Consider the following 57,671-nt stretch of genomic DNA (forward strand, 5'->3'; position numbering starts at 1 on the left):
GAGCTAGTGATGTTCCGGGATTAAGCGCTACACCTGCCAATGCACCACGCTCATGAATACGAGAAATCATGCGATGAGCATGCTTGGCTGCTTCAATATGAAAGCACAGCAAATCTGCACCAGCATCCAAATAGGTGTCTATCATTTTATCTGGATTTTTAATCATCAGATGCACATCTACAGGCAAGCTAGCGTGAGCCTTGACCTGCTTAAGGATGGGAATACCAAAAGAAAGATTGGGGACAAAATTGCCGTCCATGACATCAAAATGGATGTAATCAGCCGTAGCAATACGATCTAATTCGGCTCCCAAATGCATAAAATCTGCCGATAAGATCGATGGAGCAATTAAAACCTCTTTGTGCATAGTTTCCACCCTTTTATCCCCGTTCAAAACCATAAAATTCACTGCGCGGCTTACGTTCTAACAGCTCCTTTAACCCCTGCTCAAGTGAAACACCCTCATACAAAATAGTATGAACTGCTTTTGTAATAGGCACCTCAATAGCACGGTCTTGCGCAATCTCATAGACGCTTTTTGCTGCTCGGGCACCCTCTACCACCATGTGTGTTTGTGCCTCGTAATCAGCCAGTGTACTACCTGAAGCCAATGCCACACCAAAACTTCGATTACGTGAATGTTGAGAGGTGCACGTAGCAATAAGGTCACCCATACCAGCAAGACCCATACAGGTCATAGGATCACCCCCAACTGCGCTTACAATACGACCAATCTCTGCAAGACCGCGTGTCATAATAACAGCAAGCGTATTATCTCCCTGGCCGTACCCCACAGCAATACCAGCAGCAATCGCAATAATATTCTTTACTGCACCACACACTTCTACGCCAATAAGGTCATCAGAAATATAGGTTCTAAAATTCTGGGAAAGTACAAGAGCTTGGAAGCGTTCTACCATATCCAAACGAGGTCCTGCAATAACAGAAGCAGCAACTTTACCTTTGCAAATCTCTTCTGCATGATTAGGACCAGACAAGGCACAAACTAGTTCTGGTTCTCCTAACTCTTCCGCAACAACTTCTGCCATGGTTTTGGCGCCTTTATGCTCCATACCCTTAGTAAGCACTAAAGACGGAACACCAGCTTTGCGATACAAAGCAACCTGATGTGCCACGCTACGTAGGTGTGCCGAAGGAACAACAAACAGCAGCTCTGATGCTTCTTGTACTGCCTGCTGAATAGAGCTCGTAGCAACTACATTGTTGGGTAACTCGTAATCGGACAAATAGCAAGGATTGCGATGTGTGGCATTAATTGATTTTGCCACCCTATCAGAATGTGCCCACAAAACAACTTTATCGGTATGCGGTGCTACCAAGCCCGCAGCAGCAGTGCCCCAAGAACCAGCTCCAACAACACAAACGGTGTGTGACATGATTACTTGTCCTTACACGAAGAACGAAAAGAGAATTGTTTCTCTTCTCCATGAAGCAACTTAACAATATTGGAACGATGAGCCCATATAACAATACAAGAAGCAAGCGCAACACTTATTAATACATGGAGCAATGCATGATAAAGCACTGCCATCCAAAAAGGCATAGATACTGCTGCGGCCACCGATCCTGCCGAGACAAGCTTTGTAGTAAGTACAAGACCTAAAAATACTACAAGCAAACCTACGGCTACCAATGGCGCATACCCAATAATAGCCCCAAATCCTGCAGCAATACCTTTACCACCTGCAAAGTGCAAATAGGGCGAAAAGACATGTCCTACGATTGCCGCCAATACAACCATGCCGCCAATCCAACCCCATGTTCCATCGGGCATGGTTGCCGCACGATTGGTAGCTGCAAGCGTTGCTGTCACAAGTTCACGAGCAGCAATGCTACATATCATTGCCTTACATGTGTCTGCCAGCAGTGTTAAGGCAGCAGCAACTTTTCCTACCGAACGTCCCACATTGGTTGAGCCAATGTTTCCTGAACCCATGGAACGAATGTCGGTGTGAGTCATAAGGGACGTAATAATAAGACCAAACGGTATACCACAAATAAAATAAGTGCCAACACAGAGACATACCGTTATAAGCAGTGGATTTGCCATGCTAATCCTTCTTGCGGAACCTCAGACGGATGGGTGTACCTTCCAGTGGATACGTTTCACGTAAGCGATTTTCCAAATAATGTTCGTAATTGTCATCTACTAAATCAGGAGCATTACAAAAGAACGTAAAGGTGGGAGGATTAACCGACACCTGCGTTGCATACTTAATCTTCAAACGACGGCTCTTATCAACAACGGTATGGCCCGTCTCGCGAAGGCGTGTAACAAGTTTATTGAGATTTGCTGTCGAGATGCGCTGCGAACGTGCACGTGCTACCTGCGAAGCAAGCTGCAATACCTTGTCCACGCTGCGTCCTGTAAGAGCAGAAATGCGGACGTAGGGTGCCCATGACGCAAATGTAAGACGTTGTGTGATGGAACTAATAACATCTTCACGCTGCTGATCATCTTCTAGCAAATCCCACTTATTAAGCAAAACCGCCAGTGCACAACCACGCTCAATGGCCATTGCTGCAACCTTCTGATCTTGTTCGGTAACACCATCGGTTGAGTCGATAACCAACAGACATACATCTGCTTTATCCATAGCTCGTAAACCGCGAACCATGCTGTAGTATTCAATGTCCTCATGCACAACGTTACGTTTACGCATGCCAGCGGTATCTACTAGGCGATATTTCTGGTTGTTTTGTTCCACCACAACATCAATAGCATCACGTGTAGTTCCTGCAACATCAGAAACAATAGAGCGCGCGCGACCAGCAAGTTTATTGGTCAATGAAGATTTACCTACATTTGGACGACCCACAATAGCTACATTGAGCATGTCATCCGTATAGACATCTTCGTTATCTTCAGGGATGACCGCAATAATATCGTCCAAAAGATCACCGGTACCATGACCATGAACTGCAGAAAGAGCAATGGGCTCACCAATGCCAAGGGAGTAAAAATCCCAAATCTCACCTTCACTTGCTGGATTATCCAACTTATTTACGCACAAAAAAACAGGTTTTTTTGTCTTGCGTAATACACGAGCAACTTCCTCATCCTCATCGGTAACGCCTACCGAGCCATCAACCACAAAAATTATGGCATCGGCTTCTTCGCAAGCTGCAACAGCCTGTTCCTTGATGCGAGAGGCAAAGACATCATCAGAGCGAGAAGGTTCCATACCCCCTGTATCAATCAAAATAAAATCACGGCCCGACCAGTCTGCCTCATGATAGGAACGATCGCGCGTAACGCCGCGGGACTCATGAACAATAGCTTCTTTATCTTGTGCAATGCGGTTTACCAACGTGGACTTACCCACATTTGGGCGACCAACAACCGCAACAATTGGTTTTGTCATGTTTGGCTCTCCTTAGTTGAGTCACATGTAACTAAGTTTATCAGCTGTTAGAGATGCTCACATAAATTAACAATGGCAGCCTGTACAGCTTGAATTTGATTTGCTGGTGTTGAGGCTCCTGCTGTAATTCCAATATGCTTTGATGTGGCAAACCATGATGGATCAAGCTCGGTGGGCTTCTCGATATGGTGGGTATTGGAGCAATGAGCAGCGCATATCTCGGCTAAACGTGTAGTATTGGCCGAGATACGACCACCAATTACAATCATTGTATCTACGCGAGAAGACAAATCAGCTGCCGCTGCTTGCCGCTCGGAAGTTGCAGCGCAAATGGTATCAAATACACGCAACTCCTCAACCTTACCCAAAAGACATGACAAAATTGCTTGAAGGTTGGCCTTAGACTGAGTTGTTTGTACCACTACGCCAACTTTACGCCTAAGCTTTACATCTTTAAGTTGCTCGGGAGAACCAACAACCACAGCAGAAGGAGCATTACCACGTGTACCCTCTACCTCTGGGTGACCAGCCTCTCCCACTACAATAACCTGATAGCCTTGCTCTTCTAAAAACTTAGCCGCATAATGCACTTTCTTTACATAGGGGCACGTTGCATCCAATACTGTTTTTTGTAATTCATGAGCACGTTGCACCACCTCAGGAGCTACACCATGAGAGCGCACAACTACTACGTTTGCGGTGGCCTCATCTACATGAGAAGCCACACGTATACCATCTTGTTCAAGCTCTTGAACAACCTGCGGATTGTGAATGAGTGGTCCCAATGTTTGAACAGAACCCCCGTGCGTAACACCTGCTTTTTTTACCATCTGCAACGCACGCTCTACGCCATAGCAGGCACCTGCCTGAGCTGCAATTTCTATTGTTGGCAGAGTCATAAGTCTACGTGCTACTTTCTTCCAGGATGTTCAGCTCTAAGCTGATCGCGTAGTTCATACATCTTTTGTGTTGCCACACGTTCCATCTCTACTACTTGCTCCTTGCGACCCTTTGCTTTGATGTCCTTAAAAGATAGCGGCTCACCAACACGACAATATACCTTTTTAGGACGAGGGTAGTGTTTGCCAGGAGGCGTAATATCCAACGCACCCACAATGGCCATAGGTATAATATCGGCTTTAGCCATTTTTGCCATAAGTGCAAAACCGCCATGAATTTGTGGAATCTGATCTGGCTTACGAATACGTGTTCCCTCAGGATAAATGAGGATAGACTCCCCTTTTTGTAAGGCGCGCTGAGCACGACGCAGAGCTTTTATGTCTGCAGTACCACGAGCAACGGGAATAGCACCCAAGCGTGGTAAAGCCCAATGCAAAATACCAAAACGATTGAAGTCGTCCTTATAGATGGGACGTAGGCTCCTTCCTGCTAAAATCATGGCGCAAGCGGGAAGGAAAGGGTCGAGAAAAGAAACGTGGTTCATAATAACAACAACCCCACGATTAGCAGATGCTGTCAAAAGCGTTTCTAGATTCTCGATAGTCCAACGATATTTAAGCTTGGTGTATGCATTGCAAAGCACCACCAATACTTTTAAAAAGATACGTGCGTGTAGGGGGAAATCTTGAACTTTAGTTTCGTAATACAGTTCCCCTGTGTCTTTAGAGGCCACAGACTGCTGTTCTACAACAGAAGATGTATCTATTGTAGCTCCAGTCTGCAGCTCAGAAGCTTTTTTTGCTGCTGCTTTATCCATGAGTTTCTCAATTTGAGCACACACTTCATCTACAGACAGGTTAGATGAGTCAATATGTATAGCATCAAAAGCAGGAACCAATGGAGAGGTTTCACGTGTTGAATCAATTTTGTCACGACGGACAATATCCTCAAGAATCTGCTGCTCTTGCACGCTATCCGTTGCAACATCTTGTTTGGCAGCGTTACCACCTTCACGCTCTACCGCACGACGATGTGCACGAGCAGAAGCGTCTGCTGTTAAAAAGACCTTAACCTCAGCGTTGGGAAACACAACAGTGCCAATGTCACGCCCCTCAGCAACTACATCGATTTTCTCGCCAGACTTACGCTGTAGTTCTACCATTGCCTCGCGTACCTGAGGAATTGCTGCTACCGTAGACACGTTTTGATCAACCTGAGCTGTGCGAATTTGTGATGTAACCTCTACATCATTTACAAATACACGCTGTCCGGCTTCGCCCTGCTCAAAACGAATATCAATAGACTGAGCGACAGCAATAACGTCTTTGGTATTTGTAAGGTCAATTCCTTGCTCAAGACAAGTAAATGTAACACTACGATACATTGCACCCGTATCCAAGTACGACAGATTGCGTTTTTTTGCAATTTGTTTTGCAACAGTCGACTTGCCAGAACCCGCAGGTCCGTCAATTGCTACCTTCACGTATGCCTCCACTTTGTAAAGAATAAACTACTGTTGTATACCCATTTTAGTGAGACTTGCTAATTCTTGATCTGTAAGTAATCGCCATGAACCTTGTTTGAGATTTCCAAGACTTAATGGACCAAAACTTTGCCTATGCAGGCGAATGACGGGATGATCTATAGCCTCAAGCATGCGCTTAACTTGATGTTTTCTGCCTTCATGAATAGCCAAGCACACCACGGTACTAGCTTTGTATTCTAAGTGTTGCGCATGGTACTTACGGCCTACAACGGACATAGCTTGGCGAGAATTTTTATCCACAAGTTCACATTGTGCTGGTGCACAAGGACCATCATCCAACAGTATCCCTCGACGCAATGGTTCCAAATCTTCGTCTAAAACAATGCCTTCTACCAGCGCAATATAGTGTTTGGTTACATGCTTAGATGGATGCAACATATTTTGAGCAGCTTGACCATCTGTAGTAAACAACAACAAACCCGTTGTATCTTTGTCCAACCTACCTACTGGGAACAATCCCGGATGCTGATCTGTTGGTACCAAAGATGCTACACATGGACGATTACGGGGATCCTTCATGGTGGTGAGAAACCCCGCGGGCTTGTTAAGCATTAGAAAGACTGACTTTTGAGTAAGCGTATACACAATGCCATCAACAGTAACTACATCAATGAGTGGATCAACTTTAGAGCCAAGTTCGGTGACCACGTACCCGTTCACACGCACCCGTCCAGCTGTCATCAAGTTTTCTGATCCACGACGACTTGCTGCACCTGCACGCGCCAAAAAACGCTGTAAGCGCATAGGAACAATGCGTTCTTCTTGTTCAGTTTCAGTTGCGTTAGTTTTCTCGATAGGGTTATGAGGCTTATTAGATGAAAAAGATTGGCTAGTCATTGTCTGAACTTGCCTCAGCATTATCCTCGTCTACCTCAAGAAGCTCGCGCTCTTCGTCCAAGTCTTCGTCAATATCTTCTAAGGTGGAATCAATAGATCTGCCGCTCAAACGTTCACGAATAAACTGCTTAGATTCCTCATCAGGGGCAAATTGCTCCAAATCAGGTAGAGCTTTAAGCGATTTTAGACCAAAACGCTCAAGAAAGACCTGCGTAGTACTATATAAAATTGCCTGACCATGATTAGTATCACGTCCAATTTCACGCACAAGACCCTTATCTACCAAGGAAGAAACAACACCATCGGAATTAACGCCACGGATAGCGCGAACACCCTCACGCGTAACTGGCTGATGGTACGCAATAACTGCCAAGGTTTCCAATGCAGCTTGAGACAATTTTTTGGTATCCCATGACAAAACAAACTCTTCTACCTGTTCATGATATGCAGGGTGCGTATATAAGCGCCAACCCCCTGCAACCTCACGTAGTTGAAAACCACGGTTGGCATCTGCATACTCTGCAGAAAGTTCTGCTAAAGCTCCTGCAATTTCTCCAGGTGTATTACCAAGAATTTTAGAAAGTGCTACCGCGGAAACAGGTTCGCTAGCAACCAGTAACATTGCTTCAAGCGTAGGCTTAAGCAATCCCGAATCCATGGACTGAAGATCTGACATTTATTCTTCCTCCCCCACGCTCGAAAGTTCATCTCCGGCCTCATAAGCAGGAGCACCTTCTACGCGAGCGATGTCAATTTCACCAAATATTTCTGACTGAACAACTGTAATAGAACCGCGCTTGAATAACTCCAGTACCGCTAAAAAAGTAACAACGACTTGCTCTGGAGACATCTGTCCATCCAGCAAATCAGAAAACGTAAGCATTTTACGAGCGCGTGTCAAACGATCTACCGAAGCCACGGTAAGTGCAACAGGCAAACGCTTAGGTGCAATATGTTCTGCTTCTAACAAAAAGCTTTCTTTTCTACTGTCCAAGTCCGCACAGATAACAGCTAATCCTCGCAGCGTAATACCTTCCAAATAATCTGGCATAAGATTAAGGAATTGTGGATCAGCTCCAGCGGTACGCGGGTGCATACGTGCTTCATTTTCCATACGGGCACCCAATGCAATACCGGCATTTCTAAACTGCTTATATGCAATTAAGCGAGCAATAAGAACTTCTCGTGCTTCATCTGGACTCAAATCAGACAAATCATCTTCTTCATCATCCAAATCGGTATCACGCTTCTTTATCACAAAGTCACGTGGCACCAGCGAAGATGCTTTGATGTCAAGCAAGGTAGAAGCAACAAGCACAAAATCACTTGCCACATCCAAATCCATGTCTGACATACGCTCAATCTCGGACAGATATTGATCAGCTACTTCACTAATGGAAATAGCACCAATGTCTACTTTTTGCCTACTTACAAGCTGCAATAAAAGATCAAATGGACCTGAATATACTTGGGTAGAAACGCGATATGACATTACATAACTCCCATTAACAGAGGCTGTAATATTTCTTGCACTACAACAGCTATCTGTAAAAGTTGGTTAATAATCATACCGCCTACACCATAAATATAGAGTCCAATGGGATCAAAATTCAATATGGAAGGCAAGATATAAACGATAAGCAAAAAGATTGGCAGTGCCTTATTTTGAATGTTGTAATACAGCGCTTGACCTTTTTCGCTTAACAGCGGGAAGATAACAGCAGAGCCATCTAAAGGCGGCAAGGGAATAAGATTAAAAAGCATAAGCGAAATATTAACCACCAAATAGTTGCTCACAAAATAGATAAGTGCATCCCCACCTACGGTGTCATACCAAACAAAAACATCGACCAGCACAATAACAATACCAAGTGCAATGGCAGCAATAAGCGCTTGGATTAGATTGCTTACAGGACCAGCTAACGCAACTAATACTTCATCACGCTTACGATGTTTTAAATTAAATGGATTGTAAGGAACAGGCTTAGCAAAAGCTACAATCCCGCCACCCATAATCATGCACATCATAGGTAAAATAACAGAACCAAATGGATCTAGATGTGCAGCAGGATTAAGCGTTATGCGACCTGCATCTTTTGCAGTGGTATCCCCACATATAAAAGCAACAACAGCATGAGCGAGTTCATGCAGCACTAATGCAACAATAACAGCAGCAACCTGAAGCACTACATATAAGGGCTCCTGAAATATGCTCGTAAGTCCAGAAAACAACGTAAGACTCCCGTATTTCTTACTTAAACGCCTCATGAAGGCGAATAAATAACCAGTCCAATAAAAATAGTACAACTGCTATGAGCGCAAAGTCTCCTCTAAACGCGCCCCCAAAGGGTGTAGGAATAACTGCAACCCCACGTAAACCTTCAGGTAAAAGTATCGTAATGGCTGTTTGAATTTGAACCAATACGGGACGTAAAAAGCCTACCGAGAAACACAAAAGAACTACGCACGCAAAACATATCCATGCAAGAACTCGCGCAAGTAGGCTTAGGCTATGAAAAATACTAGAAGCATTGCTATTCAAGTTTTGCCTCCTCCAGTTTTGATTGTAAGTCAAGCCACTCTTCCTCGAGCACCGGAATTTTCTTGGAGAGTGCTGTGTATTCACTCATTGCCTTATCGAACTTGTTGGAATCCGCATATAACTCTTCCGATGCCATAAGTTCCATAAGTTGCTTATACCTCAATTGCGCAGGCTCCAACGCCGCCTCAACCTCTCGAAGACGCTTTTTGGTACCCGAAAGTCTCTTATTGGCAGCGTTGCGCGCTTGTGCCTCTGCACGGCGTTGCTCTTTAGTCTTTACATTCCTGCCTTGTGAAGCAGAAGTTGCAGTTGCGACTGTTGTAACTTGCTTAATCTGATCCGCTCCAGAAGAGACATGCATGTTACTAGCAGATGTAAGAGATGTCTGCCCACCATCCGCACGCGCTTCAAGTTCTGCACGCTTAAACAGGTAGTATTCGTAATCGCCATCGTAGACTGTAACCTTGCCATCACGAACATCAATAATTTTGTTTGCAATGGCACGTACAAGATGCTCATCATGACTGATAAGAACAATAGTGCCCGCAAAATTTTGCAATGCCTCTTCTAACACTTGAACAGAGTCGATATCCAAATGGTTGGTAGGCTCATCCAAACACAGCAGAGGATCTGGCGCTACCAACATCTTTGCCAGCGCCAAACGTGCCCGCTCGCCACCAGAAAGTACTCCCACACGCTTATCTACATCATCTCCATGGAACAAAAAGGCACCTAGTAGGCGTCTTTCTTCTGAGGTTGTCCAACCAGTTGCAACCTTATCCATTTCATGTAAAACAGTATTAGATGCCGTAAGTGTTTCTAGCTGATGCTGTGCATAGTAGGAACTGGTTACATTTTGACCAAGTTCAATACTGCCGCTTGTAGGATTGGTGTGAGCTGTAATAAGCTTCATAAGTGTTGATTTACCAGCGCCATTGGGGCCAACCAGAGCTACGTGATCACCACGGTATAGTGTAAAGTCAACACCCTTATACACAAGGTTATTACCATATGCCTTGGTAACATTGTTGACAGCAATAACAGAGTCACCCGTCCGAGGTGACTCGGGAAATCTAAAGTGCACATGCTTAGATTGTTCTGGAAGTACTACCAGTTCTTCTTTTATCTTTTCGAGCCTTTTGACACGTTCCTGAACCTGTTTTGCTTTAGTTGGTTTATAGCGGAACTTCTCGATAAATACTTCCATATGAGCAATATCGCGCTCTTGAGCAGCTCGTTTAGCACGCAGTTGCTCCAAGTTATCTGAACGTTGGTGTAAGTATGAAGAATAATTCCCCGTGTAGGTTACCAAACTGCGGTTTTCCAATGCTGCAACATGGCTTACACAAGCATCCATAAATGACCGGTCATGACTTACCAGCAATACCGCACCATCGTAGTTTGAAATAAACGATTCAAGCCAACGAACACTTTCCAAATCCAAGTGGTTAGTAGGCTCGTCCAACAGCAGTAAGTCTGGATGGCGAAGCAACAGTTTTGACAAAGCAATACGCATCTGCCATCCACCGGAAAAGTCCTTGGCTGGCTTGCCAAGATCTTCTACAGGAAACCCAAGACCACATAAAATTTGACGAGCACGACTTTCTAGTTCATATCCACCAGCATGTTCAAAACGATCTTGCGCTCGTCCATACTCTTCCAACATGCCAGCGAGAAGATCATTGTCTGTAGTTATAGAAATCTGCTGTTCAAGCTCAGAGATGCGCTTTGCTAGAGTTTTAATCTCTGTGGCAGAGTCCATCATTTCACCTAGTGCACTTTTCTCACCAGCGAGCTTGTTTTCTTGTTCCAGATAGCCAATGGAGGTGCCGCGTGCAAAACTAACTGAGCCTTCATCATAGCTTTCTTGACCCATAATAATTTTAAGCAAGGTGGTTTTTCCAGCACCATTTGGCCCTACCAGAGCCCAGCGTTCACCAGCATTAAGCTGTAAAGTTGCACCTGTATATAACGTGCGACCACCAAAGGACTTTGCTATTTTATCTGCAAGAACTATCACAGAATTACTCCCACTTACATATATATTTTATAAGTAAATTATACTGGACAAATAGGATTTTATACGCAGCATTCACCGTCCTTCATAAGTATGGTGATATATGCAGTCGTATGGCATGCTACAACAAAAAGAAGTCCCCCCCCGCAGCAACGCAGCGGCATGGGACTTCCTTTTTATTCCAATGCACTCTCGTGAGAAACCATAGGACAACCCCTAAGACTAGTAATCAAACAAAGGCAATAAAAAAGTCAGGCGGTAAATATACCGTCTGACTTACTGTTTTTGGTGGGCGATACTGGATTTGAACCAGTGACCCCTTCCGTGTGAAGGAAGTGCTCTACCCCTGAGCCAATCGCCCGTGCGTCCCTACTATAGCAGAATACTACTAGCTGTATTACAACATTTTTTAGCTCAAATACAGAGAAATTTATGTCCTAGCTTTTTCGTCACTGCAAAACCTCAACGATATTCCCCATCGCAATCGTGCGCATTCTTTACTGAAACACCAGTAGATATTGCAAAACGAGTAGAGAAACCAGCTTAAAAAATTAGCATGACGATTCCAGCAACAATTGCTGCACCGACAACCCAAATCAGTGTAAGAGCGCCTCGCTTTTTCAACACCTGCTTCCAAGTCTGAACAAATGGCAGTTCTTCGCAGCCTGGCAGTATCCAAAACCTGCTGTGTCCTACCCATAGTTTGTCAATCACGATGCCGTCATACCAGTTCATCACCTCTAAAAACAGCAGAGCCAGCAGATACGCTGTTTTGAAATCCGACACTCTATGCACCACACCAATAATAAGCACTAATGCAGCCAACATGACCATGCAGAACTCGGTCATGAAAATCTTCTGTTTGCGCCGCATCACTTCTTTTGTGGTCAGACCTATTTCAATAGCTCGATCCTGTACGGTCTTCGGATAAAAATACAACCCATCGATTGCTCCGCCTCTCACTGCATATCTCACCATTACTGTGAACAAAAGGCAGTACAGGACTAATTCCAATGCAATCATCATTTCATCCAGTCCTTATTCCCGCAATAATCTGACCCACTTGCGTTGCCTGTGTGCATAAAATGCTTTTGCCCACAGCCAGATAAAGATCGTTTTCCATCCTGCCTTGATCTCTACCCTATCCGTATATTCCGTGCGACTGCCATCCAGCTTTATCAGCTTTATCTCATGGTTCCACACGGGAACATGCTCATTTTCCTCCTGGCTGCTGATGCCGTCTTGATCGAATCGAACGATGTGGATTGTATGCGTACAGAAAGGGATAACACCAAAGAGGCGAAAACGATAGGTCGATGTACTCCCTACGGTCCACTCTTGAACAGACTCACCCACTGACTCAAAGATGGCAAATGGCTTTGCAATATATTGAAGAGTTTCCGGCTGCTGCAATTTTTGAAAAATAACAGCGCGTGGCGCCGGTAAAATTATGGTTCTCTTTACAATCATGTCTATGCACCCATATCACCGTAGCGTGACTTGCTCATTAAATCATGAATGGCGAAGATTATTTTTACTTGTACCCTCTTATTTTGGCAGCTTAAACCCCGTAAAGGGACGAAAGTCCACACTCACCCAAATATCCATTACTAAGTTTGAGCACATCTGTTCCACTAAATAGATAAATTTGGGAATATCTTGAGTCAGTTAAAATATTTCATCTTTTTTTATCACGTTGCTTGACCAAAAACCTTGCTCTGCTATAGTTATTCAAGCATTAACCCATGGGGAATTAGCTCAGCTGGGAGAGCGCATGACTGGCAGTCATGAGGTCAGGGGTTCGATCCCCCTATTCTCCACCATGTAAATGAGGGCGGCGGCACGTGCCGTCGCTTTTTTATTAAGGGCTCATGGCGCAACGGTTAGCGCAGGGGACTCATAATCCCTGGGTTGCAGGTTCAAATCCTGCTGGGCCCACCATACAAAACAAAAGGTCGAGGAGCACTCCCCGACCTTTCTTTGTATCTAACCTCAAGATACAAACGCTAAATATGGTTTCTCAACTTTGTAGTAACTATGCGCGTTGTTCTTTGATCTTTTTTGCAAGCATCTGAGCAAGCTCAGAGATAGCAACCTCGCTACGTTCTCCAGTAGCACGATTTTTAATCTCAACAGTACCACTTGCAATGGCCTTTTTACCACAAATCACCTGATACGGCATGCCAATCAAATCCGCATCTGCAAACTTAACGCCAGGACGTTCCTTGCGGTCATCAACCAAAACCTCAATGCCAAGTTCAGAAAGCTCGGCTGCAATTTGAGTAGCAACGGGCCAAACAATCTCATCGTTAACATCCAAAGGCACAATTTCAACCTCATAAGGAGCAACGCTAACGGGCCAGAAAATACCATTAGCATCGTGATATTGCTCAATAACAGCAGCTAAGGTACGAGAAACGCCAATGCCGTAGCAACCCATCACCAAGGGCTTCTCGCGACCATTAATATCCATAAAGGTTGCACCCATAGCCTCTGAATATTTAGTACCAAGTTGGAATACCTGACCAACCTCAATGCCACGAGCACTCTTGAGAGGGGCTCCGCAATGAGGGCAGCTGTCACCAGCCTTAGCAGAAATCAAATCTACCCAATTACTAATTGTGAAATCACGCTTTTGCTGAGCATGCAAGAAGTGATAATCAACCTCATTAGCACCAACAGTCCAAAACTCAATATCCTTAAGTGTAGTGTCTGCGTACACCTCTATACCCTCGGGTAAGTTTACAGGACCCATAAAGCCACGAACCAAACCAGCCTCTGCCAGCTCTTCCTCGGTCATAAGGTGATATTCACCAAAGAATTTCTCGGCCTTACAATCATTCAGCTCATGGTCACCAGGAATAAAACAAACTACCTTGTTAGATTCTTCACTCACCAAAGCAAGTGCCTTAACTGTTGCAGAAGTAGGAACATTTAGTTGATCGGCCAGATCTTCAATGGTGAAAATCTGAGGAGTGTAAATGTGTTCAAGCTCTCCTGCACCAGAAGACTGTAGAGAAACTCCAGCTGTTGCAGCCTCAACATCTGCTGCCCAACCGCAGTCATCGCAATATACTAGTTCGGCCTCTCCAGACTCTGCCAGCGCCATAAACTCAACAGAAGTGTCGCCACCTATTTGGCCAGAATCCGCAACTACTTGCAGGGCACGCAGACCAATGCGGTCACAAATCTTTGCGTAGGCTTCCTTTTCCTGGTCATAACACTCTTGTAAAGACTCTTGATCGGCCGAGAAAGAATACCCATCCTTCATGATGAACTCACGACCACGCATAAGACCAAAACGAGGGCGACGCTCATCACGGAACTTGTCTTGAATCTGATACAGCGTTACTGGTAGCTGTTTATAAGAACGTAATTCATTGCGCACAAGATCTGTAAACGACTCCTCGTGTGTTGGACCAAGCGCATAAACGTGTTCGTGACGGTCGTGCATGCGCATAAGCTCAGGGCCGTAAGCATTCCAACGACCAGACTGCTTCCATAAGTCTTCATCAGTCAAAATAGGAACGAGCATCTCTTGTGCATCAATTTCGTCCATCTCTTCTCGAATGATATTCTCAATTTTAAGAAGAGAACGCCATGCTAAAGGCAAATAGCTATACAGACCCGCAGCACCCTTACGAATCATACCTGCACGAAGCATAAGCCTATGACTAGCAAGCTCTGCATCTGCAGGATCTTCCTTGAGCGTGGGCGCATAGAGCTTACTCATCTTATGGAACGACTTCACGAGTAATCCTCTCTGTTTGGGGGTAACCCCCGTTGAAACTAGTACAAAAAGCCTGCTTTTTACAGCAAAACATTCAAAGAACTACCAATAAGTGTGCTGATACGTATTAGATAATAAACGCTGCATAGATGTTAACAAAAACGCTTTTGAATCTCCTCAAACAGCGCATCTACAATCTGGTCCTCTGGCACACGACGCAAGGTTTCTCCACCAGCAAACACCAGTCCCTGACCATACCCACAGGCAACACCAATATCTGCACCTCGTGCTTCACCAGGGCCGTTGACTGCACATCCCATAACAGCAACAGAAATAGGCACGGAAAGGTTTTGTAAACGTCGCTCCACTTCTTCTGCAATGGGAATTAGATTGACCTTTGTGCGACCACAGGTAGGACAGCTTACTAATTCAGGGCTTCGACGACGCATTCCCAAAGAGGCTAGGATTTCCCACCCAACCTTAACTTCTTCCACAGGATCCGCTGTAAGAGAGACACGCATAGTATCGCCAATCCCCTGTTCAAGCAGACAGCCCAGACCAATAGCACTCTTAATAGTGCCTTGGAACTTTGTGCCGGCTTCCGTTACGCCTAAATGCAGTGGAATATGAGGAAGTGCCTGTGAAAGCTCACGGTAGGTTTCCAAGGTGGTAGTAACGTCATGTGCCTTAGCGGAAAGCACAATATCAGTAAAACCACATTTCTCAAAATGCTCGACAAAAGACTCAGATGAAGCAACCAGCTTTTGCGGTTGAGTCATATCCTGACGCTCATCCACTTCTTTTGCTAAAGAGCCAGCATTTACACCAATACGAATGGGAATATGAGCCTCTGAGGCAGCCTCAATAACCTTATCTACCTTTGAAAACGAACCAATATTACCAGGATTAATACGTAATGCAGAAGCACCACGATGCGCAGCTTCCACAGCTAGTCTATGATCAAAATGAATATCTGCCACAACAGGAAGTGGAGATTGAGCACAAACTTCCTCAAAACCAAGAACAGCCTCCTTGTTGGAAACTGCTACACGGATAATCTCGCATCCAGCTTCTGCCAACTGAAAAATTTGCGTGAGCGTAGCTTGAGGATCTGCTGTATTAGTGTTAGTCATAGACTGCACAACAACAGCTGATCCACCGCCTATTGCAACATCACCCACGTATACGCGATGGGTTTTTGTTCGCGCACCAATATCCATATTGGTAATAAGCATTACAAATTACACGACCTTTATATAAACCGAAGAATGTCATTCTTGAGTGACAGTAAAAACAGACAAGCAAATAAAGCGACACCTGCAAAAGAAATGTATGCTTGTGCTCGCTCGCTTACCGGTTTGCGAATAATAACCTGAACAATCTCAATTAAAATCTTTCCTCCATCCAAAGGTGGTATGGGCAAAAGATTCATAAAGGCCAGAGAAAGGGAAATTTGCGCAGCAAACAGCAACAGGTCTCCTACACCAGATGCTGCTGCCTGAGAGGCCATAACAGAAATGCCTACAACTGACGACGATTGAGAAACCACATCTAAAGTCTGAGTAGGAATGATGAGCTTAACTGCAAACTGAGCAATTTGTACCGAGAAATTCCAAGTAACCCCAATTGCTTCTGGTATTGAGAAATGCTTATGCTCTACCGTAGCACGCACACCAAAAATTTTGGTATCTTGATCTGGAACAACCTGTACCGACTGAGAAACCCCATCACGTTCGTACGTCAGCTCAAATGACTCATGCTTATCGAGTTTCTCTTTAATCACAAGCACAAAATCTGTAAAGGCATCTATTTTTTGACCGCCTATGGTCACAAATGTATCCCCTGCTTGCAAACCAACCTGCTGAGCAAGAGAACCCTCCACCACAGACCCAACAGTTGGCATATTGGTAGGCATATCCTTGCCTAAAACACTCAAAGATAAGACCATGAGCAGTACACCTGTTATAAAGCTTGCTACAGGACCGGCAAAAATCATAAGGAAGCGAGCCCAGAACTTTTTTCCAATGTAGATTTTTTCCTGCTCTTGTGCAAAAAAAGCCTCAGCAGATTGTTGTAGAGGCTGCGCAGAACCTGCCTGCATAAGGCAAGTGTTTTCGTCAAACGAATCATCAAACTTAGTGTTAAACGATGCATCGCGCAGTGTGGTTTTATATGATGTTGGTCTAAAACGTGTATCGGGCTTCTGGCCATCCTCCAGCTCGTAATAGGGTTCGATGGAAGCCCAATCAACGAGCATCTCAAAAATGCTGTAAGCATCATCTTCTGAGCAGCCAAGTTCATCTGCCGCTTGCTGTACTGTTATGGTTCCGTGAGCCTGTACAAGCGCAAGTGCTTGTGCATAATTTACCTGACTAAGCGGAGACATGCCACAAATCCTGGTATAACCGCCTAAAAGCACAGGTGTAATACCAAACTCAGTACCATGTTTTTTACTGCACCACGACCACTTATAACGTGAAGGCATTCCAATAAAGAACTCTGTTACGCGTGTCTTACAAAAACGTGCTGCAAAATAATGGCCTGCTTCATGAGCCGTTACTAAAATGGAGAGCACCAAAACTCCCCAAAAGATTGCCGAAAGCGTAGATACAAATTGGGGCATTAGATAACCTCATCAATACACTGTTTTGTCAATGCGCGTGCCCGCTTGTCTACCTCAACAAGCTGCGTTAAGGACTGCAACTCTTGTACCGTTGTTAACTCCATGACTTTCTCGACAACGTGGGCAATCTGCAAAAATGATAGACTTCCCTGTCTAAAAGCAAGATTTGCAACCTCATTTGCAGCATTAAGCGCACAAGGCATTGTTTTGCCAATACGACCAGCTTCACGTGCCAATGCCAAACATTTAAAAGTCTTGTCATCCGCTGGAGCAAAATCTAAACTCCCAAGCTCAAAGAAATTAACTGGATCTGTAGGTGCCTCCCAACGCTCCGGATAGCTAAAGGCAAGCTGGATGGGACCACGCATATCGGAGGGACCAAGCTGAGCCATAACCGAACCATCAGTGGTTTCAATCATAGAATGAATACGACTCTGGCGCTGTATAAGAACCTGAATATCATCAATTGTTACATTAAACAAATGATGTGCCTCAAGTACTTCCAAGCCTTTATTCATAAGTGTTGCAGAGTCAATGGTGATCTTTGGACCCATATGCCAATTGGGATGCTTAAGCGCTTGAGCAGATGTTACCTCATAAAGTTCATCTACTGTTTTGCCATAAAAAGGGCCTCCGGAACAGGTTAACCAAATACGACTAACATACTGTGGATGCGTGCCCATCATACATTGAAAGATGGCCGAATGCTCGGAGTCTACAGGAATAAGCTTGCCGGGCTTAACCAAGGGCATGAGTAAATCACCAGCACACACCAAGGCTTCCTTGTTAGCAAGCGCCAAAATCTTATTGTTGATAAGTGCTGTATAGGACGGAAGTATGCCCGCTGCTCCCACCACACTTACCAACACTAAATCAACTTCTTCAAGCGCAGCAAGTTCTGCTACTGCTTGATTACCAAAACCAAGCTGAACACCTGCATCCAACTGAGCAATAGCGGCAGCACTACGATAATCTTCATTAGAAAGTGCTAAATGCTTTACCTTAAATTCATGTGCAAGCGCACAAAGCTTCTCTACAGAACTATGCGCTGATAAAGCAACAACTTGTAGCCTGTTGGAATGTTTACGACATACGTCCAATGCCTGAGTGCCAATAGAACCGGTAGCGCCAAGAATTGCAACACGAAGTACTTCTGGGCGATTGGCCTCGGGCCATGTAGCTTCGAAGATACTCAAATGATTCCACCTAACGTCAAAATAAAGGTAGCAGCAATAAGGCCAAAGAGCAGCGAATCAGAACGATCCAACATGCCACCATGACCCGGGATCAAATTACCCGAGTCTTTAACACCTACACCACGCTTAATGCGTGACTCAAGTAGGTCACCAAAGACACTCATCAATCCCGTTGCCAAGCCCGTAAAAATCGCGATAAAAACGTTCATGGGAAGAAGCGTCTGAGACAAAACTACCCATACCAACACCGAACCAAACATACCACCAAAAAAGCCTTCCCATGACTTTTTAGGAGAAATGCGTGGAGCCATTTTATGCTTACCAAATCGTGAGCCAACAAAATACGCAAAAGTATCATTGAGCCAAATAGATGCCATAGCCAAAAACGTAAACACGCCACCCATAAAACCTGGGTCTACCGCGCGGAGCTTAATGACAGACGTAAAGAGAAGACCTGTATAGATTGGTCCAAAAACAGTAAGAGCAACGTCAGAAATATTGGATCTAGGAGTTTGCACAAACCAAATACCTGTTGCAATTGCCAAAGCATAAAACAAGATTGCCGCCCAGTGATACGAAAAATGAGCTGCCAAAGGAAAACCAACTGCTGCAGCAATACCGATAAACTCATTAGGATTACGGCCAGCCATACGCATCATCTTAAAAAACTCAAAGCAACATAAGCCCGCATACAAGCAGATAAGTGCTGTAGTAGTCCAACGTCCCAGCAATAATGCTGTAAGGGTAAGAATGGCGTAGCCCGCACCATATATAACGCGGACTACCATTTGTTGAGTTTTTGATTGTATAGGAGTCTGATCTTGTTCGACAGAAGGATTGGTGTCTGTGAACTGCGAATCAGAATCGCTCGAGGCCGTCATTTAAGACTTCACTCCCCCAAAGCGCCGGTCACGAGTCTGGAAACTTACAAGAGCACGCGCTAGTTCCCATCTATCAAAATCGGGCCAAAATGTATCGGTTACATAAAACTCAGTGTACGCAAGCTGCCACAGCAAAAAATTGGATATACGAAGCTCCCCTGATGTGCGTATAAGCAGCTCTGGATCAGGCAAACTCGCAGTATAAAGATAGTTTGATAGTACGGTTTCATCGATTTTCTCGATGTCTAAACTACCAGCTGCGACCTCTTGTGCTATTAAGCGAGTTGCGCGCGTAAGCTCCGCACGGGATCCATAGTTAACAGCAAGTGCCAAAATCATACCGGTGTTGTTCTTGGTACGCTCAAGTCCCAACTCAAATGTTTCGCGTGTTTTTTTAGGAAGCACAGTCAAATCACCAAGAAAAACGAGCTTGACATTTTCTTCTGTGAACAGGTGAAGCTCTTTAACAAGTGTGTGAGCAAACAACTGCATCAGAAGATCAACCTCATGCTGAGGGCGGCGCCAATTCTCGGTAGAAAATGCGTATGCAGACAATACGTCTACACCAAGACGAACGCAGCTCGTAATGATTTCCTTAAGACAAGCAACACCAGCCTTATGGCCTTGGCTTCTATCAAGACCTTGAGCACGAGCCCAGCGCCCATTTCCATCCATAATGATAGAAATATGGCGAGGCACATGTTCGAGATTAATATCTGCAAGTGAAATGTCTGAAGGTGCTACTGCGTAGTGTTCCTGAAGCTTTGCAAGATCGGGTACCACGACTAGATCTCCATGACCTCAGACTCTTTGGTCTTCAGCATTTCATCAATCTTAGCAACATAGGTATCCGTGAGCTTCTGGATTTGATTTTGCTCGCGCTTTACCTCATCCTCGGAATACTCCTCATCACGTTCAATCTTGCTGTTGTAATCACGACGAACATTGCGGATAGCAATGCGAGACTCCTCTGCCAAAGCGCGGCATTCCTTAGCAAGCTCGCGGCGACGCTCCTCTGTAGGAGAAGGAAAAGGAAGCCTGATGCAAACACCATCGTTACCAGGAGTAATACCCAAGTCAGAACTCTCGATTGCTTTTTCCACCGCATTAAGAGCAGATTTATCCCAAGGCTCTACAACAAGCATACTCGCCTCTGGAACCTTCACAGCAGCAAGCTGTGTAATAGGAGTTGGAACGCCATAGTAATCAACCATAATAGGGTCAAGAATATGAGGATTAGCGCGTCCAGTACGTACCTTAGAAAAATTAGCAGTAAGAGCGCTGATGCACTTCTCCATATTAGATTTTGCTTTATCGGTATATTCGCTCATTATTCGCTCTCCTTTTCAACAACAGTGGTGCCAATATCCTTGCCCCTCAGGGCATCATCAAATACACCAGTTTGATCAATATTAAATACGAGCATTGGCATATGATTGTCACTACACAAAGCCGTTGCCGTTGCATCCATAACCTTAAGGTTGCGCGTAAGTACATTATGATAAGAAATCTCATCAAAACGCTTAGCATCTGGATTGGTTACCGGATCTTTATCATAAATGCCATCTACCTTAGTTGCCTTCATAAGTACTTCAGCATCGATCTCACAAGCACGAAGAGCTGCTGCCGTATCCGTAGTGAAATATGGATTGCCAGTACCAGCAGCAAAAATAACGATACGACCTTTTTCAAGATGACGAATAGCGCGACGGCGAATATAGCCTTCTGCAACCTCATGCATCTCGATAGCAGTCATAACACGGCACATCATACCACTCCGCTCAAAACAATCCTGTAAGGCAAGACTGTTCATAACGGTAGCAAGCATACCCATACTATCTGCCTGAGCACGATCCATGCCAGAAGCGGCTCCTGCAAGACCACGAAAAATGTTTCCGCCGCCTACAACAATAGCAACTTGAATACCATGATCGTATGCTGGTTTAATCTCCTGAGCCAAACGGTCCAATACCTCTGCCTGAATACCATATTCACCAGACCCCATAAGAGCCTCGCCAGACAGCTTGAGCAATACACGCTTGTACTTGTAATCGGACAAAGCCTACGACCTCCTTGATTTGTGGTAGTCGGCCGAAGTGACACAACAAGAAAGCGTTACAACGACCCAATCAATTCTACCAAAGCAATCTGCTTAGAAAACAACGCGGTAGACAAGAGGACACTTTACATAGAAAAAGAGCCGATATCAAAGACATCGGCTCCACATAACATAATTGAGAAAAACTTAGTCCTCGTCACCAAAGGCAAAACGCTCAAATGCGAATACCTTAATCTCATCACCACAAGACTTAGAGACCTTCTCGGCAAGCTGAGAAACGGTTACAGAGCCATCCTTAATGAAGTCCTGCTCGGTAAGAACGTTCTCTTTATAGAACTTCTCGAGTTTACCCTCTGCCATGCGCTCCTGAATTGCCTCAGGCTTACCAGACTCAGCAGCTTGCGCCATGTAAATTGCCTTCTCGTGTGCAACAACATCAGCGTTTACATCCTCACGGCGAGCAGCTGCAGGATTAGCTGCAGCAACCTGCATAGCTACATCATGAGCAAAAGTCTTAAATTCATCGTTGGTGGCGGTTGCATCATTGTTAAAAGTAAAGGTAACAATGTCACCAAGCTTACCACCAAGGTGAATATAGCTAGCCAGGGCACCAGACTCAACGCTTACACGCTTAAAGCGATTAACCTTCATGTTCTCGCCAATAACGTGAATCATCTCGGTAAGCTCGGCATCAACAGTAGAACCATCAAGCTCAAGAGCCTTAAGAGCGCCCACATCAGCAGGATCATTCTCTGCAACAACCTGAGCAAGCTTAAGAGCAAAGCCAGTAAACTTAGGATTAGTACCTACAAAGTCAGTCTCGCAAGTGAGTTCGAGAAGAGCACCAGTCTTGCTATCCTCAGAAATATAAGCAGCAATGGTACCCTCGTTGGTATCACGACCAGCACGCTTAACAGCCTTGGCAATACCCATCTTACGAAGAACGTCTACTGCTTTCTCAAGATCACCATCAGCCTCTACAAGGGCCTTCTTGCACTCCATCATAGGAGAGTCGGTCATCTCACGAAGCTGCTTTACAAGAGCTGCGGTAATAGTAGCCATGTAAATTCCTTCCTTGGGGTGAAGAATTATTAAAACAATTACAAAAAGAGCAGGTAATGCTACTCAGCAGCAGGTGCCTCTGCAGCCATCTCTGCCTCAGAAATCTGCTCCTTGCCAGAACCAGCAAGAACAGCGTCAGCCATGAGCTCACACATAAGAGATACAGAACGGATGGCATCATCATTGGCAGGGATACCGTAATCAATTACATCAGGATTGGAGTTGGTATCCAAAAGACCAACAACGGGAATATGAAGACGATTTGCCTCACGAACAGCAAGCTCCTCGCGCTTGGTATCAACTACGAAGATAGCTTGAGGGACAGCCTTCATATCACGAACACCGCCGAGGTTACGCTGAAGCTTATCAAGCTCTTTACCAAGAACAGCCTGCTCCTTCTTAGGAAGGGTAGCCATACGACCATCCTCTACCATAGCCTCAAGCTCTTCCATACGATCAATACGAGAACGCATAGTTACGAAGTTAGTAAGCATACCACCAAGCCAACGCTGGTTGATATAGGGCATACCGCAACGAGCAGCCTGAGTAGCGATAGGCTCCTGGGCCTGCTTCTTAGTACCTACAAACAATACGTTGCCGCCCTTAGAAGCAATGCCCTTAAGGAAGGTGTATGCCTTATCGGCATCAACAATGGTCTGCTTAAGGTCAAGAATATAAATATCATTGCGCTCACCAAAGATGAATGGCTTCATCTTAGGATTCCAACGACGAGTCTGGTGACCATAGTGGCAACCGGCCTCAAGCAGAGTCTTAATGCTAATCTTTGCAGCCATAGTAAAACCTCCAGTTTGGTTTGCCTCCGTGTGGTATCAGCCCCATTTAACCACCCAAAACCTGGCTTAGTCTTAGGCACCATGGCAAATAGGTAGCCACACGTGTGTAATAGATAGTTGTGCCTTTTACACAACCTGATGAAGTATATCAGCTAATTACACATTTAGAAAGTAAGACTTTTGTACACATAAACCCACCGTATCATGCATGTTGCAACAGAGATTGTTTTGTCAAGTACCTTTTTATATTTATAGACACTTTTTCTTTTAACATCATTTCCATTTTAAGCAAAGAAAAAACAGTAAACTTTTTTCGATTTACTGTTCCTCAAATTCTTATATTCAATTAAACAAACTGGGCTTTATAAAACTCTTTTCAAATACACCATATCAACCAATTGAATGCCCTCTTCATATATCGGATGATTATAATTGTCCGTAAAGAAATTCGAAATAATGTGAGAACGTACAAAACCACATTTCTCATAAAAGGGTATTGTTGATAAACTATCACCTGTTCCCACTTGCAAAGTGGAATACTCTTCCCCGTATTTCGTAATGATAAAATCAATCATGGCTTTCGCATAGCCTTTGCCTTGGTATTCTGGAACTGTTGCAATATTCTTAATTTCAAGTACACCATTGCCCTCATTAGTTACAACACACTCACATTTGATACCATTATCATTAAGCACATACATTTTGCCCTTATCAAGATAACGGTCTATCATATCCTCCTGCTCATCTGCCAATAATAGCAACTCGATATAATCTTTTTTATTTTCTATAACCTCTATTATTTCCATCAATACACCTTCCTCATGCAACCCACTGTGCTAACCACGAGGATGAGCTTGCTTTGTGGCTTCTTTCAATCGAGATACCGATAAGTGCGTATAAATCTGAGTAGTAGACAAACTCTCATGGCCAAGCAATTCCTGAACGCTGCGCAAATCTGCTCCCCCATCCAACATTACTGTTGCAAAGGTATGTCTCATAGCATGTGGAGTAAGAGATGGATCCAAACCAGCTTGAATAATGCGTTTCTCAAATGCCTTGCGCAAAGCCGCAGCAGACATTGCATTGCCTCTTACCGAGACAAATAACTTATCAGATGTTTCTTTTAAATTACGAACTTTAGACACCAACTGTGGACGAGCAATTTCTAAATAGAGCTTAGTTGCTTCAAGAGCCCTGCTATATAAAGGAACGATACGTTGTTTAGAGCCCTTACCAAAAAGCGTTAGTTGACGCTGAGTAAAGTCAATATCACCTACAGTAAGGTGAGCTATCTCAGAAATGCGAGCTCCGCTTGCATATAACAACTCAAGAAAAGCCTTGTCACGAATGGATTCCATATCTGAACCATGACAAGTCTTAAAAAGCGCTATAACCTCTGCATGTGACATAACATGGGGTAAAGTTTTAGGAATTTTAGGGCTGGTCACTGCACTTACCCCATTTGTTTGAATAGCACTTTCGCGCGCCAACCACTTGTACATTGATCTAAGTGCAGAAAGATGCCTATTAATAGTTCTTTCGGAATATCCAGCACGAGTAAGTTCAAGTAAATAACTACGAACTTCCCTATGAGAAACCCCAAGTGGATCTACACCTTCACGCTCACACCAGTCTACAAATGAATATAGATCCGTAGTATATCCTCGCAAAGTATTGCTCGACAACTTTCTGATTGCATCATCAAACGCGATGAATTTATCAATGTAGTCTCTAAATTGCTGTTGAGAAGTGCTTCGAGCTTGAACATGAGTGCTAGACATACAAAACACTAATCCTCAAGCTTGGGAAGTACGTTTTTACCAATGCCGTCACTAAACAAATCTGGACGAGAAAGCACATAAGCTTGTAAGTCATTTAGAGCGCGTGAAGCGTAAGCTGCATAGCGGTCTTTTTTGCTACGAACATGCTGATCAAGAGGTTTAAAGATGCCAAAGTTTACATGCATAGGTTGATAGTCTTCTGTTTGTGGATTAGTTGCATAAGCTACCAAAGAACCAAACGCACCGGTTTTTGGAAGTGTTACCTGTTGGACATTGGTAAGCTCAGCAAAGGTATTAAGTGCAGCAAATAATCCAGAAGCAATAGCCTCAACATAACCTTCAGTACCTGTAATCTGACCAGCAAAACGTATTTGTGTTCCTGGTAGCGCAAAGCTTGAATCCAATACATGTGGACTATCTACAAATGAATTGCGATGCATTACACCGTAGCGGAAAAATGCTGCATACTCCAATCCTGGAATCATACGAAAGACACGCTTCTGCTCCGGCCAAGTAAGGTTAGTTTGAAAACCAACAAGATTGTATGAGGTACACTCCTTGTTTTCTGGACGTAGCTGGACAGCCGCCCATGGACGCTTACCTGTACGAGGATCAACCAAACCAACAGGTTTCATAGTGCCAAAACGCAAAGAATTTATGCCTGTACGTGCAATTTCTTCCACAGGCTGACAAGCATTAAATAAATCGGATTGATCAAAATCTTTTGAAATAGCACGTTTAGCTTCAAGGAGTTCTGCAATAAAAGCTTCGTACTCTTCCTTGTTAAGTGGGCAATTAAGATAATCACCCATACCAGTCTCACCATAACGAGACTGTTCAAAAATAACTTCTCTATTAAGGGAGTTTGTATCTACGATAGGTGCTGCTGCATCATAAAACGCACTGCCAGCACTACCAACACGAGCAATCACAGCGGCAAATAGTTCCTCGGAGCATAAAGGACCAGCAGCAATAACACAAGGACCTTCGGGGATACAATGGACTTGCTCCCGAATAACTGTGATGCATGGATGAGATTCGATTGTTTGCGTAACTAGATTAGAAAATACATCACGATCAACGGCAAGGGCCGCACCTGCAGGCACCCTTGCTTGAATAGCAAGTTTAATAAGCTCAGAGTCCATGTATAAAAGTTCTTGTTTGAGTAAGCCTGCAGCGCTTGCTTCACGCATTGACTTCAATGAATTAGAGCACACAAGCTCCGCAAATTTATCACTATGATGCGCTGGTGAAGAAACTTGAGGGCGCTGCTCATAGAGATGAACATAGATGCCACGTTTAGCCAACTGCAAAGCACATTCACTACCAGCTAGTCCACCACCAACAACCGTGACAACATGAGTGTTTGACATAAAATCCATTTAGAAAAACCTTATTCGTATTTGGAACGCTATCCGCTTAAGTATGACTGTTCCGAAGCAGAATAACGACCGTCAGGCAATCTTTTTACAAGACGTTTAGCTTCATATTCCGAGAGCGTACGAATCACTGTCAAAATATTTTTATCCAAGCGCAGAGCAAGCTCATCGGGACGCATGGGACTTGCAATCAATGCCTCGATGATTCTTCCACGCGTTGGAGAATCTCCAGATGATATAAGTCTACTTTTCCCAAAATCTATTGATATACGTGTTTCGAGAGAGACTTCATCAGAAATTATGGCTGCTCCCAGCTCAATAAGACGATTGGTTCCACGCGACTGTGGTGAAAAAATAGAACCGGGTACTGCATACACGTTTTTGGACAGTTCTTCCGCCGCTTGTGCGGTGCTAAACGTACCAGAAGGCATGCCAGCTTCTGTAACGATTAAGCTCGTACATAATCCAGCAATTATCTGATTGCGTTTAGGAAACGCATAGCGTCTTGGCTGCTGATGCCAAGGTTCACAAGAAACAACAGCTCCTCCACCAGAACGCGCTGCAACAAAAATATCCTCAGAGCTTTGTGGATATACTACATCTGCCCCACAACCAGAAACGATAATGACTTTTCCTCCGGCATCAAGCGCTGCCTTGCAAGCAGCATAATCTACACCCATAGCACCACCTGATATCACCACAATGCCAGATTCTGCAGCAATACGCCCCGCCATTTGTGCAACCGCTATACCGTACGGAGTAGCTCGTCGTGCACCAATAATGGCTAAAGATGGTGCATATAGCGTCTCTAGACAGCCTAGTACATACATGCGCTTGTATGACCCATTCAAAAACTGTAAGCACTCCGGCCATCGAGAATCTTCTCTGCCAAACTCCATAGAGCAAATCTGTTCACTCACCCAGCATCACGCATCCTGTACGTTACTGCTTCAATTACATCATCTCCGTTTACGAACACACGCTGATCAATATCTGCAATTGTTCGTGCTAGTGCAATGGTGCGAGCTATGGCTCGACCTCCTAGACTGTACGAATTAGAGAAGGACTCCAATGCATGACGAGCTTCTGTCGAGAAGGTCTTAAAGTCATCAGCCTGTGAAACTAATCGTTCAGCTCGGAAAGAAATACCATCCAAAACAAGTGTTTTCATATCTTGTGTAGACAAACCAGATTGTCGTCCAAGCACTTGAGCGGCAGAAGGGCGAGGTACATCTACATGCAAATCAATACGATCCATAAGCGGACCGCCAATTTTACCTAAATATTTATTGACAGCTGCTTTAGAGCAGTGACAGACATGACCTGGATCACCAAAATAACCGCAGGGACAAGGATTAGCTGCCCCAATCAATAAAAAATCACTAGGAAACTCGTATACACCGTCTGCACGAACTAAACGTACCATCTTATGCTCGATGGGCTGACGCAATACTTGAAGGGTATTAGAAGCAAATTCTGGAATCTCATCCAAGAACAAAACACCTCTGTGCGCCAAAGAAATTTCCCCAGGCATAACTGGTCTGCCACCACCCACCATACCCGCTATAGAAATTGAATGATGCGGGGCTCTAAAAACAGGAATCCCTTGAGTGACATACTGGATTGGCAGGCCAGCAACAGAATGAATAAGTAGAACTTCTTGTATTTGCCTTTGTGTTAATGGTGGAAGAATACTTGGTAAACGGCGGGCAAGCATAGTTTTACCAGCGCCGGGAGGACCAACCATAAGCAAACCATGTTTGCCTACAGCAGAAATTATAAGAGCTCGTTTTACTAACTCTTGACCATAAACCTGATTGTAGTCTCCCACTTCATCTATGGCAGACGAATAGTAGCTATCTATAGGCTCAGGTACATGCTCTAATTGCTTTACACATGCACCACTACGTAGTTGCGATAAATTGCAAATGTTCCACCCATATGAACTCGTTTGCAACGCACCGCATAAATGAAGATGGTGAACCTGGCAATATTGCTCGTATGCCGCTTCTCCCCTTACGGGACAAATGTCTCCATCCAAAGAAAGTTCTCCCACAATAAGAAGATTATCAAACGCAATAGAAGTGGTAAGTTGTTGGGTTGCACATAGAATGGCTACTGCAATGGGCAAATCTAACCCACTGCCTGATTTGCGAATTTCACTTGGAGATAAATTTACTGTTACATGCAAACGCGGTACCGTAAAGCCTGCAGCGCGCAAGGCGCAACGAATACGGGAACGAGCTTCCAACACAGCAGCATCAGGCATACCAACAATAGTAAGTCCTGGAATTCCACCAGAGATACTAACCTCAACCTCTATGGGAATGGCCTTAATACCTCGTAGGATTGCCGTGTGAATTGTAGCGGCCATTGCTACTCATCCGCCTCAAAGGCACCAATAATATGATGAATCCGAGCTAAAGACTCGCTCATAATTTGAATAGAAATTACATCAAAACGTATAGACTCAACCTGTTCAAAACAGTTTTCAATAACCTTTGCAGCTTTTAAATAACGCTGTTGCTTATTCTTGTTGACAGCATATTCGGGATAGTTTTCCACATCTTCTTTGTGTAAACATACACGAGTTTTTACCTCAATCAAAACCGTCTCAGTAACAGTGTTCTTGTCATTTTGCTGATCGTTTTGATTGCTGTCTGCTAGTACATCAATCTCTACCCCACCAATTTTTAGATTGGTTGCCCGAATAGTATAACCACGCTTGGTAAGGTACTGCCTGACGATATTCTCGCCCTCACGCCCAACTTCTGCGGTTGTATATTCTGCAATGGGCTTGTTATACATGCGCCCACTTGCTTTTAGCTGATTATCTGGATTACTTTTTTGCATACTATCTCCCCTTGAGTAAAACCTACAAGGCAAGCATCGCAAAGTAATCTAACCTAAGCCAAACAGCTGTTAACACACACCAAACAAAATAAGGCAAGTTATAAACTTACGCATACTGTAAAAAGCGTTAAAACAATGGTGGTGTCTCTAAAAAATTGTTACAAAATGAAACACGATGAATGGGGCATAAACCACGAGCTTTAATAGCAGCAATATGTTCTGCAGAAGCATATCCTTTAGATTCTGCAAAATGGTATCCAGGATATTCTGCATCGTAAGCCACCATGATGGCATCACGCGTGGTTTTAGCCACAATAGACGCTGCAGCAATACAAGCAATAGTGGCATCACCTTTTACCACACAATGTTCCTTAGGGTGTATATGCACAGGATTGCCATCAATTAAAACAGCATCGGGCTCGATGCCAGCATCAGTAATTGCGTGAACCATAGCCATCCTAAGAGCAGTACCCATACCTATAGCATCAATAGAATCGGGTTCTATATGAGCAACACCAATTGCAAGCGCATGTCGAGTAATTTGAGAAGCCAGAGCCTCTCTACGTGCTGGAGTAAGTTGTTTAGAATCATTAATACCCCAAATAACCGGCTCTGGAGGAAGTGCTACTGCACATACCGTAAGCGGACCTGCTACAGCACCACGACCAACCTCATCTATGCCCAGCACTATGCCGTCACCGCCATACTCTTGCATCTTTTGATACATGACAGATACGCGCATGTGTTCTAAAACTTCTTTTTCATGGCGGCGTAAAGCCACAGCAACGGCATGTTTAACCTGTGTGCGAGGGTCTTCGCTATAGCGCTGAGCCAAAACGGGAATCTCATCAAAAGAAGCGTCAGACAAAAGTGCACAAATTTCTCGCGCGGTACCTGGACGTGTTTGTCCATACTCAGTCATGGCAACTCCTTATTTGAAGATAAGTCTTACACAGCATAACGCAATGTCCACGTAATAAAAAAGCCGCTCCCCCAGGAACGGCTTATCAAACAAACTAATGAGCAGTTTAGCGCTTCTCACGAATACGAGCTGCCTTACCAACGCGATCACGCAGGTAGTAAAGCTTAGCGCGACGCACATCACCGTGACGTACAACCTCAAGCTTAGCAATCTTAGGGCTGTGTACAGGGAACGTACGCTCTACACCAACACCAAAGCTGAGTTTACGAACAGTAAAGGTCTCACGAGCACCAGCACCAGACAGGCGAATAACGTCACCCTGGAATACCTGTACACGCTCACGATCGCCTTCCTTAATGCGATAGTGAACCTTTACATTGTCACCAACCTGCAAAGCAGGAATATCCTCGCGGATTTGCTGGCGCTCAATAGCACGAATGTAATCCATTAGAATCCTCGTCTCTAGAGGTGCCGGCGCATCTGCGAACGACACATAGCTTTACACACAGGTGTCTAGTATATCCAAGACACCTCATATCGCAAGCGATAATTGCATTTTAGCAGTTATATGCAAAAACCCACCACAACACCCAACGACTCGTTGGGTGCAGAATACCCATACGGATAGCCAGTGGGAAGTACGTTATAAAAATAACGATGTTCTAAGCCCTCATACACAAAGAAAAATGCAGATCGATACCACCAGGCAGATTTTTGTTCTTGAAAACTCTTAGCAAGCGTACCTGATGGATCTAAATGAGGTGTAATTCCTTCATGTACATAGCGCTCGTATTGTGTGCCCTCTGCATTAACAACATCATCTAAATACGCATACTGGTTTCCATACTCATGTGTAAACCAATCAATCTTGCCACACACCTCGCTTGCCGACAAAAGCCACAGCTCATCATCAGTAGTGCTTACTGCAGATGCATCACGTGCGCCGCCCGCATTGTTAGTTGCTTTTTTTACTGGCACAATGGCAGAACGAAGCTCTGCAGGAAACTTTGGTAACTCTGTGGATGCAAGCCAACTACGCATTTCTGATGCTTCCCAGCCACCAGCATTGTCTCCACCAACATTCATAGCACGCTGGTCAAGAGCTTGTTTGGTTACAAAAGTCAAACCTGCTTTACCAGAGCCATCAGCCTTATCATCATGACAAATACCCACCAACTGAGCAGAAACAACGCTGCCATCACTTAGCTCAAACTGCACTTCCTCATCACTCAAAACATTATTCTCATCTATAAGCTTATATGCTTGAGCAACAGATCGTGCTTCATCATTGGTTGGTGCTGCAGCAATTTCTTTGGAAATCTGTGAGAGCTCAGTCCAGCTATAATTTGCAAGACTCTTCTCTTGGGGACCTTCTGGCTGTTTAGGTACATTTGTAGAGTTTGAAAGATCTGGTATAAATGGAATGGGAACGCCGGTGTATACAACATAAAGTGCAAAAGCACCTGCCACCAAAATCACCAAGGACGCAAAAACACGAATTATTTTTCCAAAACTCACAACGAACCTCCCATTCGCCATGCGCGAGGAACCATAATGCTCTGGAACGTCCTAATTGCATAGCGGTCTGTCATACCAGCGATAAAATCAGCCACTTGAATCTCTGGTTTATCTTGATTATGAATGCGATATTCCGCAGGAATTGCCTCCATATGCTGAACAAAGTAAAAAAACAACACATAAATGAGTTGATTTGCCTTTGGCTCCTCCACCTTAGCGTCACTCTGAGTGTAAATATGTTCATTCAAAAAAGCTCGCAGCTCCATCATGGCCTCAAAAACTCTAGTGGACATGCGGATAGAATCACTGTTTTGACTAGTAGCAATTACATCTTCTACCATAGTTGCAATGCGCTGTGATGAAGAATTACCAAGTACGTTACGAGGAGCAATGGGCAAATCCTCCTCCGTCAAAAGACCCGCTCGCGTTGCATCATCAATGTCATGAGAAACATACGCTATGCGGTCTGCCAACGAAACAATCTGTCCTTCCAGTGTCATAGCCTTCTGTTTTCCGGTATGGCACACAATACCATCCACAACCTCACGCGTAAGATTTAAACCTCGCCCGTTTTTCTCGAGAAGATCAACAATACGGGCACTTTGCTCATTGTGTTTAAAGATAAGCGACTCCTGCGTGACACCAACACCTTCTAACGGCTGCTTGTTAAACTCTGCAATGGCTTTTGACAGCGTGCGCTCTCCTGTATGTCCAAAGGGCGTATGTCCTAGATCGTGACCTAAACCAATTGCTTCCGTCAAATCCTCGTTAAGGCGCAATGGACGAGCAATATCGCGTGCTATCTGGGTAACCTCAAGTGAATGCGTTAAACGCGTACGATAATGATCGCCTTCGGGTGCCAAAAAAACCTGCGTTTTATGTGCAAGGCGCCTAAAGCTTTTGCAATGTAAAATACGGTCGCGATCACACTGAAAAGCAGTACGATACAAATCATCTTCCTCTTCATGCAAGCGACCAACTGTTGCATCAGAAAAAGCAGCATACGGAGACAAGATGTCGTGCTCACGCCGTTCAAGCACTTCTCGATACGCTAGTTGAGTTTGATGAGACATACTTTCTCCTTTCTGCTAGCAGTGTAACAGCTATGCTATATATATGCAGTGTTTATGCAGTAAAAAAGGGAGGAGTTGTGCAACCCCTCCCCTCTCACAGTTCGTTTATAGATGCCTATGCATCAAGCTTAACAGCGCCACCGTTTGCCAAAATCTTTGCTTGAGCAGCAGTTAAACGTGCAATAGGTACACGATAAGGCGAGCAACTTACATAATCCAAACCATCATCATAATAGGTGTGGATGGATTCCGGGTCACCGCCTGTCTCACCGCAAACGCCACAAACAATCTTAGGATTGGAGGCACGTCCACCCTCAAGAGCAATCTTAACCAACTTATTTACACCGGAATCAAGGGTCTCAAATGGGTTGGAGGCTAAAATCTTACGACGCAAATATGTTGGAATAAAGGCGCTTTCAACGTCATCACGCGAGAAACCAAAGGTGGTTTGCGTAAGGTCATTAGTACCAAAGCTAAAGAAGTCAGCATACTTGCCAATCTCGTCCGCTTCAAGAGCAGCGCGAGGAAGCTCAATCATAGTACCAATAGGAATCTCTAGCTCAATACCATAGCGTGCACTTACTTCCTCAATATCCTTCTCAATCTGAGCACGAAGCTGAATAAGCTCCTCGGCAGTGGATACCAACGGAACCATTACCTCAGGCTTGGGGTCAAGACCACGGCTCTTAAGCTCTGCCGTAGCAGATGCAATAGCACGAATCTGCATATCAATAAGCTCGGGATACACAATGCCCAAACGGCAACCGCGCAAGCCAAGCATGGGATTAGCCTCAACCATAGAGTCAATGCGACGAAGCAAGTCACGTTTCTCGGCAATTTGAGACTTAGGAGCACCCTGCTCCTCCATGTGAGCAATCTCTACATCAATGGAGCGAGGATCATCCAAAAACTCATGCAGAGGAGGATCGAGCAAACGAACAATAACTGTGCGGCCATTCATAGCCTCAAACATGCCCAAGAAGTCACCCTTCTGAGCATCTAAAAGCTGACCAAGAGCATGCTCTTTAATCCCATCAGACTCGGCCAAAATAAAGGATTGGATAATCTGCTTGCGCTCACCCAAGAACATATGCTCGGTACGGCACAAACCAATACCTTCTGCCCCAAAGTCACGAGAAAGTTGGGCATCCTCAGGATTATCTGCATTGGCACGAACACCCATATTGCGGCCACGAGAAGCATCCAAGCGAACTTCATCCGCCCACTCAAGAATAACTTCAAGGTCACCCGTAAGATCGGGGCGAACCAAAGCAACAGAACCCAAAACCACACGACCTGTAGTGCCATCAATAGAAATGACATCGCCCTCATGCAGCACAATATTGGTACCAGAAACGCGCGCTTCCTTGCGAGTTGCGTCAATCTTAAGTGCTTCTACACCGCAAACGCAGGGAGAACCCATACCGCGGGCAATAACAGCAGCATGGCTTGTCTTACCGCCGTGGCTCGTAAGAATACCTTCGGCAGCAACCATTCCTTTAAGATCATCGGGGTTGGTTTCCCAACGAACCAAAATGCAGGGACGATTCTGCTCTGCAAATTTAACGGCATCGTCAGAAGAGAAAACAACTTCACCAACAGCAGCACCAGGACTTGCATTAAGGCCAGTAGCCAAAACATCAAGCTTTGCTGTAGGATCAAGCTGTGGATGCAGCAGTTGATCAAGCTGAGCAGGATTTACGCGAAGAACTGCTTCTTCCTTAGAGATACGACCTTCACGTTGCATATCAATAGCAACTTTAAGTGCAGACAAAGCCGTGCGCTTACCAACACGAGTCTGAAGCATCCAAAGTTTGCCCTGCTCGATAGTAAACTCAATATCCATCATGTCACGATAATGATCTTCCAGCACCTCAAAGATGCGGAAAAGCTCTTGACCAGACTCCTTAAAAGCAGGCATCTTTATAAGATCCGCAATGGGCTCGGTATTACGAATACCCGCAACAACATCCTCACCCTGAGCGTTTACTAAGAAATCACCATAACGCTCGTTGGTACCATCCGCAGGATTACGAGTAAAAGCAACACCTGTAGCAGAGGTTTCTCCCTTGTTACCAAAGACCATGACCTGAACATTTACAGCAGTGCCCAAGTCATCAGAAATCTTATTTTGTTTACGATACAAAATAGCGCGGCCATTCATCCAGCTACCAAATACTGCCTCAATAGCAAGCTTAAGCTGTAGCTGTGGGTCTTGAGGGAAGGAAACCTTACCAGATGCATCTGCTACCTCAGGATGCTCCTTTGCATCAACATTTTTGGAGAAAATATCCTTAAACTGAATGGCTAAATCTTTAAGATCATCTGCCGTTAAATCGGTATCGCTCTTAACACCCTTAGCCAATTTACGAGAAGTAATTGCATTCTCAAACAAATCTGCATCTACACCCATAACAACGTTTGAGAACATCTGAATAAAGCGACGATATGAATCCCAGCCAAAACGAGGATTTTCGGTCTGAGCAATAAGACCATTAACGGAAACATCATTAAGACCAAGGTTAAGTACGGTATCCATCATGCCAGGCATAGAGAAAGGTGCACCGGAACGGACGGAAACGAGCAATGGATCGTTAGGATCACCAAGCTTCTTACCCATACGCTGTTCAAGATCTTCTCGAGCTGCTTCAATCTCATCAAGAACTGCCTGATCAGTCCAGGTATTACCCGCGCTCGAATACGCTACACAAGTCTGGCACGTAATAGAAAATCCTGGAGGAACCGGAAGACCAATGCGAGCCATCTCGGCAAGGTTTGCACCTTTACCGCCGACAATGTACTTGGCTTCATCGACTGTTTTTCCTGCTGCCTCGGTGACGTCAACACCTGCTGCGTCCTTACCGAAGCGGTAAACATGCTTTGTGTCAGCCATTTACACTCCTTGGGTCCATGCACACAACGTATGCAACCAACTTACGTATCACACGATAAGTCCTAGTCCCATTGTCACCAATAGGGACAAAGTTGGGACAGCGAAAACCGCTCATGGGTCCATTTTTTCCGTGGGCGGACGAGAAAGGACTCAATATTGGGACTGAGTTATAAAAACAGGAGATGCTGTGAACATCTCCTGATGAAAACGTGCGCATATGATTGTGTTTTGTTGAATTTTTACTCTGCTAAAGCTGCACGCGTCTTACGAATTGACTCGATGTGCTCAATAATTTCGGAGGCAGTCTCCTCCACTGCCTTACCTTCAGTGTTGATGATAATGCAACCCAAACGCTTCATAAACTTGCGAGCATCATCCTGCTCAACATCAATCTCCTGTGGATCTGCATAGGAACCAGCAATGGCAAAAGCTGCGTCATCAGATAGGCGACGTTGACGAATAGCAGCCAACACATCCGTAGAAGATACAAGACCAAACACGTTAGAAGGACTTACGCTCATAAGCTCTGCAGGAGGTTCTACTCCCAAGGCTAGGGGCACATTTGCTACCTTGAAGCCAAGAAATGCAAGGTACATAGACAAAGGTGTCTTTGAAGTGCGAGAAACACCAACCAAAATCACATCTGCCTTACCCAAATCCTGAGGATTACGACCGTCATCATGCTCAACAAAGAACTCCATAGCTTCAACACGACGGAAATAGCGATCATCCGTATTGTGAATAACGCCAGGAATATTCTTGGGTTCTTCACCCGTCAAGCTGGACATAACCGTAATGGCTGGACCCATTAAATCAATCGAAGGAATACCACGGTGGTCAAGCTCGCGGCGAACATCTGCACGCAGACGTGCGTCAACAATAGTATGGAATACTGCAGTTTGCTTATCGGGATTACCTAAGCTATCCAGATACTCACGCACCTGCTCAATGTTAGAGACCTTCGCCAAACGCTCGATGCGAATGGACTCATCAGGAAACTGACAAGCAGCAGCGTTAACTACCTCACTTGCAGTGTCTCCTAAAGAGTCAGACAAGATATGTACGACAGGAACATCCTCACAAGCGGTGTCGTCGACAAGATCAAAGTTTGCCTTCACGTCACGCATTCCTTTCAACAAGCACCTAGTTCTTACGAGCTAGTGCTCCAATATTAGCCACGTCAGCAAAAATACTGCAAAAACGATTTAATAGCCTCAAACGGTTACATCTAACAGTATCATCCTTGTCCATAACCATGACTTCATCAAAGAATCGGTCGATGGGTTCCTTAAGCTGGGCAAGCGCGCGTAAAGCAGCTGCAAAGTCACCAGATTCCATCGCTTCTCCAACGTTTTTCTCGCCAGACACCACAGAATGCAAAAGTTGCTGCTCGGGTTCATTCAAAATGGAAGCATCTACCTCATTGCCCAAAGATGCGTCCGCCAAGTGAGAAGCGCGAGCAAAAGCTCCAGCCAATGCTTGGAAGATCTCGGGCTGAGTTGCACGAGCTTGATCAAGAGCAGCAACACGACTCAAAAACTCTTGTGGATCGATGATTTGAACGGCAGAGACAGCCTCAATAGTGTCTGCTTTGGCACCCTCATCCCTAGCAATGGTAGCCAGACGACCAGCAAAGAAGTTGCCAATATCTGTAGCAACGCGATCCACATCAAAAGACAGACCCTGATTTGCCAAAGCATCTAGTGCACAGGTGATGAGTGCACGTAAATCCATAGCAGGAAGCTCACGTAAAATAGCAATGATGCCAATTGCAGCACGGCGCACTGCAAAAGGATCAGAAGAGCCAGTTGGAGGCTCATTAATAGCAAACAAAGCAGCTACGGTATCAAGTTTGTCTGCCAGAGCAACAAGCTTGCCATAGAGATTTTCTGGTAGGACATCACCAGCAAAACGTGGTCGATAATGCTGTGCTACTGCCACGGCCACCTTGGGATTCTCCCCTGCTGCCGTTGCATAATAACCACCCATAACGCCCTGTTGGCTGGTAAATTCGATAACCGCTTGGCTCACCAAATCTGCTTTTGCCAAATGAGCTGCACGAACCACATCAGTTATCTGAGTTTCATCCAACTTGATTGCTTGAGCAGCACCGCGAGCAATGGCTTCTATACGCTGGACCTTTTGCAGTACAGTGCCCAGCTTCTCTTGAAAGACTACGCGATCCAAACGCTGGACAAAGTTATCCATCGAGACTTTAAGGTCCTCTTCGTAGAAGAACTTAGCATCATCCAAGCGAGCACGAACCACACGCTCATTACCGTTAACAATAGTTGCCTCACAGGCAGGGTCACCATTAGAAACAATAACAAACTCACGAGTAAGCTTGCCCTGTGCATCATATATAGGAAAATAACGCTGATTGGATAGCATGGATTCACAAATAATCTCATGAGGAACTGCAAGGAATTCCTCATCAAAAGTACCAACCATAACAGTAGGCCACTCACAAAGGTTAACGACTTCATCAAAGGTGCGTTTTGGAGTATCTACATGACTACCTGGACGAGCAGCCTCTACCTGTGCAATTTGCTCTCGAATAACCTTAATGCGCGCCTCTGCAGAAAGAACGTGAGCTTCCTCCAAGACTGTCTCATACACATCGGGGCTTGTGACGGTATAGCAACCATCAGAAAGCACGCGGTGACCACGTGTTGTATTGGAAGAAGTAACATCACCATAGGTTACCGGCACAATTTCCGAACCAAGCAGGGCGCAAATCCAACGAATAGGACGCACAAAAGACTCGTGCACACAACCCCAGCGTTGGCTACGATAATTAGGCCATTCAATATTGCCAATAAGGTCATGGCAGAGCTCGGTCAAAATAGGCAATGCGGGACGAGAAGCAATATTAATTTCTGCAAATACGTACTCGCGACCGTCAGTATCTACCCTACGCACCAGCTGATCTACAGCAATACCAAACTTGCGTGCAAAACCAGCGGCTGCCTTAGTAGGATTACCATCTGCATCAAAAGCAACAGTGGATGCAGGTCCACGTTTTATATCATGAATTTCCTCGGTTGCCATTGCGAGATTATGTACCACAATAGCCAAGCGACGAGGACTTGTAATGATGCGTATATCTCCATAAGACAGGCCTGCTTCATTAAGACCTTGAGTCATGAGTTTGCTTAACTGAGTAGCAGCATTAATCAAAGGCGCTGAAGGCATTTCCTCGGTACCAATTTCGAACAAAAAATTCTGCATCTGAGCCATTAGGCTACCTCCCCCGCATGCTCAACATTTTTGGATGTACCGGCGACCTCTGCCAAATAGCATTCACAGCACAGCTTAGCAATAGTACGAACACGCAAAATGTAATTTGCACGTTCGGTAGCAGAAATAGCACCACGAGAATCAAGTAGGTTAAATGCATGACTGCACTTCATAACACAGTCATAAGCAGGAAGAGGAAGTTTGCGGTCTAAACAAGCGTGACATTCTGCCTCATACTCATCAAACTTGCGACGCATCATAGCTACGTCTGCCACCTCAAAATTGTAGGTAGAAAACTCGCGCTCATTCTCCAAAAATACCTCGCCATAGGTCATAGGGGTGCCATCAGGCAGGTAACTCCAAATAATGTCGTATACGGAGTTAACACCCTGTGCATACATGGCAATACGCTCCAAACCGTAGGTAATCTCTACGGGAATGGGGTCAACCTCAATACCTCCTACCTGTTGGAAATAGGTAAACTGAGTAACCTCCATACCATCCATCCAGACTTCCCAGCCTAGGCCCCATGCACCAAGCGTAGGGCTTTCCCAGTCATCCTCTACAAAACGGACATCATGTTCTGCTGGATCTAAGCCAATTGCTTTAAGTGAGCCCAAGTACAGCTCTTGAGAATTGGAAGGAGAAGGTTTAAGAATGACCTGAAATTGGTAATAGTGCTGCATACGATTGGGATTCTCACCATACCTACCATCAGCAGGACGGCGACAAGGCTGTGGATAGCAAGTGCGCCAAGCAGCAGGACCAAGCGAACGCAAAAGCGTTGCGGTATGAAAGGTTCCCGCACCAACTTCACTATCGTAGGGTTGCATTACTGTGCATCCTTGCTCTGCCCAATAATGCTCGAGCGCCAAGATCATATCTTGGAATGTAAGAGGCGCATTGCTCATATGCCACATACCTTTCCTCATGCAATTACAACGAACTTGCGTCTTCAAACGGCCAATAAATAAACAGGCAATGAGACGTAATGTTATCTACCGGAACAGCACCAAAATAGCGAGAATCCAGAGAATTAGTGCGATTATCCCCCATAACCCAAACATATCCCTGGGGAACTGTGTAAGGATAGGATAAACCACCATCTAATATATTTTGATCAAGCGGGTAAGAAAGCTTTCCAGCGGTATATGGCTCATCCAAAGCCTTGCCATCCACCACAACCTTGCCATCCTGTAAATCAACCGTTTGACCACTGGTGGCAATAATACGCTTTACCAAAATGGTTTTATCGTCCTCTGGACTCGTAAAGGTAACAATGTCTCCAGCCTTTGGATCTGTAAAGCGATAGCTGATCTTCTCGCCCACTAAACGATCACCCAACTGGATAGTTTGAAGCATAGAACCCGTAGGAACAACAAAGACATCTGCCACAAAGCTACGGATACATAAGGATAAAACCAGCGCACCAAGAGCAATAACTAACATTTGAACATACCATGGCTGCTCTTTTTTTGCATCATCGAGCTCTACAGCTGCAGATTCCTCAAGCCCTTTAAACTTCTCGTCAAGAGGTTCTTGGGTCTTATCCGTAGTATTAAGACTCATCATTCTCCTTTATCCGAGTGTTTAGCAACTGTTGAACAAACAGTTCTTCTTCTTTAGATAGAGTAGCTTGCTCAAGCAGGTCGGGGCGACGTAAAACAGTACGCTCCAAAGCATTTGCACGCCTCCATGACGCGATCTTCCCATGATTGCCAGAAAGCAACACCTCAGGAACGTTCATACCTCGATAACTTGAAGGCCTCGTGTACTGCTCATACTCAAGAAGACCAGCAGAGAAGGACTCGTCTTGTGCGCTCATTTCATCCCCAAGCGCACCAGGAAGCAAACGCACAATAGCATCTACTACAACCATACAAGCCAGCTCTCCACCAGTAAGAACATAATCTCCCAGTGAAAGTTCCTCATCTGCTAAAGAATAAGCACGTTGATCTATGCCTTCGTAGCGACCACACATGAAGACAATACGGGGTTTCTTACTTAAACGCTCAGCTACCTGCTGTGTAAAGGGTGTGCCAGTAGGAGTAAAGAACACCACATAGGGTTTCTCGTTAGAAGCAGCAGAAATGGCATCAAACGCTTCAAAAATGGGAGCGGGTTTCATGAGCATGCCGGCACCGCCACCAAAAGGAGCATCGTCTACTGTTTTATGACGATCATGCGTCCAGTCACGAAGATTGTGCGCGGTAAAAGAAAAGATACCACGATCTTGAGCTTTACCTAAAATGGATGATCCAAAATACGCATCAAATACCTCAGGAAATACGCTAATAGCTTCATAAGAATATCTCACTACCAGCTCCTTTAGTATTCAATAAGACCGTTGGGAGCATTCACATGAAGTGCTCCTTGCTCATCAAAACCTAAAACAAATTCCTCAACAGCAGGAAGTAAAACTTCATCAAACGGACCGCGAATAACCCAAATATCTTGAGAGGGACCGCGCATAATTTCTTCTATCATACCTAAGTAGCCTGCATGCTCATCGTAAACTTCTTTACCTATGAGCATATATGGATCTTGGAAATCCATATCCTGAGGTAAGTCTTTTACATGAGCCATGAGGGTTTTACCCACTAGCTCTTCTGCATGAGACATGGTTTCAACTTCTACAAAACGCACAAGCTGACCCGAGCTGTTGTCACTAACAGCTTGTACGGTATACCATCTATCACCTTTAAGCTCAGGTGGCAACACACAAATCTGCATTCCAGAATGCAGAAGAAGGGGAAGGCCGTCTGCAGGAACACATACGACCTCCCCCTTTTTACCATGTGTTTTTGCCACGCGAGCTATAGGCTTGAGTTCTTCAAACAATGTTAGATGCCTAACCTAGAACCTCTACCTCAACTGACGTGCCAATGCGCTGGCCTAACGCACGCGCGAGTGTACGAATTGCTTTAATAGTACGTCCGCGCCTACCAATTACCTTACCTGTGTCTTCTTCAGAGCACGATACCTCGATGAGCGTTCCATTGTCGCTATCGGTAACGTCAAGCGACACGGAATCGACGTCATCTACTAAACCGCAGACAACATACTCAACAAGATCTGCCACCTGATCTGATGGCAAACCTTCAGAGGCGTTTCCCTCAGTATTATTAAGGGTGTACTCCTCTTCCGCATCAAAAGACATGTTTACTCTGCAGATTCTTCAGCAGCAGCGGCATCCTTTGCAATCTGCTTCTTGGATTTCTTGTCCTTCTTGGAAGGCTCTGGTGCAACACCGCGAGCAATATCAATAAGATGTGCAACGGCGTTAGTAGGCTGAGCGCCCTTAGCTACCCATGCATCAACCTTCTCAAGGTCAATCTCAATAGTCTTAGGGGTGGTAAGGGGATTATAGCGACCAACCAACTCAATGTAACGACCATCGCGAGGCATGCGGCCGTCTGCAACAACAACGCGATAGAATGGACGCTTTTTGGCACCGTGACGGGCCAGACGAATCTTGACTGCCAAAGTAAAACTCCTCTTTAAACGAATGCGGCACGAGTAATAAGGATTGATTTGCCGCAAAGCTACATAAAGCAATAGATAATGATATGACATCTCTATGCTTCTGAAAAGTGCTGTAGTAACTTCGCCGAAAATATTAAATAAATTCTTACGAAAATCATTTTTTAGGAACCTGAAAGGGTATCTAAAAGGGTATTTTATTATAGTGCGCCCTTCTATATTCCTACATCATGTTGATGTAGCCATAACAAAGGAGTTCATTATGAACATCTTGGTTTGCGAAGACGAGAAAAATATGTCCGACGCGATTTGCAAGATTCTGGAGGATAACGGCTTTAAATCCGAAGCAGCTTACGATGGTAAGACTGGTCTAGAAGAGGCAAATAGCGGCAAATTTGACGCTCTTGTACTAGACATCATGCTTCCCGAGATGGATGGTATGACGCTCGTATCTAAAATGCGCGAAAAAGGCAATTCTCTGCCTGTTTTGATGCTTACAGCTCGTACACAAATTGCAGATAAGGTAGAAGGTTTGAATGCGGGTGCAGATGACTACATGACTAAGCCTTTTGAGGGCGTGGAGCTCGTAGCGCGTGTACGCGCGCTTACTCGCCGTCAAGGTGATGTAGTAATTGATGAGCTTACCTTTGGTGACCTTATGCTGGACCTTTCCACCCATGATTTGCGTTGTGGAGATAAAACCGTACATCTTTCACAGAAGGAATATGAGGTTATGTCCATGCTCATGAACTCTAAGGGCAGGATTATTTCCAAGCAAGACCTTCTCAGTCGTGTTTGGGATATTGATGGAGATGCTTCCGAAAACTCTGTAGAGGCTTACATTTCCTTCCTCCGGAAAAAGATTACACATCTTAAATCCACGGTTCACATCACTACCCTACGCATGTTAGGCTATCGTTTAGAGCAAATTGTTGGTGCCTAAACTTGTTGGACTGTTTTAAACCATGCTAAAAAGACTTAAGAGGAGCTACGTCGTTCTTACGAGCACGTTGTTGGGCATTATTTTGCTAATTGTGCTTAGTAGCTCCTTTTATAATACGTACATGCTTATGACAAGCTCCATTAATTTAACGCTTGATTATGGAGTAAGTGATGCATCAAATGTACAACTTGTTATTGGTAAGTCAGATTCCGGCACCTATGATCAACGCATTGCTTCGCACATGTTGGTAGCCCGTGCAGTCTACACTCCTGACGGGCAACTGTTACAAGAAAAAACAAACTTTTCCCAGGTTGACTCGAGTATTTTAAAGTCAATCGCTTCTGAATATTCAGAAAAAGGTGTATTAAAAGGAAAAATTCCTTCTTCTCACTTAAGTTGGAAAGCTAAGCAACTTCCCAATAAAAATTTACGTATTGCAGTAGTTGATACCTCTACCGTAGATATGATTTTGCAACGCCATCTTATTGTTAATAGTGCTTTGTTTGTAGGCATTATGCTGGTACTTATTTTGCTGGCTCATGCAGTAGCCAATTGGACGATACGTCCAGTGGAAACCGCCTGGCTTAATCAACGTCAGTTTATTGCAGATGCCTCTCATGAACTTAAGACTCCCCTTGCAGTCATTTTGGCTAACACACAAATTCTTGCTACATCCCACAACGATATTTCCTCCGACGATAAACGTTGGATTACAGGAATTTCTGATGAAGCACATCGTATGCAAGCGCTGGTACAAGCACTTCTTGACTTAGCACGTATGGATGCTGCAGAAGCAGAAGGAACTACTTCACATCCTCATCGAGATGTTGATTACTCATATGTGGTCGAGAAAACCGCGCTACAGTTTGAAGCCCTAGCATTTGAACGTGGCATCGAAATCATAACCAATATTACCGATGACATTCATCTGTGTGGTGATGAAGAAAGTCTTGAACGCATGGTAGGTACTATTGTTGATAACGCTTGTAAGTACGCTAGTCCCAACACTCCAGTAACCGTTACGCTTTCAAACCGTTCTGGTCACTCACATCTGCAGATTAACAACAAGGGTAGCTATATTGCACCAGAAGATATTCCTCACGTATTTAATCGATTTTATCGCACCGATAAGGCACGCACAGCCAAAAAAGCTGGTGGTTATGGTCTTGGCTTAGCCATTGCGGCTAACATCGTATGCGAGCACAATGGTCGCATTTGGGTGAATAGCTCCCGCACTAATGGAACAACCTTTACGATAAGCATCTAGCTCTTTACACTAGAGCTATGACGTGTACAAAAAACATAGATACAACTTCTAATCCTGCAAAAAATTCTTGGACTGGTCCAGCCATTGGCCTACTTGATCTTGACGCATTTTTTGCCTCAGTAGAGCAGCTTGATCATCCTCAGTGGCGTGGCAAGCCTGTAATTGTAGGTGGCTCTGCTGATAAACGTGGTGTTGTTTCTACCGCATCGTATGAAGCACGCAAGTTTGGCGTCCATTCTGCCATGCCCTCTGCACAAGCACGTCGCCTGTGTCCAGATGCCATTTGGACAGCCGGACATTTTGATAGATATCGCGAACTTAGTCGTAAGGTCATAGCCTGTATTCTCAATGAAACACCACTCGTAGAGCAGGTTTCTATAGACGAGGCCTTTTTTGACATTACACCAGGACGTTACTCAAAAGAATCTCCTCAAGACATTTGCATACGTATCCAACAACAGGTATCTCAACTAGGCATTACCTGCTCTATTGGACTGGGCATCAACAAAACTATTGCAAAAATCGCTTCAGAACGTAAAAAGCCACATGGTCTATATGTAGTATCTCCTCAAGACAGCATTGCTTTTTTGGCTCCGCTACCTGTACACACCATGAGCGGCATTGGTAAAGCAGCTACCAAAAAGCTCCATCACTTAGGAATAGTTACTCTTGGTCAGCTTGCCTGTGCAGATAAAACCATTATTGAGCGTGAGTTTGGAAGCTTTGGTATTACCATGCTTTTACGGGCTCGTGGTCAAGAAATCAGTACAGTTGCTCCCTTTATGAAAAAAGAAGATCCAAAGTCCATCTCAGCCGAACGTACCTTTGCAAAAGATTTGATTTCTTCTACAGAAATATATGCTGCCATCGAACATATAGCTAGCCTTACTGCAGAGCGTTTACGCACCAAGCATATGGCCGGCCACACAGTCACACTCAAAGTAAAGTTTGATTTTGCTCATCAAAAAACGGTGCAAACACAACTCAACACCAATACCAATAACCAAACTATTTTGGCCCACACCGCCAAAGAGCTTTTACAAAAAGTGTGGAAGGACGGCATGCCCATTCGCCTGCTGGGCATAGGTGTTAGTGAGTTTTCTAGCGTTGCTTCTACGCAACTCTCGCTCTTTGACAACAATTCTAAGCAAAAGCATATTCATCAAAAGAAAAATCTCGACAAGCAAAAACTTGCCGAGACGTATGATCAGTTGCGTAAGCGCTTTGGCTCACAAGCACTTTCCTATGGACATGACTTGCGCTTTAGCAATCACACAACCGATACCAAACCAACCGGTGGTAAAGGAAGTATTTCTTAATCCAAGTCCAATGCAACGCAAGGAGCATCTCCCCAGAGCTTGTCCAAGCGATAATAATCACGCTGTTCTGGCAAAAAAACGTTAATTAAAACTGCTCCATAATCCATTAAAATCCAGGTTTTATCCTCACGACCTTCAATGGAAATGGGTTTCTCGGCACAATTAATGCCAACCTTCTCTTCTATCTCATCAATAACCGAATCCGCTAAGCGATTATTAGCAGCAGTGCAAATCAAGAAGTAATCACAAATATCCGAACTTCCCGATACATCAATAAGAACTAAATCCTCAACTTTTTTCTCGTTGGCAGCTGTTGCTGCAACCTTTGCGAGCTCTAGAGGGGTAACGCTCATGCATGCTCCTTTGTAGTGGCACGTTGTATAACAAGTGTATTGTAAATTTCTATTGTTCTAGGATACAGGTAACGATGGGTGCTCAGTACATACAAAATACCCTCTACAAAGGTTTCCCAGAACAAGCTATCTAAATCAAGCTGTCCTACCTGCGAGCGAAGATGATCCAGAGCTTGTACAGGCGCTCGTAGTGGTTCTATAGCATCCGCAATAAAAACTACCTTGTCTAAATCAGACATTTGTTCATCTGCGATGGTGTGGCGTGCAATAGCTTGTAAAATATCAGCGCTGAGCTTTGGGTATCGCTGTACAAGTGTTTTTTGTGCAATAGGTCCATGCACCAAAGCACCAACTAATGTCAGATCTACACCAAAATCTATATTAAGTTCACGTGCCTTAGCAAGCTGATCTGCCGTAGTGTTAACTTTCTCCCAATCATGCAAAATGCCCGCAACACGCGCCTTAAACGTATCAACACCATACACAAGCGCTAGATGTTGGGCTGTCTTAGCAACAGACATGCTATGAGCCAGTCTGTGAGGATTATGCTCCATATGAGCACATAGATCCGCTTCGTAGGTGCGAATATCCGCTAGTTGCTGAGAACTGTAAATTGGTTCTTCAACGACTTGCTGTGCAAAAGTTTGTTGAGAAGAAGTGTCATGAACGTGTATGTTGTCCATACAACCCTCTTTTAGAAATATAGCCAATAACAGAATCGGGTGTTAAGTACGCTAGTGATTGACCGGCTCCTATGCGATTGCGCAAATAACTTGAGGAGATAGCCAATGCGGGAACCTCAAGGTAGGTTACATCAAAGTCAATGCCAGAGTTAAAAATAACGTCCGTTGCGTTATCTAAATCATATCCAGGACGTGTAGCTGCGACCAAGCGTGCCAAACGCGCAATTTTCTTGGCATCATGCCACTTTACAATGTCGATAATAGCATCGGCACCTGTAATAAAGTACAGTTCAACATTGGATGGATAGAGTTCGCGCAAGGTACTGAGAGTATCTGCCGTATAGGTAATACCTTCACGGTCAATCTCAAAACGACTTGTTACAAAATGAGGATTGTCTGCTGTAGCAAGTAATGTCATAGCATAACGGTCTGTTGCAGATGTTACCTGTGCATCCTGCTTAAAAGCAGGACTACCCGCAGGCATGAAGACTACCACATCAAGATCAAGATCTCCCAATGCCTGCTCGGCAGCCACAAGATGGCCATTATGAATCGGATCAAAGGTTCCGCCCATAATGCCCAAACGATACGTTTTTGCACTAGTAACTCCAAGCACTGGAAGGTCAAGACCCTCAAATACTTGCGTATCCACCTTTTACTCCTCGTCTACTGCTTGTTTTTGGAGCAAAGCATCTTCATTACTAATGAGAAGCTCGTCATCCTCATCAATAAGTTCCGCAAAATCGTCATCATCAAAGCCATCGTATTCAAACGAGTAACCCAGGATGCGAACTTCATCACCATTCTTGCAGCCAGCCTTAGCAAGTTGATCATCCAAGCCAATACGATCAAAACGATGCTGTAAGTAAACAATAGCCTCATCGTTATCCCAGTCTGTTTGAACAACCATGCGTTCAATAGCTGCACCCTTAACCTGGAATACCCCGCCACCCAAATTCTCGATGGTAAAGGCTTTATCACGGCGCTGACGACGCTCCTCCCAAATCTTATCGTTAGAAGGCGTAGACGCATCAATCTGAAGCTGTTTACGGAGTTGAGCAACTTCGGTGGCACAATGACCTACCAGCTCGTCCAAACCTTCGCCCGTTACCGTAGAAATAGCAAAGAAGGGATGTCCGTCTGCTGCTGCGGCCTTACGCAGTTGTTGGACGGAATCTTCTGTACCAGGCATATCAATCTTATTTGCCACGACCACCATAGGGCGTTGTGCCAAATCGGCAGCGTAGGTACAAAGCTCATTGTTGATGATGCGGTAATCTTCTACGGGATTGCGGCCTTCAAAGCCACCAGTTATATCAACTAAATGAACAAGCAGGGCTGTTCGCTCGATATGACGCAAAAACTCATGACCAAGACCCTTACCCTCACTTGCCCCCTCAATAAGACCAGGAATATCTGCTACAACAAAAGACGACTCGTCGTGCGCACGCACCATACCCAGGTTTGGCACAAGAGTGGTAAAGGGATAATCTGCCACCTTAGGCTTTGCAGCACTAATGCGAGCAATTAATGAGCTTTTACCAACAGATGGCATACCAACCAACGCAACATCTGCCATGAGCTTCATTTCCAGCTCAATCCAGTGTTCTAAAGCAGGCTCGCCTTTTTCGGCAAATGCAGGAGCACGACGTGTAGAGGTAACAAAATGGATATTACCCTTGCCTCCCACGCCACCAGGACCCACAATAACATGTTCGCCTGGATGTGTAAGATCAGCAATATCATACAAGGGTTCCATGGTTTGAGGGTCAAGCTCACGCACAACCGTACCAAGGGGCACCTTTAAAATCAAATCCTCACCGTCACTACCATGCTTTCGGGCACCCTTGCCATGCGTACCGCGCTCAGCCTTGAAATGGTGCTTATAACGGTAATCAATCAAAGAAGACAACTGAGGATCTGCCATAACAATGACATCTCCACCACGACCACCATCTCCCCCATCAGGACCACCTTTAGGTACATGGGCTTCTCGACGGAAAGACATACAACCCGCCCCGCCATTGCCCCCAATGACATTAATATGAGATAAATCTGTAAACAATGACATAGAGCCTCCTTTTGGCGACTCAAATAAGTTCAAACAATACTTCTAGTGTAACGTTCCTACATATGGAACCATGCCATATCAGCAGCAATAATACCCTATATGAAACAACCACATACAAAACGAGACCCCCGACTAAGTCGGAGGTCTCGCGCTCATTATAAACGTTCTTTGTTATGCCTGTGCAGGAATAACGGAAACGGTATGCTTGATACCCTTCTTAAACTCTACAGTGCCGTCAACAAGAGCAAACAGGGTGTCATCCTTGCCACGTCCTACATTAGCACCTGGAGTAATGTGAGTACCACGCTGGCGAACGATAATCTGACCAGTCTTAATTGCCTGACCACCATAAATCTTGGTGCCAAGACGCTGTGCGTTAGAGTCGCGGCCGTTACGAGAGGAGCCGAGACCTTTCTTGTGAGCCATGTTAAACCTACCTTCTACTCAACTAGGAAATACTCGAACTACTCTGCTGCGGACTCATCAGCAGTAGATGCAGCCTTAGCGGCACGAGGCTTAGCAGGAAGCTTTACAATAGAAAGCTTAGTGAGGTTCTGCCTGTGACCGTTAAGACGGTGATAGCGCTTACGCTTGTGGAACTTAAAGACAAGCTGCTTCTCGCCCTTGAACTGTTCTACAACCTCTGCCGAAACAGACATCTTAGAAACTTTCTCAGGATCGACAATAACAGTTTTGCCGTCGCTGAGCATGAGGACGTCAAGCTTAACCTTATCGCCAGGCTGCGCGTCGAGCTTCTCTACGTCGATGACGTCGCCCTTGGCAACCTTATACTGCTTGCCGCCAGTCGTAATGATTGCGTACATGTTTAATGCCCTTCATTGCTATGAGTGAGTGCAACAGCTGGTAACTTTATCATCGCTTGACAGCTTGGTCAACAAGAAAATCCAGCTAATTGATGTTATTCACTACAAAAACTCATGAACTACACTTACCAACACAGATTAGAATACTAAGAAGACCCGAACAATACTTTTACAACCGAATGCTTTCATCAGACATCCATGTTTTTTTGCATGCGATCTTCCAGCTCAAACCGTGCAGCGAGCGCTCGTCCAGTGGAAACCGTTCCACCAAACCCAACGCCAGCTTTTGCCACAATTCCCGCCACAGGAATGGCACCTAGCAACGCACGAGCGGCTCCACGATATACCATACCCGCTCCCACCACTGCGGCAATATCTCCCATGCGTGAAAGATCTTGCTCGCGCCCATATACCTGCGCAATATCAAGTGCTAAACGCATTTGATTGGTGGTCATAACTGGCATATCTGCACCAGGAATAAAGTTGATTGCTCCTACGGCCGCATTCTGCAAAGCACAGGTGCGCACAAGCTGATTGACCTTTGCTCTTCGTGCAAAGCTAAAAGCACGGGCAAATGCAATGCCCTTCTCGGCAAGCGAATTGGCAGTCCATAAAGCAAGTTTTTGTTCAAGCGTAGAAGCATCGGAGGCAGCAATGAGTCCCACGAGAGATTCGTCATGTTCAAACGATAACACCGGCATCTCGATACTAGAGCGTGCAATCATTGCACACGGCACCTGTGCTGCAAGATATTCATCCACCACACGGATAATTGCTGAACTATTGTGACCACACAATACAATGCACGCATCGCAATCCGCAGCAGGATGTACATGAGCAGGACTGTCTACCACTGAACACACACTAAAGATGCACAGCTGTGCCTGAGGATCAACGGGAATAAATAATGCTTTGACCGTATTGATAATAAAATCTTCTGCACTTAAATCAACATACACATGCACACGAATGGGCGTTACGTCATCCGCCTTCATAAACAGTGAGGCAGCGTTTTTGAGTGTGTCAACTGATGTTTTTGGAATGCGCATAAAACTGCTCCCTACGCTGCCTTTGTTCGATGTAGGTAAACACTCTGAACGATACCAATTGACAAAAGTTGCACCACCATAGAAGACGATCCAAAACTAATGAACGGTAGTGGAATGCCTGTAATAGGCATGATGCCAATACACATACCCACATTTTCGAGCAATTGGAATGACCACATAGCAACCACACCAACTAAAACTAGCTTACCAAAGGGAGATTCCAATTTAAGAGCCAATCGAATAGCTGAGAAAATCAGTACGGCAAATAAGCTCAGTAAAATAACAGCACCAACAAAACCAAACTCTTCCGAAAGCAAGGCAAATACAAAGTCCGTATGAGCCTCTGGCAAAAATCCTCCACCTGCCTGCGTTGCATGACCAATGCCTTTACCAAAAAAACCACCAGAACCAACTGCAATTTTAGACTGTAAAAGGTTATAGCCGTCACCCGTAGGACTTACATTGGGATCAACAAAGACAATAAGTCGGTTAAGCTGATACTCCTTTAAGAGGTGCGGAAGTCCAGGTGTCATAGAGGTAATAATGATAAAAGCAGAAGCAACAATTATCAGAGCAATGGTTACCAAGACCCAACTCCGTCGAGCACCAGCACAAATAATAATAGCTGCACCAGAAACCAAGATAACAAGACCGGTACCCAAATCTGGCTGAGTAAGAATCAAGGCAAAGGGCACAAGCAAATAGGCACAGAGACGCACATAATCACGCAATGTCTCTATCTTGCCATTGTATTGAGCGCTTAATGAAGCCATCAAAAAAATAGTAACAAGCTTTGCCACCTCAGAAGGTTGCATGCGAAGGTGAATAAAGGGAATTTGAACCCAGCCTGTCAAACCTTTTGCGGAATAAGACAAACCGGGAACCTTTGGCATAAGCATTAAAGCAATATCTATTGCCAGTAAGATATTGGTCATATTGGCAAGATTGCGATAATCATAACGACGAATAAGGGCTGCACCTATAAAGCCAATACCCACACCAAGCATCTGTCGGGGCAAGGAAGCTTCCGGTATAGTCAAAGAAGCAGACCAAACTACCAGCAGTCCGTAAGCGCATAACAGAATTGCGGGAATAAGGTTGGCTAGATAATAGCTGCCAAAACGATGTTTGATTGGCCTAATACGAGCATGAGAAGGTGACTTACCAGCATCGCCGCCAAACATAGAGGACAAAATACTTCCAAAACCAATATCTGACAAGCTTTGTTTTGGTGTCTCAATAGCCATTACTCCCCCTTTCACTATGCAATATTAGTGCGTTTCGATATCTGCGGCATCATTTACGGTATCCGGTGAATCATAAATAGCACCTAGAGTGTCTCGAACTGCATACATGGCCGATGTTGCACCAAAGCCGCCCTTCTCGACAACTGCCGCGATAGCATACTTGGGATCATCTGCTGGCGCATAGGCACATAACCAGCCTGTTGCCGCTTCGCCCGCACGCTCTCCAGAACCTGTCTTGCCTGCTACGCGCACTGGAAGATTGGTAAAGTGTGCTGCAGTAGCCTGATCTTCCTCATAAATTACACCCTCAAGCGCACGGTGTAACATATCGTACTGCTCAGCAGTTTGCTTGGGTTCAAGGCGCTTAGAAGCACTTGTCTCCAAAATAGTACCTTTACCAGAATGTGATTGAACACTTTTTAGTACGCGAGGCTTCCAGATAGTACCTCTGTTTGCCAAACCCATATAGGTACTCACCAATTGAATGGGTGTTGCCAGCAAGTCACCTTGACCAATAGCGATGTTGGTGTTGTCTCCACCCTTCCATTGGCGATCTTCATCAGAACTTGTGGTGTAATAATTCCACTTCCACTTTTCATCTGGCACGCGACCCTCTCCCTCACTGGGCAGGTCAATACCCGTTTTTGAGCCAAAGCCCCACTTTTTCATTGTGTCTTGCATGCCCCACTTATGAGCATCATCTGCTTGCCAGAAGCTCTTACCAATTTCGTAAAAAACAACGTCACAAGAAAATGTAATACCAGTTTGTAAGGTCATATAGCCATGGCCATCATGGTTCCAACAATACTGGCCAGATGCTTTACCAAAACCAGTCCAAAAACCAGTACAGTTATAACCAGAATCAAAACTTGCAAGACCATTATCCAAAGCAGCAAGTGCATTAATGGGCTTAATGGTAGATGCAGACATATAGGCACCATCTACTGCACGATTCATCAGTGGATAACTATTGGCCTCATTTGACAATTCAGACCAGTCATCATTAGAAATGCCACCAATAAAAATACTGGGATCATAAGTTGGGGCACTTGCCATAGCCAAAATCTCACCATTGGTGACATCAATAACAACAACGGCTCCCGCCTTACAGTCTGCATTGCCCTTCTTTTGAGAAGCTTTAATGGCGTGCGCCAATCCCTCTTCTGCACCTTTTTGAATCTTGGCATCAATGGTAAGCGTAATATCAGAACCAGGCGTAGCATCTACGGATGTGGAGTAGTCCACAACCCTACCAGATGCATCCACATACACTTTTTGCTCTCCATGAACACCCTGTAAAACGGACTCGTACTGATATTCAATTCCAGCCTGTCCGACAATGTCGCCCAGCTCATATTTAGGAGAGCTTTGATCTTCCGTATTATGTTTCTCAATAAAATCCTGTGTTACCGATCCCGTATAACCCAGCAAATGCGCCGCTAAATTACCTTGTGGGTAATTACGTGTAGAGCGTATTTCCACCGTAATGCCCTCAAATAAATCTGCATGCTCACCCAAATACGCAACAACACGACGGCTGACATCGCTTGCAACTACGCGCAGGCTTTGTGCGCCAGCAGACGTATCTTGAATTTTTCTTTTTACAGCAATCTTTGGCATACCTAAAAGGTTTGCTAACAACTGAAGTTTAATCTCATCATTAAGTACATCAGCCTTTGCAACCACTGTTAGGCTTGAACGATTGCCTACCAGCTCAACACCATTGCGGTCCAAAATACGCCCGCGTGGTGCGGAAGTAGAAATAGAACGCGTGCGATTACTTTCCGCTTGTTTGGCATACTCATCTGATGAGACGAGCTGCATACTCCATAGTTTTCCAATGAGCGCTGTAATAATAGCGCCGGAAAATACAGCAAGGCCGTACAGGCGTGTTTTAAAGCCACCTTCAGTCGAATGATCTTCTCCACCTGCTGCGCGTGGTGCTTGACCACCAATATCAAAGGTAAAACGTTTACTGCCAGAACGCATAGTTATAAACACGATTGCAGCAACTGCTATTGCTGCAACGGCGACAATACATAAGATGATAAGAGCTAACGACATAGGAGCCCCTAGAACTTCTTACCAGAAAATCGTGCACCATGCCCAGGTTGCTTGCCTGAGAAGGATGGTGCAGACCCACCCATGCGTGATGAAAAAATCAATAACACAGCTACAAATACAAGACTATCCAGCACAATAGCAGGAATGGTATGCATGCCAAAAGCAAACAGAATATTTGTAGAATGACCCGTAAGAATCATGGCAAGCGCATAGATCAACTCAACTAAAACGCAAGCAATTAAAAACTGCTGGAAGACTATGCCGTGACCATCAATAAGTTTGTTACGACTTTCCATACCAATAAAGTAAGAGGCTAAGGTCAGTTCAAAAGCCATAAGGCCTACAGGACCTGTGGTTGTAAGATCAAAAAACAAGCCAGCAATAAATCCAGCAATAACGCCCGTTTTTCCGCCAATTCCAAGGGCAATAAACACAGCGGTAATCATGCATATATTAATGCGTCCATCAAACAAACCAAAGTTTGGAACAATGGCCAGTTGAAGCACAAAACAGCTAATTGCAGCAATAAGTAAAGCTTTACGCTTTTTATTGTTGTCATTAACTTGCATTGCCATTGTCTTACCTCCTTTGCTTTGTATCTGATTCGTCTTCGGAAGACTGTGCTGCTGCATCATCTGTAGCTGCAGTAGTAGATGCCGCAGAGGTAGACGAAGACTCCTGTTTATCCGCCTGAGCAGCTTCCTCGTTTGTTGCCTGTTGCTCATCTGTCAAAGAAGTAATGACAAGCACTTCTTCAAAGCTGGAAGACTTAGTAAAGGGCTTAACCGTAATAACGTAATACATAGCTCCAGCGTTTTTCTCGATAGAGCTTACGGTGCCCAAAGGCAAACCTTTAGGATAAATACCACCTAAACCGCTGGTTACAATAGTATCTCCTACTGCCACGGATTGATCGGTAGTTACCAAAGTCAAGCGTAGCGTACCATCCGCAGAGCCAACAAGCATACCTTGTGCACGGCTTGCCTGCACCATAGCCGAAACAGAAGAAGATTCATCAGAAATAAGTCGAACTACAGAAGAAGTAGGACCAACCTCGGAAATCTGGCCAATAACACCTGTTGAATCCGTGACAGGCATACCAACTTGCATACCAGCTGCAGAGCCCTTATCAATAGTAATAGTAGAGCTCCAAGAATCCGTGGAACCCGAAACAACATGCGCTGCTGTAGATTCCAATTTGTAAGAGCTCTTGAGATTGAGAAGTCCCTGAAGGCGCTCAGCGGATTGCTGAGCCTCAGAGAGCTCTGCGTTTTGAGCGCGAAGCTTATCGTTTTGTGCTTTGAGATCGCTCAGAGTCTCTTGGCTTGCCGTCAGATTGGAAAAGATATTACCCATGCCCTTTATGGGTGAAGCAATAAAAGAACCAATACCACGAACTGGTGTCGTAATAACACTAAAGAGATCACGGGTAGTGGTAATAGGACCATGACCCGCTTCCCTACAACTTAGCGTAAAAACGATAAGCGCAATGATACATAAAATTGTTGCCAGACGACCGCCGGTTGCGCCTTTACGCGGCATTCCAGTTGTACGAGCAGAGTGAGGCGAAAGCAAGGCCACGGTTTACTGGCCTGCACTTTGAATAAAACCGCCCGACAAAGCATTAGCATCAAGAACGCGCGCGCAACCATTTACAACGTTCTCGAGAGCCGTAGGGCTTACATTTACAGGGACGCCCGTCTCATCACGCAAGCGAGAATCAAGACCGCGTAGCATACCTCCGCCACCCGTAAGCAAAATGCCGTAATACATAAGATCGCTTGCAAGATCTGGAGGCGTTACATCCAAAGCATCCTTAACTGCCTTGGTAACCTCGTCTAGAGGCCTATCCAGCGCACGACGAATTTCCTCAGATTCAATACGTACAGATTTGGGAAGACCATTTATAACATCGCGACCATTTACCTCAACGTCAAGCTCTTCGCGTAGCGGAGCAGCAGAACCAACCTTAATCTTAATGTCTTCTGCAGTGCGCTCACCAATGGATAGGTTATAGGCGTCACGAACATGCTCAAGAATGGTTTGATCAAATTCATCACCAGCAGTACGGATGGACTGAGAAACAACAATGCCGCCCATAGCAATAACAGCCACCTCGGTGGTGCCACCACCAATGTCTACAACCATAGAGCCCGTTGGATCTTCAATGGGAAGATCTGCACCAATAGCTGCCGCCATTGGCTCTTCAATAAGATAAGCCTGACGCGCACCAGCAGAAATAGTTGCTTCAAATACGGCACGCTTTTCTACAGAGGTAACGCCAGAAGGAACACAAACAACAACACGCGGACGCGGAGACCACGGATAATGGCGAGACCCACGGGCTTTCTCGATAAAGTAGCGAAGCATAACTTCGGTTACATCAAAGTCTGCAATAACGCCATCCTTAAGCGGACGTACTGCCATGATAGACCCAGGAGTACGACCAACCATGCGTTTTGCATCTGCACCAACAGCTAGCACTCGCTCAGCATCTTTATCAATTGCAACAACCGAGGGCTCGTTTAGAACAATACCCTGGCCTCGAACGGATACCAGCGTATTTGCGGTACCCAAATCAATAGCAAGATCGCCGCCATATTCACTAAATAAAGAATCGAAAAAGGACATGTTGTTGTATCCTTCAAACGTATTTTTACAACCATACACACTCAGATAAATACGAACGATACATTACGTTACTACTCGTCAGAACTTGATGTATCAGTGCTTGCTGCTTTTGTGGAAGCAGCATCAGTGCTTGCGGTACTTGCAGACTCAGTATTTGCTTCCTGCGTGTTTGCGGTATCAGAAGAGGCCTCTTGCGTATCAGAACTAATAGCAATGTTATTACCATGAGTTGCTTGAGAGGCATAACTTGTACTAACAGCAGTAACCTTCCAAGAAATGCCATCACGAATCAAATCAATGGTGTAATCCTGGGTGCCACCCTCTGGAAGTGTTGCGGTTACGTACACCTTAGAAGAGCTCATGGAGCGGTCTACGCCACCAACAGAAACCTTGGCCCCAACAGGCAAGCTAGAAACAATTTCTTGTTGCTGATCAGCAGAAAGAGAACTATTCAAATACTGAGAAGCCTGACCTGAGCTTGATACAGAATCAAACATCTGAGTCA

General features: G+C 44.9%; 59 protein-coding genes and 3 tRNA genes (2 of these 62 only partly in view). 5 read left to right on the forward strand and 57 right to left on the reverse strand.

What is annotated here, in order from left to right; translation table 11 throughout:
- From rpe to G469_RS0105940, 15 genes are all read right to left on the reverse strand, one after another.
- Positions 1-367, reverse strand: the 5' portion of a protein-coding gene (gene rpe / locus G469_RS0105870) for a ribulose-phosphate 3-epimerase (protein ID WP_028264258.1). The gene continues 308 nt to the left of window position 1, outside the view; only the first 367 of its 675 coding nucleotides appear in the window; its start codon is at positions 365-367; its stop codon lies beyond the left edge, outside the window.
- A 13-nt stretch (positions 368-380) separates the two neighbouring features.
- On the reverse strand, positions 381-1,397 hold the full coding sequence (locus G469_RS0105875; RefSeq protein ID WP_028264259.1) for an NAD(P)H-dependent glycerol-3-phosphate dehydrogenase: 1,017 nt from the start codon (positions 1,395-1,397) through the stop codon (positions 381-383).
- Between the two features lie 2 nt (positions 1,398-1,399).
- Entirely contained in the window at positions 1,400-2,071 is a 672-nt protein-coding gene (plsY, locus tag G469_RS0105880; protein WP_028264260.1) for a glycerol-3-phosphate 1-O-acyltransferase PlsY, read from the reverse strand.
- 1 nt (position 2,072) lies between these two features.
- On the reverse strand, positions 2,073-3,386 hold the full coding sequence (gene der, locus G469_RS0105885) for a ribosome biogenesis GTPase Der (protein ID WP_028264261.1): 1,314 nt from the start codon (positions 3,384-3,386) through the stop codon (positions 2,073-2,075).
- Positions 3,387-3,433: 47 nt separating this feature from the next.
- Complete coding sequence (gene ispH / locus G469_RS0105890; RefSeq protein ID WP_028264262.1) at positions 3,434-4,285, reverse strand: 4-hydroxy-3-methylbut-2-enyl diphosphate reductase; 852 nt, start codon at positions 4,283-4,285, stop codon at positions 3,434-3,436.
- Between the two features lie 11 nt (positions 4,286-4,296).
- Entirely contained in the window at positions 4,297-5,769 is a 1,473-nt protein-coding gene (gene cmk / locus G469_RS0105895; protein ID WP_028264263.1) for a (d)CMP kinase, read from the reverse strand.
- A 27-nt stretch (positions 5,770-5,796) separates the two neighbouring features.
- Positions 5,797-6,576 carry a pseudouridine synthase gene (locus G469_RS0105900; RefSeq protein ID WP_051353846.1) on the reverse strand — a complete coding sequence of 260 codons (780 nt, stop codon included), beginning with the start codon at positions 6,574-6,576 and terminating at the stop codon, positions 5,797-5,799.
- A gap of 85 nt (positions 6,577-6,661) precedes the next feature.
- Positions 6,662-7,345 (reverse strand): SMC-Scp complex subunit ScpB, encoded by a 684-nt coding sequence (gene scpB, locus G469_RS0105905; protein WP_028264265.1) that lies wholly within the window; start codon positions 7,343-7,345, stop codon positions 6,662-6,664.
- Positions 7,346-8,161, reverse strand: a complete 816-nt coding sequence (locus tag G469_RS0105910) for a segregation and condensation protein A (RefSeq protein ID WP_028264266.1) — start codon at positions 8,159-8,161, stop codon at positions 7,346-7,348. It lies immediately after the preceding gene.
- Positions 8,161-8,856 carry a site-2 protease family protein gene (locus tag G469_RS08560; RefSeq protein WP_211225406.1) on the reverse strand — a complete coding sequence of 232 codons (696 nt, stop codon included), beginning with the start codon at positions 8,854-8,856 and terminating at the stop codon, positions 8,161-8,163. The genes G469_RS0105910 and G469_RS08560 overlap by 1 nt, the downstream gene beginning before the upstream one ends.
- Positions 8,857-8,920: 64 nt before the next feature.
- Entirely contained in the window at positions 8,921-9,211 is a 291-nt protein-coding gene (locus tag G469_RS08565; RefSeq protein ID WP_035425410.1) for a hypothetical protein, read from the reverse strand.
- Positions 9,204-11,231 (reverse strand): ABC-F family ATP-binding cassette domain-containing protein, encoded by a 2,028-nt coding sequence (locus G469_RS0105925; protein WP_028264267.1) that lies wholly within the window; start codon positions 11,229-11,231, stop codon positions 9,204-9,206. The genes G469_RS08565 and G469_RS0105925 overlap by 8 nt, the downstream gene beginning before the upstream one ends.
- 283 nt (positions 11,232-11,514) lie before the next feature.
- Positions 11,515-11,589: transfer RNA gene (locus G469_RS0105930), tRNA-Val, on the reverse strand.
- 182 nt (positions 11,590-11,771) lie between these two features.
- Complete coding sequence (locus G469_RS0105935; protein ID WP_211225407.1) at positions 11,772-12,254, reverse strand: hypothetical protein; 483 nt, start codon at positions 12,252-12,254, stop codon at positions 11,772-11,774.
- A 12-nt stretch (positions 12,255-12,266) separates the two neighbouring features.
- Complete coding sequence (locus tag G469_RS0105940; RefSeq protein WP_084522319.1) at positions 12,267-12,698, reverse strand: SRPBCC family protein; 432 nt, start codon at positions 12,696-12,698, stop codon at positions 12,267-12,269.
- A 277-nt stretch (positions 12,699-12,975) separates the two neighbouring features.
- Between G469_RS0105940 and G469_RS0105945 the strand changes: the two genes are divergently transcribed.
- Together G469_RS0105945 and G469_RS0105950 are read left to right on the forward strand one after the other, a co-directional pair.
- Positions 12,976-13,051: transfer RNA gene (locus G469_RS0105945), tRNA-Ala, on the forward strand.
- 42 nt (positions 13,052-13,093) lie between these two features.
- Positions 13,094-13,169, forward strand: a tRNA-Ile gene (locus tag G469_RS0105950).
- 94 nt (positions 13,170-13,263) lie between these two features.
- On the opposite strand, the gene G469_RS0105955 is transcribed toward G469_RS0105950, so the two are convergent.
- The 29 genes from G469_RS0105955 to rpsP form a co-directional block, all read right to left on the reverse strand.
- A complete protein-coding gene (locus G469_RS0105955; RefSeq protein WP_028264270.1) occupies positions 13,264-14,979 on the reverse strand; it encodes a proline--tRNA ligase in 1,716 nt (571 codons plus the stop codon).
- A 131-nt stretch (positions 14,980-15,110) separates the two neighbouring features.
- Positions 15,111-16,193 (reverse strand): flavodoxin-dependent (E)-4-hydroxy-3-methylbut-2-enyl-diphosphate synthase, encoded by a 1,083-nt coding sequence (gene ispG, locus G469_RS0105960; RefSeq protein WP_028264271.1) that lies wholly within the window; start codon positions 16,191-16,193, stop codon positions 15,111-15,113.
- A gap of 17 nt (positions 16,194-16,210) precedes the next feature.
- Positions 16,211-17,581, reverse strand: coding sequence for a M50 family metallopeptidase (locus G469_RS0105965; RefSeq protein ID WP_028264272.1), 1,371 nt, complete (start codon positions 17,579-17,581; stop codon positions 16,211-16,213).
- Positions 17,581-18,777, reverse strand: coding sequence for a 1-deoxy-D-xylulose-5-phosphate reductoisomerase (dxr, locus tag G469_RS0105970; protein ID WP_028264273.1), 1,197 nt, complete (start codon positions 18,775-18,777; stop codon positions 17,581-17,583). Before dxr ends, G469_RS0105965 begins: the two co-directional genes overlap by 1 nt.
- Complete coding sequence (locus G469_RS0105975) at positions 18,774-19,658, reverse strand: phosphatidate cytidylyltransferase (RefSeq protein WP_028264274.1); 885 nt, start codon at positions 19,656-19,658, stop codon at positions 18,774-18,776. Before G469_RS0105975 ends, dxr begins: the two co-directional genes overlap by 4 nt.
- Complete coding sequence (locus tag G469_RS0105980) at positions 19,659-20,441, reverse strand: isoprenyl transferase (protein WP_028264275.1); 783 nt, start codon at positions 20,439-20,441, stop codon at positions 19,659-19,661.
- A 2-nt stretch (positions 20,442-20,443) separates the two neighbouring features.
- Positions 20,444-20,989, reverse strand: coding sequence for a ribosome recycling factor (gene frr, locus G469_RS0105985; RefSeq protein WP_028264276.1), 546 nt, complete (start codon positions 20,987-20,989; stop codon positions 20,444-20,446).
- Positions 20,989-21,717: a UMP kinase gene (pyrH, locus tag G469_RS0105990; protein WP_028264277.1), complete on the reverse strand. Its 729-nt coding sequence runs from the start codon at positions 21,715-21,717 to the stop codon at positions 20,989-20,991. The genes frr and pyrH overlap by 1 nt, the downstream gene beginning before the upstream one ends.
- A gap of 186 nt (positions 21,718-21,903) precedes the next feature.
- Positions 21,904-22,779, reverse strand: a complete 876-nt coding sequence (tsf, locus tag G469_RS0105995; RefSeq protein ID WP_028264278.1) for a translation elongation factor Ts — start codon at positions 22,777-22,779, stop codon at positions 21,904-21,906.
- Between the two features lie 59 nt (positions 22,780-22,838).
- Positions 22,839-23,573 carry a 30S ribosomal protein S2 gene (gene rpsB / locus G469_RS0106000; protein WP_028264279.1) on the reverse strand — a complete coding sequence of 245 codons (735 nt, stop codon included), beginning with the start codon at positions 23,571-23,573 and terminating at the stop codon, positions 22,839-22,841.
- Between the two features lie 362 nt (positions 23,574-23,935).
- The gene (locus tag G469_RS0106005) at positions 23,936-24,379 is read right to left on the reverse strand and encodes a GNAT family N-acetyltransferase (protein ID WP_028264280.1); all 444 of its coding nucleotides are present in this window, start codon (positions 24,377-24,379) and stop codon (positions 23,936-23,938) included.
- A 30-nt stretch (positions 24,380-24,409) separates the two neighbouring features.
- Positions 24,410-25,354, reverse strand: a complete 945-nt coding sequence (gene xerA, locus G469_RS0106010; RefSeq protein WP_028264281.1) for a site-specific tyrosine recombinase/integron integrase — start codon at positions 25,352-25,354, stop codon at positions 24,410-24,412.
- 8 nt (positions 25,355-25,362) lie between these two features.
- Entirely contained in the window at positions 25,363-26,736 is a 1,374-nt protein-coding gene (gene trmFO / locus G469_RS0106015; protein ID WP_028264282.1) for a methylenetetrahydrofolate--tRNA-(uracil(54)-C(5))-methyltransferase (FADH(2)-oxidizing) TrmFO, read from the reverse strand.
- Between the two features lie 29 nt (positions 26,737-26,765).
- Positions 26,766-27,653, reverse strand: coding sequence for a DNA-processing protein DprA (locus G469_RS0106020; RefSeq protein ID WP_084522320.1), 888 nt, complete (start codon positions 27,651-27,653; stop codon positions 26,766-26,768).
- On the reverse strand, positions 27,650-29,107 hold the full coding sequence (locus tag G469_RS0106025) for a YifB family Mg chelatase-like AAA ATPase (RefSeq protein ID WP_028264284.1): 1,458 nt from the start codon (positions 29,105-29,107) through the stop codon (positions 27,650-27,652). Before G469_RS0106025 ends, G469_RS0106020 begins: the two co-directional genes overlap by 4 nt.
- A 2-nt stretch (positions 29,108-29,109) precedes the next feature.
- Positions 29,110-29,586, reverse strand: a complete 477-nt coding sequence (locus G469_RS08570; RefSeq protein ID WP_051353800.1) for a YraN family protein — start codon at positions 29,584-29,586, stop codon at positions 29,110-29,112.
- Between the two features lie 127 nt (positions 29,587-29,713).
- A complete protein-coding gene (locus tag G469_RS0106035) occupies positions 29,714-30,508 on the reverse strand; it encodes a ribonuclease HII (RefSeq protein WP_028264285.1) in 795 nt (264 codons plus the stop codon).
- 106 nt (positions 30,509-30,614) lie between these two features.
- Positions 30,615-30,956 carry a 50S ribosomal protein L19 gene (gene rplS / locus G469_RS0106040; protein WP_028264286.1) on the reverse strand — a complete coding sequence of 114 codons (342 nt, stop codon included), beginning with the start codon at positions 30,954-30,956 and terminating at the stop codon, positions 30,615-30,617.
- Positions 30,957-31,072: 116 nt separating this feature from the next.
- The gene (locus tag G469_RS0106045; RefSeq protein ID WP_028264287.1) at positions 31,073-32,026 is read right to left on the reverse strand and encodes a DUF6273 domain-containing protein; all 954 of its coding nucleotides are present in this window, start codon (positions 32,024-32,026) and stop codon (positions 31,073-31,075) included.
- On the reverse strand, positions 32,023-33,099 hold the full coding sequence (locus G469_RS0106050; RefSeq protein WP_028264288.1) for a deoxyguanosinetriphosphate triphosphohydrolase: 1,077 nt from the start codon (positions 33,097-33,099) through the stop codon (positions 32,023-32,025). The genes G469_RS0106045 and G469_RS0106050 overlap by 4 nt, the downstream gene beginning before the upstream one ends.
- 115 nt (positions 33,100-33,214) lie before the next feature.
- Positions 33,215-35,992 (reverse strand): pyruvate, phosphate dikinase, encoded by a 2,778-nt coding sequence (gene ppdK / locus G469_RS0106055; protein ID WP_028264289.1) that lies wholly within the window; start codon positions 35,990-35,992, stop codon positions 33,215-33,217.
- Between the two features lie 239 nt (positions 35,993-36,231).
- Complete coding sequence (locus tag G469_RS0106060; protein WP_028264290.1) at positions 36,232-37,110, reverse strand: pyruvate, water dikinase regulatory protein; 879 nt, start codon at positions 37,108-37,110, stop codon at positions 36,232-36,234.
- 25 nt (positions 37,111-37,135) lie between these two features.
- Complete coding sequence (gene glyS / locus G469_RS0106065) at positions 37,136-39,232, reverse strand: glycine--tRNA ligase subunit beta (RefSeq protein ID WP_028264291.1); 2,097 nt, start codon at positions 39,230-39,232, stop codon at positions 37,136-37,138.
- Positions 39,232-40,143: a glycine--tRNA ligase subunit alpha gene (locus tag G469_RS0106070; protein ID WP_028264292.1), complete on the reverse strand. Its 912-nt coding sequence runs from the start codon at positions 40,141-40,143 to the stop codon at positions 39,232-39,234. Before G469_RS0106070 ends, glyS begins: the two co-directional genes overlap by 1 nt.
- A 25-nt stretch (positions 40,144-40,168) precedes the next feature.
- Positions 40,169-40,801, reverse strand: coding sequence for a signal peptidase I (gene lepB / locus G469_RS0106075; protein ID WP_028264293.1), 633 nt, complete (start codon positions 40,799-40,801; stop codon positions 40,169-40,171).
- The gene (gene trmD / locus G469_RS0106080) at positions 40,791-41,549 is read right to left on the reverse strand and encodes a tRNA (guanosine(37)-N1)-methyltransferase TrmD (protein WP_035425411.1); all 759 of its coding nucleotides are present in this window, start codon (positions 41,547-41,549) and stop codon (positions 40,791-40,793) included. The genes lepB and trmD overlap by 11 nt, the downstream gene beginning before the upstream one ends.
- Before the next feature lie 11 nt (positions 41,550-41,560).
- On the reverse strand, positions 41,561-42,073 hold the full coding sequence (locus G469_RS0106085; protein WP_028264295.1) for a ribosome maturation factor RimM: 513 nt from the start codon (positions 42,071-42,073) through the stop codon (positions 41,561-41,563).
- A 10-nt stretch (positions 42,074-42,083) separates the two neighbouring features.
- Positions 42,084-42,392, reverse strand: a complete 309-nt coding sequence (locus tag G469_RS0106090) for a KH domain-containing protein (RefSeq protein ID WP_028264296.1) — start codon at positions 42,390-42,392, stop codon at positions 42,084-42,086.
- Between the two features lie 2 nt (positions 42,393-42,394).
- Entirely contained in the window at positions 42,395-42,718 is a 324-nt protein-coding gene (rpsP, locus tag G469_RS0106095; RefSeq protein ID WP_028264297.1) for a 30S ribosomal protein S16, read from the reverse strand.
- 259 nt (positions 42,719-42,977) lie between these two features.
- Here rpsP and G469_RS0106100 point away from each other — a divergent pair, with 259 nt between their 5' ends.
- The 3 genes from G469_RS0106100 (at position 42,978) to dinB (ending at position 46,244) form a co-directional block, all read left to right on the forward strand.
- On the forward strand, positions 42,978-43,658 hold the full coding sequence (locus G469_RS0106100) for a response regulator transcription factor (protein WP_028264298.1): 681 nt from the start codon (positions 42,978-42,980) through the stop codon (positions 43,656-43,658).
- A 127-nt stretch (positions 43,659-43,785) separates the two neighbouring features.
- Positions 43,786-44,925 carry a sensor histidine kinase gene (locus tag G469_RS08945; RefSeq protein WP_169726181.1) on the forward strand — a complete coding sequence of 380 codons (1,140 nt, stop codon included), beginning with the start codon at positions 43,786-43,788 and terminating at the stop codon, positions 44,923-44,925.
- 17 nt (positions 44,926-44,942) lie between these two features.
- The gene (gene dinB, locus G469_RS0106110; RefSeq protein ID WP_028264299.1) at positions 44,943-46,244 is read left to right on the forward strand and encodes a DNA polymerase IV; all 1,302 of its coding nucleotides are present in this window, start codon (positions 44,943-44,945) and stop codon (positions 46,242-46,244) included.
- Here dinB and rsfS read toward each other — a convergent pair.
- From rsfS to G469_RS0106175, 13 genes are all read right to left on the reverse strand, one after another.
- Positions 46,241-46,597 carry a ribosome silencing factor gene (rsfS, locus tag G469_RS0106115; RefSeq protein ID WP_028264300.1) on the reverse strand — a complete coding sequence of 119 codons (357 nt, stop codon included), beginning with the start codon at positions 46,595-46,597 and terminating at the stop codon, positions 46,241-46,243. The two genes, dinB and rsfS, sit on opposite strands and share 4 nt — an antisense overlap.
- Positions 46,594-47,280 (reverse strand): bis(5'-nucleosyl)-tetraphosphatase (symmetrical) YqeK, encoded by a 687-nt coding sequence (gene yqeK, locus G469_RS0106120; protein WP_028264301.1) that lies wholly within the window; start codon positions 47,278-47,280, stop codon positions 46,594-46,596. Before yqeK ends, rsfS begins: the two co-directional genes overlap by 4 nt.
- Positions 47,258-47,932 carry a nicotinate-nucleotide adenylyltransferase gene (nadD, locus tag G469_RS0106125; protein WP_028264302.1) on the reverse strand — a complete coding sequence of 225 codons (675 nt, stop codon included), beginning with the start codon at positions 47,930-47,932 and terminating at the stop codon, positions 47,258-47,260. Before nadD ends, yqeK begins: the two co-directional genes overlap by 23 nt.
- A gap of 3 nt (positions 47,933-47,935) precedes the next feature.
- Entirely contained in the window at positions 47,936-49,351 is a 1,416-nt protein-coding gene (gene obgE, locus G469_RS0106130) for a GTPase ObgE (RefSeq protein WP_035425412.1), read from the reverse strand.
- Between the two features lie 171 nt (positions 49,352-49,522).
- A complete protein-coding gene (rpmA, locus tag G469_RS0106135) occupies positions 49,523-49,777 on the reverse strand; it encodes a 50S ribosomal protein L27 (RefSeq protein WP_002563742.1) in 255 nt (84 codons plus the stop codon).
- Positions 49,778-49,815: 38 nt separating this feature from the next.
- On the reverse strand, positions 49,816-50,175 hold the full coding sequence (rplU, locus tag G469_RS0106140; protein ID WP_028264304.1) for a 50S ribosomal protein L21: 360 nt from the start codon (positions 50,173-50,175) through the stop codon (positions 49,816-49,818).
- Positions 50,176-50,363: 188 nt separating this feature from the next.
- Complete coding sequence (locus G469_RS0106145) at positions 50,364-51,224, reverse strand: DUF697 domain-containing protein (protein ID WP_028264305.1); 861 nt, start codon at positions 51,222-51,224, stop codon at positions 50,364-50,366.
- A gap of 11 nt (positions 51,225-51,235) precedes the next feature.
- Positions 51,236-52,471, reverse strand: coding sequence for an FtsW/RodA/SpoVE family cell cycle protein (locus tag G469_RS0106150; RefSeq protein WP_028264306.1), 1,236 nt, complete (start codon positions 52,469-52,471; stop codon positions 51,236-51,238).
- Between the two features lie 24 nt (positions 52,472-52,495).
- Complete coding sequence (gene mrdA / locus G469_RS0106155) at positions 52,496-54,535, reverse strand: penicillin-binding protein 2 (RefSeq protein WP_028264307.1); 2,040 nt, start codon at positions 54,533-54,535, stop codon at positions 52,496-52,498.
- 8 nt (positions 54,536-54,543) lie between these two features.
- Positions 54,544-55,110, reverse strand: coding sequence for a rod shape-determining protein MreD (gene mreD, locus G469_RS08950; protein WP_051353802.1), 567 nt, complete (start codon positions 55,108-55,110; stop codon positions 54,544-54,546).
- A gap of 4 nt (positions 55,111-55,114) precedes the next feature.
- Positions 55,115-56,116 (reverse strand): rod shape-determining protein MreC, encoded by a 1,002-nt coding sequence (mreC, locus tag G469_RS0106165; RefSeq protein WP_028264308.1) that lies wholly within the window; start codon positions 56,114-56,116, stop codon positions 55,115-55,117.
- A 3-nt stretch (positions 56,117-56,119) separates the two neighbouring features.
- A complete protein-coding gene (gene mreB / locus G469_RS0106170) occupies positions 56,120-57,166 on the reverse strand; it encodes a rod shape-determining protein (RefSeq protein ID WP_028264309.1) in 1,047 nt (348 codons plus the stop codon).
- Positions 57,167-57,237: 71 nt separating this feature from the next.
- A protein-coding gene (locus G469_RS0106175; protein WP_028264310.1) for a tetratricopeptide repeat protein crosses the window boundary here: on the reverse strand, positions 57,238-57,671 show its final stretch. Its footprint extends 1,012 nt past the window's final position; the window shows 434 of its 1,446 coding nt (coding positions 1,013-1,446); the start codon falls outside the window, past its right edge; its stop codon occupies positions 57,238-57,240.

Source organism: Atopobium fossor DSM 15642 (assembly GCF_000483125.1).
Lineage (GTDB): Bacteria > Actinomycetota > Coriobacteriia > Coriobacteriales > Atopobiaceae > Atopobium > Atopobium fossor.

What these genes read in the sequence shown, in the direction of transcription:
- yqeK (WP_028264301.1), bottom strand. Translation starts at nt 47,280, where the DNA reads ATGGACAACATACACGTTCATGACACTTCTTCTCAACAAACTTTTGCA.
- rpsB (WP_028264279.1), bottom strand. Translation starts at nt 23,573, where the DNA reads ATGGCTGCAAAGATTAGCATTAAGACTCTGCTTGAGGCCGGTTGCCAC.
- der (WP_028264261.1), bottom strand. Translation starts at nt 3,386, where the DNA reads ATGACAAAACCAATTGTTGCGGTTGTTGGTCGCCCAAATGTGGGTAAG.
- G469_RS0105900 (WP_051353846.1), bottom strand. Translation starts at nt 6,576, where the DNA reads ATGCGCTTACAGCGTTTTTTGGCGCGTGCAGGTGCAGCAAGTCGTCGT.
- scpB (WP_028264265.1), bottom strand. Translation starts at nt 7,345, where the DNA reads ATGTCAGATCTTCAGTCCATGGATTCGGGATTGCTTAAGCCTACGCTT.
- mrdA (WP_028264307.1), bottom strand. Translation starts at nt 54,535, where the DNA reads ATGTCGTTAGCTCTTATCATCTTATGTATTGTCGCCGTTGCAGCAATA.
- ispH (WP_028264262.1), bottom strand. Translation starts at nt 4,285, where the DNA reads ATGACTCTGCCAACAATAGAAATTGCAGCTCAGGCAGGTGCCTGCTAT.
- trmFO (WP_028264282.1), bottom strand. Translation starts at nt 26,736, where the DNA reads ATGGATTTTATGTCAAACACTCATGTTGTCACGGTTGTTGGTGGTGGA.
- mreB (WP_028264309.1), bottom strand. Translation starts at nt 57,166, where the DNA reads ATGTCCTTTTTCGATTCTTTATTTAGTGAATATGGCGGCGATCTTGCT.
- frr (WP_028264276.1), bottom strand. Translation starts at nt 20,989, where the DNA reads ATGAGCGAATATACCGATAAAGCAAAATCTAATATGGAGAAGTGCATC.
- G469_RS08945 (WP_169726181.1), top strand. Translation starts at nt 43,786, where the DNA reads ATGACAAGCTCCATTAATTTAACGCTTGATTATGGAGTAAGTGATGCA.
- ppdK (WP_028264289.1), bottom strand. Translation starts at nt 35,992, where the DNA reads ATGGCTGACACAAAGCATGTTTACCGCTTCGGTAAGGACGCAGCAGGT.
- rplS (WP_028264286.1), bottom strand. Translation starts at nt 30,956, where the DNA reads ATGGATTACATTCGTGCTATTGAGCGCCAGCAAATCCGCGAGGATATT.
- G469_RS0105975 (WP_028264274.1), bottom strand. Translation starts at nt 19,658, where the DNA reads ATGACGGCCTCGAGCGATTCTGATTCGCAGTTCACAGACACCAATCCT.
- G469_RS0105965 (WP_028264272.1), bottom strand. Translation starts at nt 17,581, where the DNA reads ATGCCCCAATTTGTATCTACGCTTTCGGCAATCTTTTGGGGAGTTTTG.
- G469_RS0105875 (WP_028264259.1), bottom strand. Translation starts at nt 1,397, where the DNA reads ATGTCACACACCGTTTGTGTTGTTGGAGCTGGTTCTTGGGGCACTGCT.
- G469_RS0106145 (WP_028264305.1), bottom strand. Translation starts at nt 51,224, where the DNA reads ATGCGCATTCCAAAAACATCAGTTGACACACTCAAAAACGCTGCCTCA.
- G469_RS0106090 (WP_028264296.1), bottom strand. Translation starts at nt 42,392, where the DNA reads ATGTCTTTTGATGCGGAAGAGGAGTACACCCTTAATAATACTGAGGGA.
- obgE (WP_035425412.1), bottom strand. Translation starts at nt 49,351, where the DNA reads ATGTCATTGTTTACAGATTTATCTCATATTAATGTCATTGGGGGCAAT.
- rpmA (WP_002563742.1), bottom strand. Translation starts at nt 49,777, where the DNA reads ATGGCTCACAAGAAAGGTCTCGGCTCCTCTCGTAACGGCCGCGACTCT.
- glyS (WP_028264291.1), bottom strand. Translation starts at nt 39,232, where the DNA reads ATGGCTCAGATGCAGAATTTTTTGTTCGAAATTGGTACCGAGGAAATG.
- mreD (WP_051353802.1), bottom strand. Translation starts at nt 55,110, where the DNA reads ATGGCAATGCAAGTTAATGACAACAATAAAAAGCGTAAAGCTTTACTT.
- G469_RS0106100 (WP_028264298.1), top strand. Translation starts at nt 42,978, where the DNA reads ATGAACATCTTGGTTTGCGAAGACGAGAAAAATATGTCCGACGCGATT.
- lepB (WP_028264293.1), bottom strand. Translation starts at nt 40,801, where the DNA reads ATGAGTCTTAATACTACGGATAAGACCCAAGAACCTCTTGACGAGAAG.
- G469_RS0106035 (WP_028264285.1), bottom strand. Translation starts at nt 30,508, where the DNA reads ATGACTGAGTATGGACAAACACGTCCAGGTACCGCGCGAGAAATTTGT.
- G469_RS0105910 (WP_028264266.1), bottom strand. Translation starts at nt 8,161, where the DNA reads ATGTCATATCGCGTTTCTACCCAAGTATATTCAGGTCCATTTGATCTT.
- G469_RS0106005 (WP_028264280.1), bottom strand. Translation starts at nt 24,379, where the DNA reads ATGGAAATAATAGAGGTTATAGAAAATAAAAAAGATTATATCGAGTTG.
- G469_RS0105935 (WP_211225407.1), bottom strand. Translation starts at nt 12,254, where the DNA reads ATGATGATTGCATTGGAATTAGTCCTGTACTGCCTTTTGTTCACAGTA.
- dinB (WP_028264299.1), top strand. Translation starts at nt 44,943, where the DNA reads ATGACGTGTACAAAAAACATAGATACAACTTCTAATCCTGCAAAAAAT.
- xerA (WP_028264281.1), bottom strand. Translation starts at nt 25,354, where the DNA reads ATGTCTAGCACTCATGTTCAAGCTCGAAGCACTTCTCAACAGCAATTT.
- G469_RS0106070 (WP_028264292.1), bottom strand. Translation starts at nt 40,143, where the DNA reads ATGAGCAATGCGCCTCTTACATTCCAAGATATGATCTTGGCGCTCGAG.
- rplU (WP_028264304.1), bottom strand. Translation starts at nt 50,175, where the DNA reads ATGTACGCAATCATTACGACTGGCGGCAAGCAGTATAAGGTTGCCAAG.
- G469_RS08570 (WP_051353800.1), bottom strand. Translation starts at nt 29,586, where the DNA reads ATGCAAAAAAGTAATCCAGATAATCAGCTAAAAGCAAGTGGGCGCATG.
- ispG (WP_028264271.1), bottom strand. Translation starts at nt 16,193, where the DNA reads ATGCTTATTACCAATATGGATATTGGTGCGCGAACAAAAACCCATCGC.
- G469_RS0106150 (WP_028264306.1), bottom strand. Translation starts at nt 52,471, where the DNA reads ATGGCTATTGAGACACCAAAACAAAGCTTGTCAGATATTGGTTTTGGA.
- G469_RS0106050 (WP_028264288.1), bottom strand. Translation starts at nt 33,099, where the DNA reads ATGTCTCATCAAACTCAACTAGCGTATCGAGAAGTGCTTGAACGGCGT.
- tsf (WP_028264278.1), bottom strand. Translation starts at nt 22,779, where the DNA reads ATGGCTACTATTACCGCAGCTCTTGTAAAGCAGCTTCGTGAGATGACC.
- plsY (WP_028264260.1), bottom strand. Translation starts at nt 2,071, where the DNA reads ATGGCAAATCCACTGCTTATAACGGTATGTCTCTGTGTTGGCACTTAT.
- rsfS (WP_028264300.1), bottom strand. Translation starts at nt 46,597, where the DNA reads ATGAGCGTTACCCCTCTAGAGCTCGCAAAGGTTGCAGCAACAGCTGCC.
- G469_RS0105940 (WP_084522319.1), bottom strand. Translation starts at nt 12,698, where the DNA reads ATGATTGTAAAGAGAACCATAATTTTACCGGCGCCACGCGCTGTTATT.
- G469_RS0106025 (WP_028264284.1), bottom strand. Translation starts at nt 29,107, where the DNA reads ATGGCCGCTACAATTCACACGGCAATCCTACGAGGTATTAAGGCCATT.